The organism is Bremerella cremea (genome assembly GCF_003335505.1).
GTDB classification, from domain to species: domain Bacteria; phylum Planctomycetota; class Planctomycetia; order Pirellulales; family Pirellulaceae; genus Bremerella; species Bremerella cremea_A.
Window position 1 is genome coordinate 230,686 of record NZ_QPEX01000028.1, and the last position, 57,671, is coordinate 288,356.

The following is a 57,671-nucleotide window of genomic DNA, read 5'->3' on the forward strand; positions in this document are numbered from 1 at the left end:
ACCGTCGAACTCACCATAGAAGATTTGCTCCCAAGGGCCGAAGTCGAGCCTACCATTGGTGATCGCTACGACGACTTCCCGGCCCATGATCTGTCTTTTCATGTGGGCGTCGGCATTATCTTCGCCGGTTCGATTGTGAGCATATCGCTGGGGAGAGGCGTCGAAAGGGGCGAGACCCTCCAGCCACTTCTTGTAATCCTCGTGGAGACCTGATTCGTCATCATTAATGAAAACAGACGCCGTAATATGCATCGCGTTGCATAAGAGCAGGCCCTCTTTGATTCCGCTCTTCTGAACGATCTCTTCGATCTTCGGCGTGATGTTCTCGAAAGCCATCCGAGCCGGAAGGTTGAAGGTCAGGTATTCCGTGTGTGATTTCATTTTCAGGCTTTACTCCTCAGCACCTTGATCCAAGGACGCCTTGAGATCGTCAAGCATTTCCTCGAAATCGTCTGGTCTTACAGTGTTCAATTCACTGGGCCGCAGCCACATGCAAGTGGCGTCCAAATGGGCAATTATCGCCTCTGACTCTCCTTGATGAAGCTTTCCCTTCGACCATGGCAGGTAACTGGGGATGTCGAGCAAGCGAACATCTTTTGGGGCATCGGATGAGTCATCTGGCATGGTGATTCACTGCTTCTGTTGGTCTGGATCAAAGTATCGAGGTTGGACAAGCTCGCTGGGCAGCCCACTCTTACGGAGCTTGTAAACCTGAGTCTTCGATAACTGGTTGTCCTCGATTGGATGATACTGCAAGTTCCGACTTGAGTAGAACCCACTGGTCAATCGTTCCGAAACCGTGTCATGAAGTCGTTTGACTTCGGCGGTAGCACCGGCCTCAAACCAAGGGCCATCCAACCGCCAATAGATCATCAACGCTGTTGCAAACTCGGTTTCTTCGTCGTCCACGATGGGCCAGATCGGATCAAGTCCATCATCCCAGTTGTATTGAGCTACCCACTCGTGTTTCTGAACAGGCGTCTGCATTTGGCTTCCTTTGTTTCTGGGATCGGCCAACGGCTACCAAGGATTATAAGGAACCCTCTCGGCCCGGGCAGATTGTAATGGGAATGCTGACACTGCTCATAGAGAAATGGCCGAGAAGTCAAGCGATCAGGTGTCTTGCGTTGGGTACCGTTTAGCAGAGATCGGTTCGCTTTTAGATCGCGTTGGAATGGCAGTGGCAAGCTCTTCCAAGCCAAGGTGATCGAAGGCCAAAAGCAGATTGGTGATAGGCCATCTTGGGGCTGTCGAAGTCTAGCGCACTTTGGCCAACGAAAAAGCAGGTCCCGTTGTTACCACTTGCCCATTAAGTGGGGGGGTGATCTTGGGTGGTGCTACTCGGTGATACCTCGATATATGTAATTTTGTAAAAGCAAAGAAAAAAAGGGTTTTTTGTAGTTGAGGTTATGATGGGCACGCGATATCTTGAGGCGCTCTGGACCACCCCTCATCGCAGTTTCCTTTTGCTTCGGCACTTCCTTATTATTGAGGTCCATTATGATTCTTCCTCGTTGGCGTCGAGGGTTTACCCTCGTTGAGCTTCTCGTTGTTATTGCGATCATCGGAGTGTTAATCGCACTTCTTCTGCCGGCCGTACAGCAGGCACGCGAGGCTGCTCGTCGGATGCAATGTTCGAACAATCTCAAGCAGATTGGCATTGCGATGCACAATTATCACGACACCTTTCGCAAGTTGCCGTACGGCTCTTTCAATCTCCGCGAGACTTGGCCTTCGAGCGGTACCAACTGGCGAACTCTGATTCTGCCGATGATGGAGCAAGGCAACATCGTCGATAATCTCTCGTTTACGAGCACCTCGTCGTTCATGGCTGGCGGTGCCGCTGGGTCTGGGTATCTGGCCGGTAACAAGGTTTTAGAGGATCTTGTTCTAGAAGCCTATCGCTGTCCGTCCAGCGCGCTGGACGAGTTGAAGGGGCACAACAACGACCATGCGATGAATGCTAACTATGTTGGTAATCAAGGGGCGGCAGTACCAGTTCCTGGTCCTAATAACACGATCGGAACTCGAGACTGTGGGCATGGCTATTCATGTAACAACGGCATCTTGGTTGCCAATCAAAATTATGGTTTGAAAGACATTACCGATGGTACTTCTAACACAGCGCTTGTTTGGGAGCAGTCTGGTTTTGTGAACAAGCTCAACAAAACCTCTAACTACTATGGTGCGTGGTATGGAACACGCCATCCGCGTTCCGTAGATGATTCTGGTAGCTGCGGTGACTTGTGGCAGACGGGCACGACTTGTTTGCGATATGCACCCAATACAAACGCTGTCCTAACAGGCGCTAGCCAGATGTACCAAAATAATACGATCATCAATTCTGAGCATCCAGGCGGTGTCATGGCAGCAATGTCGGATGGTAGCGTACGATTCTTCCCTGAAGTACTCGACTTCGAAACGCTCAAGCGAGTCGCATGTCGTTACGATGGCCAGGTTATCGGCTCGTTCTAGAATCGGGCGGAGTAATTAATAACGCTACTCAAGATATTATCGTGGATGAAAGATTCTCTATGACGCTTGGAAAACTCACGCGGTGCCTGCAAGGCACCGCGATGACTGCTGTGTTGCTGCTTGCCGTAGCAGGTTGTTCTCAAGAAGACCCGATGGGGAAGGTGAAGGGTAAGGTCACCTTCAACGACAAACCGTTTACGGATGAAGCGTCTGTCATCTTTTTTAACTCGCAAACAGGACAGGCAACTTCCGCTAATGTGGATTCCGCCGGAGCTTTCCAGCTCGAGCCTATTCCATTAGGAAGCTATAAGGTGTTTCTGGCACCAGTAATCGAAGAAGGGTATGTCGATCCTAAGCCTATGAAGAGGAACAATTCGATTCCTCAGAAATATTGGAGCGAAGGAACGACCGACATCACCTACGAGGTGGTGGATGGTGAGCAAGACATGACCGTCGAACTAAAGAAATAGCTTTTCTCTCAACCAGAAAGTGGCCATTAAATACCAAAGGCGGAGCATGAAAACGTGCTCCGCCTTTTTATTTTCTTGCTTGCTTTATCCCATGGCGAGGGCCTAAGCCAGAACCCTACGGTTCCTGGCGGTGTCCTTGGTAGCGCAAGGTGTGATTTAAGGCCGTTTCTACGAAGCGTAAGAGCGATGGTGATTGACGTTGGTAATGGAATAGTACTTTCCGCTTTCCGAGCGGACGACACGGAAGTTTGCACTGGCTTGCTTCAGGAGGCTGAGATCCACCGAGGTTTATCACTCATGCCAAACCCCTATCGACAAGAAGACTTTGAGCGGTGGTTGGCGTTTGTTACCGCAGAAGCGGAGCGTTTCGGTCGCCCACTGCAGTTTGCCATTCGCGATCAGTCAGGCACGTTTCTTGGTGGCTGTGGAGCAAGCCAGATGGTGGTTGGCCACAAGTGCGAGATTGGTTATTGGCTCGGCAAGCCTACTTGGGGACGGGGTATCATGACCGCCGTCGTCGAGTCGCTCTGCAATTACTTGCAGCGCGACTTCCAACTTGTGCGAATCGCGGCAACCGTATTCGAAGGAAATCTCGCTTCGATGCGTGTGTTAGAAAAGAATGGATTCGCCCGCGAAGCATGTTTGCGAAAATATTATCTCAAGAAAGAGCGTTATATCGATGGCCAACTGTTCGCCAAGGTTTGGTAAGCGGCAGGGCTAATCCGCGTTGCCGGTCCATTCCAGCACGGCCAGAATCCCACGATGGTCTGAGGCAACCGGTTCTTCCAAGACTTGAAACTCGATCACTTTCCAACCCTTGGCTGGGCGATACAAAATGTAATCGATCTGGCGATTGGGAGCATCACTCGGAATCGTGTCGAGGTTCTTCAAGTTGGCGGACGTCCAGTCCTGGAAAATAAGTTTGATCGACTCGCTTTTGGGTGTCGCGTTTAGGTCGCCAGCGAAGAGGGCAGGGCGATCTTTCCAGCTCTCAGTGAGCTTTTGAATCATTTTTGCCGACTCGACCCGCTCAGCATCGTTCGGGCGGTGGTCAAAGTGAGTGGCCAAGAATTTAAGGGGTTGGTCGAGGCCAGGGATGGTGATGTTGGCTTCGATCACTCCCCGCTTTTCCCCTGGGCCAAGCTGCGGCAAAGCGTGGTTGGTCATCGAGATCGAAGGATAGCGTGTCAGAATGGCATTGCCATACCAACCTCCTTGCAACGGGATGTTTCCCCCGAAAACGGTATTCATTTTCGTTAGTTTGGCCAGTTCCGCAGCCTGATCGACTTGACCGGTCCGTTGCACGTTTTGATCGACTTCTTGCAAAGCAACGATGTCGGGAGTCGCCTCGTTAATGATCTGGGCAATGCGGGGCAGGTTAAGCTTGGCATCGGTTCCTTCAGCGTGGTGAATGTTGTAACTGACCACCCGAATCCGCACCGGTTCAGCCGCATGGAGTACAAGGGGAACGCACGCCAGCAGGACGGACAGAACCGGAAGAAGTTTCTTCAGCATCTTGAATGACATTCGTGAGAAAAAGATGTGTTTACTGGACGGGAACTAAGGCTACGGCATCGGCCACCACGTAACCGTTGACTCCTTGGTTAGAAAGAGTCACCGTCGTATCACCGCTAAGCTCAAATTGCCCGATCGAAACAAACAGGCTGTCGATCGTCGGAGCTTTCTTCTGATTGATTGATCCTTGGAAAATTTCCTTCCCGCCAGAAGTCACGGTGACGGGGACATTGGTGGCGCGGTTGCCATTGTGGGCATAGGCGATACGAACATCGTACTTGCCTGCTTTCAGATCCTTGGCCGTAAAAGCGATCGATTTTTCGCCGTCGTTCTGGTCATGGACATAGCCAACCCCTACGAAACCAGTGACAACGCTGCTGACTGGCCAGTCGCCCGTTTTTTGGGCTTCGGTATCGTCGATTACGGTGCCGTCCATCTTCTTCGGGTCTAGCACCATACGCGGGGCCTTGGGCTTGCGTTCCATGTGGAGCACTTGGCCATCGGCAAGCAAGCGTTCTTCCAGTTCGGTGTAGTCGACGTCTTGTACGGGAATGTTCTTGTCGATGGCCATCGAGGCAGCTGTGGCCGCCGACTGGCCCAAGACCATGAAGACAGGTTCCATGCGGATCGAACCGTAGGCAATGTGGGAAGAGGAAACGCAAACCGGAACCAACAGGTTCGTGCATTCTTCTTTCTTCGGCGTTACGCTGTCGTAGCTAATGGGATAAGCACCACCAGGACTGACTTGAATGTCTCCTTCGTTGCGAACGTACCCCTTTTCATCCACATAACGCTGCACGTTGTGCGAGTCCATATTGTACGAGCCGAGTCCGATGCTTTTCGGAGTCGGTTTCAACGCACGTAGCATCGGTTCGCACATTACCACTGGGCCAATCATGCGGCGGGCTTCACGCACGTAGATCTGATGCGGCCAGTTGCCGTTGTCGACGAACTCGTCTTTCGCCAGTCCCCACATGTTCATTCGATCTTGAATATCCTTGGGGACCGAAGGATCATTGGCGATGAAATAGAGCCAGCCTTTTTGGTACAGCTCGTGCTCTTTGATGATCTCTTGACGGCGTTCGTAGCTGGCTTCCGGATAGTCGTAGTTCATACCGATGTTGTCGGTAGAGAAGCCGCCGTGGTTGTTGGTGTCGGTCTTGGCGTTGGGGGCAGGATCAAACTTGTTGAACACCCCTTTCCAGCCACCTTGCAAGTAACGAGCTAAGAGTGCGTACTCGTTGGGGTCGTACCCTTCAGGCTTCGGGAACGCGACTTGGTTGTCCTTGGCCGTCGTCAGGCACATACGGAAGCAGTAGGCTTGAATCTTGTCGTCGCCAGTGCCATCTTCGCCCGGAGGGTCATTCGAGATGCGAGCAAGTAGGCCGCTGCTGGGATCCCCTTCCACGACATAGGCCGATACCGGGAAATCAAACTGATGACTACGAGCCCGTGCGGTTTGAACCCCGTTAAGCGTTTCCTCGTAGACATCGTTTGCTTCACGGCCAACGTGATACGAGATACCTGCGGCAGCCAGCAAATCGCCTTCATAGGTGGTGTCCATGAAGATCTTGCCAGAGTAAGACTTGCCTGAGAGGGTTGTGATACTGACGATCTTGCCATCCGCTTTTTTGACCCCGTTCTTGCGATCGAGCAGTTCTTCACGCACGACGGGAATCTCAAATTCGTCGACCAACTCTTCAAACACTTGCTCCGCGACGTGGGGCTCGAAGACCCACATCGCATCGTCATCCTTGCGATAACGGCTGTATTGTTCTGGCTTCTGCTGACGCCAGGCCGAGGGTTGATCGTAGTGCTTTTTGACGCGCTGATAGAAGTCGAGCGATATTCCTCCAATCGCACCCTTATTGCCGCTGTCGGTCCAGCCAAGGCCTCCACTTGTCAGCCCGCCCAGGTGTTTGTCAGGCGAAACGACGATGACGGACTTGCCCATTTTCTTGGCTTGGATGGCCGCCGTGACTGCTGCCGAGGTGCCACCGTAAATTACCAGGTCATATTCTTCTGACGCCGATTGCGGGGCCGCTCGCAGAGAGGATACGAAAAGAGAGAGAACGAATGCTGAGGTGAGGAAGAGTCGATTCACGAGGAAGATTCCAATGGGGTAAGATAATGTTGAGGTTCTCCTATCGTAGCTCAAACCCAGCGCGGTTCAAACTAGCTAAACGTCTTGCTATTGGGGGATTTTTTGTTGCTAGTTTTTTGGGTAACGAGCACAATTAACAGATCCTCATTTTCATCATAATTTTGGATGTCTTCATGGCTTTTCCGCGACTCCGTTTAATTGGGTGTGTTGGCTTGGCGGTATTGCTGTACGCAGCCAATTTTCAGAAAGCCTGTCTGGCGGAAGAAAAGCGTTTGAATGTCTTGTTCATCGCCGTCGACGACATGAACAACGATCTCGGCTGCTATGGCAACACCCAGGTTCATAGCCCCAATATCGATCGTCTGGCCAAAGCGGGAACTTGCTTCGATAGGGCGTACTGCCAGTTTCCCTTGTGTTCACCAAGTCGCACTTCGATCATGACCGGTTTGCGGCCTGATACGACCAAGGTCTTCGATTTGAAGAAGCACTTTCGGGAAGTGATTCCCGAGGTCATGACGTTGCCCCAGGCTTTTGAGAAACAAGGTTATTTCACGGCACGCGTGGGCAAAATCTACCACTATGGCAACCCAGGGCAAATCGGGACCAACGGGCTTGATGACGATGCTTCCTGGCAAACACGTATCAATCCAAGCGGACGTGACAAGCAAGAAGAGAATCTGATCGTCAATCACACGCCTAAGCGTGGTTTGGGAAGTTCGCTTAGTTTTTTGGCGGCCGAGGGAACCGATGAAGAGCAGACCGACGGCATGGTCGCTACCGAAACGATTCGCTTGCTGGAAGAAAACAAAGATAAACCGTTTTTCATCGCTGCTGGTTTCTATCGGCCGCATTGTCCTTATGTGGCGCCCAAAAAGTATTTTGACCTGTATCCCATGCAGGAAGTACCTCGATGGAAGAACGACTTTCCAGAAGTCGATACGGCACCAGAACTGGCGTTCGCCTCGAATAAGCCTTGGCCTTGGTTGGGGGCTAATTCACAGCAGTTGCAAGAAGCCCAGCAAGCTTATTGGGCAACGATCTCTTTCGTCGACGCCCAGGTTGGCCGCTTGTTGGATGCGCTCGATCGGCTCGACTTGCAAGAGAATACGGTGGTCGTCTTTTGGAGCGATCACGGTTATCACTTTGGTGATCATGGCCTTGTGATGAAACAAAGCCTGTTTGAACGCAGCGCCCGTGTGCCGCTTATCGTGGTAGCTCCTGGCCAAAAGGAAAAGGGTACGCACTCTGGCCGAACGGTGGAGCTCGTCGATCTGTATCCGACGCTTACGCAATTATGTGCCGTTGAGGCTCCCTCAGGCTTACCTGGCGAGAGCCTTGTTCCGCTGCTTGATAACCCCGCGGCCACATGGAACAAGCCTGCGATTACCCAAACGCGGCGCAATAAGAATCGTATGGGCTATAGTCTGCGAAACGAACGTTATCGCCTGGTGACTTGGGGAGAAGGTCAGCACCAGCTTTACGATTACAACACCGATCCCAACGAAAAGAACAATCTTGCCAATAGTCCTCAGCATGCCCAACTGTTAGAGCAGTTGATGGCCGAACTTAACCAACGATTGAAGTAGTTTTACTTTGCCCGCCTAATTCTTGGCCTTGTGTTCGCAACATTTGGCATGCTATCTGCTGTATAGGGATTTCCAATTTGAGAAACCCTATTCCTCCAAGGAGCAACAACCATGGGTATTCTATCGTGGATTATTTTCGGCCTAATCGCGGGTGCGTTAGCTAAGTTTCTGTTTCCAGGAAGAGATCCTGGTGGCTGCATTGTGACCATTCTGATCGGAATTGGTGGCGCCATGGTGGGTGGTTTTATTGCCACCGGCATGGGGTACGGCGATGTTTCCGGTTTTAATTTATGGAGCTTCTTTATCGCCATCTTGGGATCGATGATTCTGCTGGCGATCTATCGAGCGTTTGCTGGTGGCTCGCGCGAAGAACTTTAACGCAAGCGTCTAGTCAGCAAGCTGAAGGGATTACTTCAGCTTGCTGGACTCGACCTTAGGAAGTTCGCAATCTTCTCTTGAATTTCATCGCGCACGCGGAGAAACTTGGGGAGCTTTTCGTCGTCGGTCCCGGTGGCATCTGCAGGATCGTCGAACGGCCAGTGAAGCGTTTCTTTTGCCCCGGGATAAACGGGGCACGTCTCTTTCGCGTTGTCGCAAACGGTAACCACCAAATCAAACGGTTGCTGCTGAAACTCCTGGGCCGATTTGCTCTGGTAAGCAGAAATATCGATACCAATTTCCTGCATCGCGCGAATCGCCAGGGGATGGACATATCCGGAAGGTTTTGAGCCTGCCGAGTGGGCTTCCCAGTTGCCTTGGCCTAGCTTCGCCCACAAGGCTTCTGCCATTTGCGAGCGACAAGAGTTGCCGGTGCAGAGAATCAAGACGCACTTCATGAATTATCCTCGCTGGGATTCGGGGAGGTGCCGTCCGAGGTAGCGGTGCCGTAGAGAGCGAAATGAATCGGCACAGCAAACAGGGCTCCGGCTGTCGTAGCCGTTAGGTATAGCCATAAGAACTCGAGATGTCCACTGACCAACGCCGGTCCCAAAGAGCGAGCTGGGTTCATCGAGGCGCCACAAATCGGGCCAGCAAACATGGCTTCTAAAGCGACCAGGCCGCCAATAGCTGCACCGGCCATGATTCCTTTTTCTTTGGCGCCGGTCGAGATGTTTAAAACAATAAACATTAGTAAGAATGTAAGAATGAACTCGAGTACAAAAGATTTCCACCAAGGGCCGTTCGGCAAGGTGGCACCGAGAGTGTCGTGCTCGAAGAACAGGATCTTAAGCACCACGCAAGCGGCAATCGCGCCGAGGCATTGGGCAACGATGTAAGGCACAACTTCTTTGAGCGGGAAACGCTTGCTCGCCCAAAATCCCAAGGTAACAGCTGGGTTTATGTGGGCCCCAGAGATTTCGCCTAGGGCGTAGATCATCACCATGACGATCAAGCCAAACGTCAAAGCGATTCCCACATGAGTGATTGAGCCCCCTTGCAGCTGGTTAATGACAATGGCACCGCAGCCTGAAAAGACCAACGCAAAAGTGCCGATCACTTCCGCTAGATAGCGTCGCATAAACTAATTCTCCGTAGCGAAAAGCGGGGTAGTTTTTCTTGTACACCCTGGGGCCCGAATGGTTGCCGTCGAAACGTAGCGCCCGCGACTAATCTTTGTAGAAAGCGAAGTCGCGGCTTAGTCACCGGCGATGGTATTGGCGGCGAGGAGGGAGTTATTTCAGGCAAAGGTGAACGGTTGGTAGCAGCGCAATATATCCCTGCCTGCTGGGCATCGCAACTAGACCACAGAGACGGATCCTGGTTGCAACCTTTTACCTTGAAAACACTTACTGTTTGGTGCAGACAATTTATCGATGCCCTTTGTGGTGCGTGGCAAAAGGGGTGGATGTTTGGCTGCCATGTTTAGGCCCAATCGCCAGCCTGGCTCCGTTTTTCTGGTGGACGGAAAATGCAAGGAATATGTCAAGTTTAACGGCTGTAGCGACGATGAAAGATCAAGTGCCGATATGGTTTGTCTTGGTTTGCGCGCGGAAAGTTTTCTCTCACTATGACAGCATTCAACAGTGAAGCGGTTGCTCTTGTTAAAGCGGCAAGCGAAGCGACCGCCGTCGAAGCGGCAGATGCGTTTTCTCGCGCGTTCGATAAGAAAATTCAGCTCCACGTCGGTGAGGGATCGCCGCTAGATCCGAGCACCGATTTGGGAAACTGGTCGAAAGCTGGCTTGGCGATCCTGTTGAATGTCGAGTCGGAAGCCGCCCTGCTGATGATTACCGAAGAAAGCGGACTTCTGCCTAGTTGGTATAGCAGCCCTGACCCGACCGGCGAAAGCAAGCTGGCCACGCTTGCTCAGGAACTCGGAATGACTCTTCTGCCGGAAGAGTTCATGGCGATGGAGTTTGAAGTCAAAGCGGCCGCCGATCTTGGATCGGTTTGTCTGCATGGAATCTTGGGCGAGTCCCCCGCGAAAATGCCTATCCAACTGGAAGGCGAACATGGCCAGCAGGAGGCCTTGTTGGTGTGGCCCCTAACGCAGCCAAAATCGGCCTTGGTAGGTGCGGCGGCACCGGTGGCGGAGGAAAACGAAAGACAGCCTTCTGCTGAGGCTCCGGCGGCCTCGAAGGCTCAGTCCTCACAGCCACCTGCAGGGCGGGGGCGGATTTCCGATTTCAAAGAACTGCCTGGCTATTGTCGCAGTTTGCTGCACATCGAAGTGCCCATTCGGGTGATCCTGGCTGAGAAGAAGATGAAGGTTCACGACATCGTGAACATCGGTATTGGCTCGATTATTCAGTTCGATAAATCGTGCGAGGATACGCTCGATGTCGAAATTGGCCGACAGAAAATCGCCGAAGGGGAAGCGGTGAAAGTGGGGGATAAGTTCGGTGTTCGGGTAACGAATATCACGATGCCAGAAGAACGCTACATTGCCCTCAAGGCACGCAAGCGAGTTCGCTAGATCGTGCTGGCAATGCTGGCGTGTTTCTTAGCCACTGGGACTACTTAGCACAAAACCCACGCCGGATATACCACTTCCAGCGATAAAGCTAACGCTGTTTATTCTGCGCAACCGATGGACAGAAAAGTGTGTAGCCCCACTAATTGCGCGGAAACGTGCCCCTGATAGTTGTTTCTTCCGCAGGGTAATTGAGATGCTAGTAGTTCTTAGCGATTTACATCTTACCGACGGTACTAGTTGCGAAACTCTGGATCCTGGGGCATTTCAGATTTTCTGTGAACGCTTGCAAGACTTGGCCGTGCGTGCGTCGTGGCGTAGTGATGGGCGTTACGAGCCAATTCCCAGTATCGACATTGTATTGCTGGGTGATGTCTTTGATGTCATGCGTTCTTCGCGGTGGCTGATCGATGGTCCGAAGCCTTGGCTGACGCAACCGAATCAGGAATTCGCGGATCGCGTTCAGGCGATCGTGTCCGGTATTGTGCAGCGTAACTCCGCGACGACGTCGATTTTGAAAGGGCTTAGCCAACGGCAAACGATTCGCGTGCCGGGCGGCACTAGTAGCGGCAAGCCAGCCTACGAAGACCGTCTGCAAGCGGTGCCGGTGCGTTTGCATTACATGGTGGGGGATGTCGATTGGCCGCTCCATTTGCCTACCCCTGAGATGAATCGTGTCCGCAGAAAGATCATCGACGCGCTGGGCTTAGCCAATACCGACGGAGTTCCCTTCCCGCACGAACCGCGCGAAGATGCTCACCTGAATCTGACACTCCGCCAGCATCGCGTTTTCGCCCGGCATGGGGATGCCTTCGACAATCTTAGTTTCAGCGGACATCGCGATCGGGCCAGTTTGAACGACTTGCTCTTGGTCGAAGGGCTGATGCCGTTTCGCTTTGAATTGCAACATGGTTTGGCTGAACAGTTGCCTGCCTCGGCCCAGCTAGGTATTCAGGAACTCGATCATGTGCGTCCCTTAGTGATGGCGCCGCTTTGCCTCCGCCAGATGATGCAGGTCTCGTGTCCGGTCACTTCGCTACAGTTTGAAATCAAGAACTGCTGGGATCGCACGGTCGACAAGTTGATGCCACTAATTCATCAGGTCGATCGCTTTCAGTCTTTGGGTATTCGTAATCTCGACGCGTTGGATTCGCTGCTGAAATTTCGTGAGCAAGACGACGAGCAGTGGGGCACACGGATGCTCGATTGGCTACGTCACCAGGCTTTGGGAAAATCGAATTCGTTATCTAAGTTTGCGATGGACGAGGCTGAATTCCGAAATCGTCGTGCGAAGCATATCGTATTTGGGCATACGCACATGGACGAAACCGTGCCATTGGATGCCAGCTTCGCCGATGGCTATGTGCTGAGTCAGTTGTATTTCAACAGCGGAACGTGGCGACGTGTTTACATGCCGACTCGCGGAACCGATGGCTGGCGTGAATTTCTGCCGGCGGAAAAAATGACCTATCTGACGTTCTATCGCGATGACGAGCGACAAGGTGCACCGTACGAAGTTTGGAACGGGGTCCTGGGTACGGCACCTTCCCCGATCCGGCGAATTCGTATCGATGCGCCCCACGGGATAGCGGCTCCGATGGCGCGGCCATTCTTCGACGAGGAATCGCGGCCAGAGAAGAAGTCGACAACCCGAGGAGGGCATTCTATTCCTGCTCCCCCTCCGTTAGTTCCGGAACATCGAGCAAAAACAGTTCGGATTTCTTCTGATTCCGTGCGTCCTTAATGTTGGCTGGCTCCCTTTGCGGCAACCCACAAGTAAACGGGAGCCTACATCGGGAAGTAATCTAGTAGACTATTTCCAGGGGCAGACTTGTCGGGTTAATCGTCTCGCTTTTTGGACTGATTCTGACATGTCACAAGCCATCGTAGTACAGACGACCACAGGTTCTCGGGCCGACGCGGAACAGCTCGCTGAAATCCTTGTGCTGCATTCTCTGGCCGGTTGTGTTCAAATCACCGGTCCGATTACATCTGTCTATCGATGGAAAGACGCGGTTCAGAAAGACGAGGAATTCCTGCTTTCGATCAAAACAACAGAGCAGGCATTCACGCCATTGGCCGAACTGATTCGCAAGCACCATCGCTATGAGGTTCCCGAGATTATCGCGCTGCCCATCGCCTACGGGTCGAGCGAATATCTGGCGTGGTTAGCGGAACAGATCACTACGGAATAATTAGTCCAGTCATGCTTCGCTTTAATGTCGCCGTACATGCGCGCCCCCGCTCGTTGCATTTGGGCCCCATCGTTGCCGTACAGGGTCTGCGTTTGCAGACACTTTCGGTTTCGCCGATGGTTTTGGGAGAGCCCATGGGAGCCTCGTTTGAAGCGGCCCAGTCCTATCTCAACAAACTACCACGCATGTACTTCGAACCCGATGGATCATTCGTATGGGTAGGTGAGACTGGCGACGTTGCGCCCTGGCAAGTCGATGGTGTCGCATACGATCGCAACGGCAGGTTGCATTCGGTAGAAATGCGTGGTCAGTGTCCCGAACGAAATTTTGACACGTTGTTGAGCGGCTTTGGCTGGCCAGGGACCGATCTTATCTTTCAACTTGCCGACGAAGCTCTCTTCGTCGACGAAGGAGAATTCCGACGCTTTGTAACGATTGTTTAGCGAGGTCGGAATAGTTCCTGCAAACCGCGGTTGATCCCTTCTTGAAGGGCTCCTTGGGCTGCGTTATTCAGCATGCCTCGCGCGATGTTCTCTAACGCCTGGCTATCGATCTTGGGGTTTTGCATCGATCCGCTAACCGGGATCGAAACCGCAGTGCCACGCATGGTCGCCAGCCATGGTGCCTTTTGCACCCAGGCATCTTTGATCGGAATAGAGATCATCAATTGCATCTGCTGATTCGCATCGACCCAACCCGAGGTCACCATCTGCACATCCCCTGACTGGACGATTAAGTTCTGGTGATAAACACGCCCCTGGACTAGGCGAAAGGGAACTTGCTGGGCGGGCAGTGTCAGTAAGGAAGCAGCCCCTTGATCGATCGCGGATGCTGGTTTTCCTTTTACCAACGCTTCGACATTGCGTCCCAGTGCCACATACCCTTGGGCCAACGGCCCAGATCGCACCTCGGCGCCATGAATGTTGAGCACTCCACTAGCTTCCCCTTGCATCGGATCGAGCACCGGGAATTGACCCGCTTCGATATCGAGAGAGAACCTTCCTTCTACGCGTGTCGCATCTGCCAAAATAGGAGCGACATACCGTAGCCAGCCTTGGCACATTTGCGGCGTGATAGCCACATTATCAATCATCCGACCCCGTGGCAGTTGCCACATCATCGGTGTCGAATTAACAAGCAATTGGCTGCGAAACGCTAGTTGGCCTCCGCTGATTTCAGGGCTATCGGCCACGAGTTGCACGACACCTTGTTGCAAGCGAGCATTCACGTTGGTTTCGCCAGTCGGAATTCCGTATAAGTTGGCTTGCTTCCACGAGAGTTCGCTATTGGCTTGCCAGGTAGGCGATAAGACATAGTTTCCATCGGCGGATGGATCGGCGGGCCAAATCGGACCAGACCATTGGAAACGAGAAGCTTGTTGGCCTTGGATCGACACTTGAGGACCAAGCAAGGCGGCTAGCAGCGGAGACAGTTTACTCCAGTCGTAGTTGGCTTGCCCGTCGAGGGAAATGTTTCCGGTGGTTGAAAGCTGGCTGATGCCTCCTTGCAGGGCAAGGCTTAGCGCCGAAGATTGAATCTGGCAGGTATGAATCGCCAACGAGTCTTCTTGCTGGTTCAAGCTAATCGATTGCGAGTAAGACAGGTTCGGTTCATGCCAACGCACAAACGGCTGACTTGCTGCGGCGGGTTGGATAGGGACGACTGCTGCCGGTGGGGTCGTGGTCGGCACACGCACTTCCCAGTTGGCAATCTGGCCATCGTTTTGCACCGTCAATCCTTGCTCACGTTTGGCCAAGGTCATCGTGCCGGCCATTTCTCCGGCAACTTGGGTTGTGCCGAGCCACTGCGGGGGCAGTACCCAGTGGACGCCCCGACTTAGATCAACTCGGTAAGCCAATTGACCGGAAGCGGTGCCTGTGTTGCCCAGAGGAACCGCAAGATCCGTGGCTCTGGCCGAAACCGTGGTACCCATCACAACGAACTGGGGAGCTGAAAACTGATTCGACTTCCAGTCGATCTTGGCGTTGCCTTCGACCTTCAATTGGTTCTCATAGATCTGTGTCAGGGGGCCGACCAATGCGAAGTCGTTGACGTTGATGTTGACCCCTTCCAGGTCCCACTGATTCTCCGCGAGGTTTAGTTTCGCAAGTACATATCCGTTGCCACCAAGCTGGAACTCTCCGAGCCCGTAGGCAAGTTGCACCTGAGCCCAAATTGGTTCGATCGGTCCTTCCAGTTGAACCTTAATCGGCCACACCGAATGGGGCCCAAGCGAGATTGCCCCTGATGTTTGAGCGGTAACCGTAGTTTGTCCTGTCTTCAGCATCGCGATAGCGGATTCGATTTGCTGAACTTGGCCAGCGTTACAAAGCAGCGAGGTTTGTAGCTGCGCTTGCAAGCTCGATTCGGTGAGCAGCCGACGGGAGCCTTGCGACCACAGAACGTCGGTTCCGTTGGTTTGAGCATTCAAGGCAATGCGACCACTTCCTTGGTTTTGGATTTGGAGCGATCCCCGCAGGATGCCAGCGAACTGGTTCCCCTTCAGATCGATGAACTGCGATAGATCAGAGACGAGGCGGTTGCCGTCAAGCTGAAAGTTGACGTTGGTGTCGTTGCCATTGGTCCGCCCTTCGGCTGTGAGGAAGGAGGAGCGACAGGCGATTGTATTGAGGTTGAGTTCCCCGCCTGGCATGGTGACGACAAAAGAGGTTTCCAGGGGCTGCTGCCACTGGGCTTGTCGTCCGTTAACCGTAGCCACGATGTTCGAGACGACCGCATCCCCTTTCACCGTCGGGACACCGGTGTCGACTTCGTTTGCTAGTGTGACCGTAACACGCCCTTCGTTCAGGTTAACACCATCGCGAATCTGAAGTAGTTCCGGAAAGGCATTGGCTAAGCGAGCCAGGTCGGCCGTGCCGCGTAGTTCCCATGGTTCTGCTCCCAGCATGTTGGGCGAGGAAGCACTTGGTGAGTTCGCCGTGGTCAGCAAAACGGCCGGAATGTTGCCATTGGCCAGCACTTGGCCCCAGTCGGTTGTTACGGTGAACTGACGTGCCACAATTTGGTTGCCGGAAAGTGCGATCTCGCCGGTGGCACGCAAGGTACCGTTGTTCCAGCCGGTGCCTCGCGCCGAGTTCTGCATGCGCACGTCGACGCCGGTGGCTTCCAGGTTGCACCGCATTGCGGGCCCTGTCGATGTCGACACCAAGTCGATTTGCCCGTTCAATTCACCCTGCATCGTGCAAGGCTCGCCGAAGCGTCGGCTCAATAATTCCATGACACCAAGCGGCATGTTTTTGGTAGCCAAGGTAAATTGCGTATCGCCAACTTCGCTGGGAAGGGTCCCCTTCCCTTGCAAGACGCCAACTTGCTGCCGATCGAGGAGGCTGGCCGAAAAGCTACACTCTGCTGGAATGCTGGGATTACGCCAATCGATATCGGTTGAGACATCTTCCAGCGTCCAAGTACGAGCCGTATCGCCGTCAGTCAGTTGGACGGTCGCTTCCCTGACCACTATCCGGAATTTGCGAGTCGAGGAAGCCGCTGCAGTGGCAGACTCATCATCCACCTCCGGCTCGCTGGCTGGCGGTAAGAGTTGTTCGAGATTGCTTGTTCCCTCGCGTACCACCACGTTGGCAGTCGCTCGCGTGATCTCGATCGTGCCTAGATCGCTGGAGTTGGTGATCAAACTCAGCAAGGACTTGCTCATGCGAATCGAAGGGATCTCGGCGATCGGTTTTCCGGCAGAATCCACGACACGCACGTCGTTGAGTACAACCGGCGAGAACCAGCCCAGCGAGGCCGAGCCGACAACTACCTGAGCGTTGATTCCCGTAGTCGCTTGAGAAACACCCCAGCCTAGCAGAGGAGTGCGCGCGACGATCGTGGGGAACATAAGAGCCAGCAAGATCAGCCCAGCGAGAATCGCCAGGGGACGCCATTTCGACCAGCCGCTTGTCGGGCCGCTGGACGTCGATTCGTTTGTGGAATCCCGCTCCGTGGGATGTTTCTTCATCGCTCTCACCTTGATTCGCAGATCCGTGCGCGCATCTTTCCGAGAGATTTGTATCGCATCGCGAATTCTCAAGCCAGAGCGACTTGCGTGCTAGCATGGGTGCTCCTTATTGGAGGCACACATGCTCTTGGTTCGCAAAGATAGCCTAAAAAAGCTCGTGGGCTTTCATGCTGGTACTCAATGCAGCCGTAGCAATTAGTTAGGCTGCGCCTCGTTTAGGACTTTTTTTTTCCGCCACATCCTCACGGGCCTTCTCTTCTGGAACGCCCAAAGCTGCTGCTACGCCAGGCGCAGTGCGGATGTGTAGATCGCGTTGCGGGAAGGCGATTTCAATTTTCGCATCTCGGAACGCGAGATCGATTTGAGTATGCAGATCGGTGATTACGGCCAAACGGTTTTCGAGGTTAGGCAGAAAACCCCTCAGCACGAGATCGAGCGTGCTGTCGCCAAAACCTTCAAAAGTGGCCGATGGGGCTGGATCTTTCAGCAGGTATTGGTTCTTTTCTGCAATCTCTAACAAGATACGACGAGCTTCTTCGGTGTTGGTTCCGTAGGCGACGCCCACGTTAATTACCACGCGGTTAATCGTATCGGTCAGCGTCCAGTTGAGCAGACGCCCGGTGATGAATTCTTTGTTCGGAACCACATATTCTTTGCGGTCCCAGTTGGTAATCGAAGTGGCGCGGATGCGGATTCGTGAAACAACGCCGGTTACGTCATGAATCGTTACGATATCTCCCACACGAATCGGGCGTTCGAACAGGATGATAATTCCGGCCACGAAGTTGGCGAACATCTCCTGCAAGCCAAACGCCAAACCAAACGTTAGCGCGGTGGCCAGCCATTGAATTTGTGACCACTGCAAGCCGAGCGTTGAAAAGGCCCACACAACACCCAACATGACGATCCCGTAGCTGGTTAGCGACGTGATTGCATACCGCACCGAAGGCTCTAGCGGCAGCCGCTGCAGGACGGCCATCTCCATCACGCCAGGAACGTCGCGGGCAAACACTAAAGTTAGTACTAGAATCAGCCCAGCAAAAGCGATCGTTAGAATCGTAATCTTTCGTACGTTCTTGGGGGTGGTCATCAGCGAGATAGTATCGGCGGTAGGTGATTGGGCATTTTGGCTTTCACCTTCCTTGGCTTCCTCGTTGGTTTCCTGTTTGGGGATGCCTGTCATCGCGTTGGAGGCATCATCGGAGCCATTGGAAGCGTCGGCAACTTGGCTGTTGGTTTCGATGGTGTAGGAGTAATCGTCTAGCATGCTGAGGGCCGGCATAACCTGGCTCCAAATCAGCCACATGCCCACCAACGCGGCGGTGAACATGCCGGTGGTAAGTAAACGTTGGGTTTGCGCGCTATGAGCTGAAAGCTCGGTCTTGGCTTGTTCGGCGATGATCGCGGTTGACAGTGAGGCGGCTGCTGAGTCGTTGGTTTGAGCGGCGGCTGCGGCAGCCCGTTCGCGGGCCTGGGCAATGCTGAGCCGGCGACGTGCCAGCATAATCCACCGCATGACCGAGGCTCGTATTAACATCAGGCCAAGTACACAGCACAACGTTGCGAATAACCGCCACGAAAGAACTTGAGCGGTATAGTAATAGCCCCAGAAAGCGAGGCCAGCTAAGGCTAACGGCGAGACTACCGCACACCAATACCAGACATACTTTAAGCGATCGAACCAGCCACCTTGGTTGTAAGCGATGTATTCTTGGAAGACACCGGTCGGATGGAGGATACGGCCGAGGAACAACGCCATCATGACCATCTGCAAGATAAAGCAAATTCGCTCGAAGGCGTCGTGTCCATGTGTGGGATCGCTGGCGTAAAAAGCAGACGTGATAAAGGTCAACGGCAATACCGCAGGGGTAAGCCAAGCCATGCTGCGACCGAGCAATCGCAAGGACGATTCTGGCCACTTGAAGTGCGATTCGCCCAAGCCTTTGCCACGACAAATATTACGAATCAATTCCAGCGGAAACCACATGACTGCCGTCCAGAACAAACCATTGCCGACTGCGTTGGCGAAGCCTTGATCGGGGGTAGAGGACATCAGCCGCCAGGCAATAAAAGCCATAAAAGCAGGGTTAATCGCAGACAGCAGTAACGAGTACAAAAGGGCATGAATGGTTGGCATGAAACCGAAGAAGCCAGGCTTCTGAGCCAACTCGCCCAGTTCCCGTAGGTCGTTCTTTAAACGTCCTCGTTTGATGACCAAGGCCAGGAAGAGGGAAACAACCACGACGTATAGCAGCATGTTCCGCTTTACGTCGGACCACAGCGAATTGCCGACTTGGATCCATGCTGCCGGCGAGAGGGCTTCTCTATCGGAGTCGTCCAACTGGATCTCGGTTGCCAGGACGTTGCCACTGCGAATCCACAGCACACGTTCATCGATGAACGCTTGGTATTTTGCGATCAGTTTAGCGATCGTATCCTCGGTGACCTTAAGATCGACCATCTTGTCGATGTAGTTCTGATTGGTCTTAATCAGTTTATCGAGATTAGATTGCTGTTTGTCGAACAGCTCTCGTGCGGCTTCTTCTAATTGATTTCGTTCGACCAAATCCTCGATATCCGACTCGGCCATGACTTGCTGAACGAAGGCTTCCTTATTCATCAGTTCTTTACGGTCGTCTTCGTATTCAAACTGTTTGAATTGAGCTTCGTCGATGCGCGCCTGACTAGCGTCAGCATCCGCACGTAAGGGTACCTTTTCGATGAGCTCGGTACGTTGTTTGCGAAGCAGTACGCCGATCGCGTTGGTTAGGCCCAACTGATCGACTTTCTCTTTGGTCTTGTTGAATTCGGTGCGTAAACTGGTCCATTCTTCGTAGGCGTCGTTATAGCTTTTTTCTGCGTCGGTAAGTTGTTGGGTTACATCTTGAATGGACTCGGCTAGTTCTTGATTGTGTTCGGCATAAGTACGCAGCACCGGCTGAACCATGATCAACTGTTGCCGCGCCTGGCGGACCGCTTCTTCGGCGGCTTGGGCTCGTTTGACCTTGATTTGTTCGGCCATAGCTTTGACTTTTTGCTCTGCCAAAGCCAGGTTTTGCGCGGCTAGATCACGGTCGACCCGAACCATGTCGACAGCATCTTCTGAGTCGTACTTGGCCAGTTCAGCTTCCATGGCGCGGTACTGCATAAAAAGAGCGATCTGCTTGGCGTGCAAATCGGCTTTTAGCGCTTTGGCAACTAAGGGAGCTTCGTCAGCGGGGATTGCTTCTAGCTGTTGGCGAAGTTCTCCGAATTTATTTGGCATGTCGACCATTTGCTGGCGAATTGTCTTGCGTTGATCGGAACGCCGCTTCGGCTCTGCATCGGCTTTCGCTTTGTCGCCGCGAAGATTCGTGATGTCAAGTTCCAGCTTTGCTAAGCTCTGTTCCAGTTCTTGCAAAGACAAATTCGCAAAGGATTCTGGCTTTGTTTTTTGCAGTTCGGCAAGCTGCTTCTTCTTGGCATCAAGCGTTTGCTGAATCACCTCTGGGTTTGTTTCATTGCTAAACGTGGTAACTTTCGTTGCAAGTTCTTGGACTTCTTTTAGCTTGGCGGCAGCATCCTGATAGAGGGCCGCAATTTTTTTCTTCTTCTCCTCGTCGAGATCGGTTGCTTCCTCGGCTTCTTTACGCTGGGATTCAATTTTTTCAAGTGTTAGGTCGTTCGGAGGAGTCGAAGCCAGACCAGGCGTTTGCGCAGCAACAGGCGGGGTTTGGCCCTGCGTGGCAAAGCCACTGTTTTGCGGAACCGAATTGGGGCCGAAGCTAGGTTGATAGGTATCAGGCTGCGGAGCAGTGTTTTGTGGCGGCTGGTTTTGCGGCGGAGCGTTTTGATGGGCGGTAAACTGCGAAGGGGCATACTGCCGTTGCGGAGGTGCAGTTTGTTGTCCTATGGGCTGCGCATATTGCTGCGGCTGCTGAGCCATACGCTGTTGCCCGGGGCCAGCGTTATATGGGGACGGCATGGGGCCGCGATACGGCTGCGCAGGGGTGTCACCACCTTCCACGGTGATCGGGATAGGGCCAGAATATTGCTGAGCGAACACCGGAAATGCGGTCGCAAGCAAGCCAACCAAACCGATTGATACACCCAGAGACAAGCGCGTGATTCGCGTCATTTTTTCTTTCCATTTGCCCGCTGACAATCAAGCCAAAGTGATTGCCCAAACGTCGCTCTAAACCATAGATGCCGTCGTGTCCGCTTCGCGCGAAGCCAAGCCGAACGCCAACGGGCTCGATACGATAGAGGTTGGCTCTAGACCGGTCAATCGAGATAAGACCGGTTTCGTGGCAGCGTTCGGGGGGCTGGTGCTAGCGAGAGCTTGCAGCCGCGAGATCACCAGAGGACGGCCTAACGCCCTCCCTTGAGGCGGAAGGCAGCGCGGCGGATTGCTTCATGCGTAAGGGCATCGCCAGCAACCGCGGGAACGAGTTTAGGATTGTCAACTGACACCAGGAAGAAGCAGTAGAGCATCTCATCGGTGGTTTGCTCGCCAAAGGTGACCCGCTCCGGCGGCGAGCTCGGGTTGGCCGGGTTGTCTGAAGAGTTGTCGTAGCGAGCCTCGACGGTAACCACAGTGCCTGCTGGCAGCGTGAACGGATCGGAATACATGTATTCGTCTTGCCAGTTGAAATCCCACTGCGGTACATGGATTAACTGCTTGCTGCTACCATCTGGCAGCTTAGCAGTCACGGTCATCTCTTGCCCTAACAGGTGCATGTGGGGAATGCAGCTAAGCATGGTCAGATCGGTTGGCAACTTGTAAGTCGCTTTGACGATATAGTTCGCTTCGCCTGGAGGAATGTCTAAATCAAACGACGAAGTCCAGACCGCGAAGGCTTCGTTCTTCGGCTTGTCGACAAAGTAGATGCCAACCTTCGAGCGGTCCTTGGTGGCCTTACCGCTGGGGTGGTAGTGGATCTGCATGACCAGGTCATCGTTCTTACCCATCTTCCGCCCCAAACCATCGGGGAGAGGGCGAGGTGTTTTGCCAGGAGACCAACCGCCGATTGATCCAGACGGGGTGAAGCCTGGTCCGCCAAAGGTTGAGTAGCCAGGCTCCGGCGTCTTGGCGTCCCGCTGCCGTGCCTTGCCGCTGTTGTCGAGGTATAAGATCGAATGGTGGACGACGCTAGCATCACCTGGTTTAAACTCGACGGTCGCAACGAGCTTGTCTTCGGGAATGTCGAAAGGAATCACGAAGTTCTGGAAGATATCAGGACCACCAGCGGGCACCTCGAAATCGGCTTCCATTTCCAAAACCATATCGGGTGTGCCTAAGTGCCAGTCAGAGGCAAAAGTCGGCTGAGGTGGCAAGTCTTGGGGGGCGCCCTCGACGCGATCGGTCTTCGCCCAGGCCTTGAGCGTTTCGATCTCATGTTCGGTTAAGGTGCGTTGCCCTTCGAATTCGCCGTGCGTTTGGGCCGCTTTCCAAGGGGGCATTAGCTTGAGATCGACTACCCGGGCAATCTGACGGGCCCGCTTGGCAGCGTCCATGTAGCTGGTCAGGGGAAAGGGGCCCACTTCCCCATCGCGATGGCAAACCACGCAGTTCGCATTCAAGATCGGAGCGATATCTTTGTTGAAGGTCAACTTCGCTGCACCGGGACTCGGGGCTGGGGGAAGTTCGTAAAAGCAACCAATCGGTTCTTGATAAGGCACTGCGAGTTCAAGGCCAGAGGTCACAGACTCGACTGCTCGCTCGAGTGTTTTTTCCGTCGCTTCTGGTTTGCTGCGACCTAGCTGCAAGAAGCGATCATCGATTCGCCCCCGATAAACAACCTTACCAGCGTGATTCAGGACGAATGCTTCAGGGATGTTCGTCGGCTGCAGGGCCTGGCCGAGGCTAGCATCTCGATCGAGCAGGATGGGAAACGCGATATCGTATTCTTTCGCATAGTTGGCGACCTGCTGCGGCGATTGCGTGGCATCGGCCCAAATCCCCAACAATTGAATCGATTCCTGATTCTTGCCCCACTTCGCATAAAGCTCGTTCAGTACCGGAAAATAGCTCTTCGCGACCGGGCATTCCCCTGTCATGAAGATGAAAACGCGGGCCGCTTTACGCGAATTGGGAGCGAGCTCGTGTACCGTGCCGGTGTGGTCTTGCCGCGTTAGATTAGTCGTGAATGCGCTGATCTGCTTGTCGGAGACCTCTTCTGCCAGGGCAAAAGTTTGGCCAGTAAGGACTAGGAAACCGGAAACAAGCAAGGCAACGTAGGATTTCACAGGGGAGACTCCATGTCAGGGAAGCGGCGATTACGATGAGTTTGGCACGCGATCCTTCCAGAAGTCAACGGCCAAATATTGGTAACCTGATCAGCTGCGACGGTTGCGAGCGGATCTAGAATACCTACTTTCCTATGAGGGAGTTGGTTTCAAGGGGATTTGAATTTCTCGCTTCTTACTGAATCAGGGCAGAATCTATGACCAACTTATCGCCTACCTTTTTCTGCCATTTTTGAAAGGTCGCGAATAGTTCTTTCTTCTTTGGGGCATACTGTGGATCGTTCGCCAGGTTTTTCATTTCGTGCGGGTCGCTGGCCAAATCAAATAGTTTGATTGTGTTTGCTTTCGGGTAGATCATCAGCTTGAACCCATCTTGAGTAATGCTGCGCTGGAGATTGAGGTAAGCGTTGTAGATAGCATCGTAGGACGTTTCCTTCTCGCCTTGAACGAGCGGCCATAAGCTCTCGAAATCGACATGTGCTGGCTTGGCAACGCCGGCTAGTTCGAGCGTGGTAGGCATGATGTCTTGCAAATAGACCGCTGCCTCGTGCTGGCCTGGTTCGATTTGTGGACCGGCAACCAGTAGCGGGACACGAATACTGTGATCGTACGAGTTTTGTTTTCCCATTAAGCCATGATGGCCGCAGGCCAAGCCGTGGTCGGCAGTGAAGAAAACATAGGTGTTGTCCGCTTTGCCGGTTTGCTCGAGGGCCGCCAAGATGCGACCAATTTGCTGGTCCATGTGCGTGATGATGGCGTAATACTCTTGGCGATTCACTTGCACTGCGTACTTCGTGCGAGGAAATGGAGCGAGGTGTTCGTCTCGCAGCGTTGGGGGGCAGCCGATCTCTTTGTTTTCAGGATAAACCGGTAAGAAGTCGACCGGCACTTCGATTTCCTCAGCAGGATAGCGATCAACAAATTCCTTGGGCGATTGCCGAGGATCGTGTGGGGCATTGAAGGCGATGTACATGAAAAAAGGTTTGTCGTCTTGCGCGGCCGTTTCTAGGAAGCCGACTGCTTCGTCCCCTACGACTTCGCTCCAATGCTTGCCTCCTTCCCAGAAGCCACCAAACTTCTTATCCCACGGCTGCCAAGTGGTGTCGTTTTCGCTCTTAGGGCGGTCGTAACCTGCCGGCGTTTGTTGAGGCATGCCACCACGCACATGCCCGGTGACATGAAAGGCCTTTTGAGCGTTTGCTTTGATATGCCATTTGCCGGTCATGTAGGTTTGATATCCGGCCTTTTTCAGGTACTCGGACCAAAGTCGTCCTGCGGCCCGTTCCTGTTCGGCCGTGTTGTAGACATCGTTGGCATGCCAGACGAAACGCCCTGTGTTGAGCATCGTTCGACTGGCCACACAGACAGCGCCACTCCACGATCCTTGGTTATAGGCACGGTTAAACGAGAGAGACCGTTTGGCTAGTTGATCGATGTGGGGCGTTTCAACCGAAGTCATACCCCGGTAGCCGGTCGTTTCGTAGCTTTGATCGTCGGTAAAAAGAAACAGGATATTGGGCTGCTTCGATTCGGCAGCCTGAACACAGGAAACCAACAATGTCGCGACGAGCGGGAGCAGGGAGAGGACACGGAACACAGGCAAATCTCTCAGGCGAGGAGCAAGAGGGCGAGTAACGAGGGATTCCTTTCAGCATAGCTAACCCCGGTTGCTCGATCTACGCGCATACAAAAGCACGTCCCAAATGATCAGGACGTGCCTTTGCTGGAGGGAGCGGCAACCAATTCGAATTGGGGGAGGAACCTAGGTTGCCTCTCCTCCGCGGGACAGACGGTCGTCTAAGCTCCATTTGCCTGAGCCGTTAGCGATGATGAACAGCATGGTGCCCATCATCGAAAGGTTCTTCATGAACTGAATCGTTTGATTTTCCGCCTCGGCACCTTCATAGGCCCAGAAATTGTGAAAAAAGTAGGTTGCGAGAATTAAGAATACGAGCAGTAACCCTGCCCCGATCCTAGCCCGAAATCCAAGAGCGATCGACAAGCTGCCAGCAATCAGAAACAAGATTGCTCCGGTCAGCATGAACTGTGGGGCGGGAATGCCTACTTCGCCCATCACTTGGGCCACACCTTGGAATTGCGGGATTTTGTTCGCCACTGCACTAAGCAGAAAGATAGTGACAATGAAGACACGGCCGACAACCGTCAAAACGCCTTGGGCAACAGGATTCATGGTAAATTACTTTCTCGCTACACGAATAAATGGGGGAGAGGTTAAGCCAAATCGAACAGCATGATTTCAGCGGCCTCGTTTGCTTCGATCTTAAGTTGCTGCTCATCGCTCACGGCAGCGCCATCGCTGGTGTTGAGCTGAATATCGTTGAGCGTGATGCTGCCACGTAACACTTGCAACCAGGCATGACGCTCTGGTGCGATTGGCAGTTCAACGCTCGCTCCGGCGTCGAGCTTGCTGAGGAAGATCTTGGCGTCTTGATGAATCGCCAACGATCCCTCCTCGGCATCCGGTGAAGCGACTACCCGCAAGCGGTTGTGTAACTGCTCGTCAGGGAATCGCTTCTGTTCGTAACTGGGCGTGTACCCTTTTTTGTCAGGGAATAGCCAGATTTGGTATAGGTGAACCGGTTCGGTTTCGGACGGGTTGAACTCGCTATGGGTGATGCCGGTTCCGGCAGTCATACGCTGGAACTCGCCAGGTCGCAGAACTTCGCCGTTGCCCATCGAGTCTTGGTGCGCGAGGGCGCCTTCGAGCACGTAGGTCACGATTTCCATGTCGTTATGGGGATGGGTACCGAAGCCTTGCCCAGGGGCAACACGGTCTTCATTCATAACCCGCAGCGCCCGATAGTGAACGTGTTGTCGGTCTTGGTAACCGGCAAACGAAAACGTGTGGTATGTATCAAGCCAACCATGATTCGCATGGCCACGGTCGGCGGCTTTTCGGACTTCAATCACGGCAGCGATTCCTTATTTGGCGAGGAAGCCGCCATCGACTGGCAGCGAGATACCGGTGGTGAACGAAGCAGCGTCCGAGGCGAGGTAGGCGACGGCGGCGGCAATTTCTTCTGCGGTGGCAAGCCGATTCATCGGGTGCATGGCCGCCAATTGGCTCCGAGTTTCGGCACCAGGCTTACCGGCAAAACGATCGATCATGTCGGTGGCCGTCGCGGCTGGGGCAACGGCGTTGATACGTATGTTTTGCTGAGCAAACTCCAACGCAGCCGTTTTCGTAGCACCCTCCACAGCATGCTTGGATGCGTTGTAGATACTTGCCCCAGGCATCGCGACATGCCCCAAGATGCTGGACGTATTGATGATCACGCCTCCTCCTTGCTGAAGCATTTGCTCAATTTCGTACTTCATGCTGAGGAAGACCCCTAAGACATTAATATCAAACACGTGTCGGTAGGCGTCGACGGTGAAATCGGTGACTGGACCAGCTTGATCCACGCCGGCGTTGTTAAACGCGATGTCAATTCGACCATATTGCTGGACGGCTGCAGCAATCAGATTTTTCACGTCGGCCTCTTGGGCGACATCCGTTTTAACGAAGATTGCTTCGCCTCCATTTTCGCGAATCTCTTCGACTACCGCAGTCCCCTGCTCTTCCCGGCGCCCTGCGATAACGACTTTCGCACCTTGACGAGCAAAAAGCAGCGAAGTTGCCTTGCCGATGCCAGAGGTTCCGCCAGTGATCAACACGACTCTGTCTTGAAAGCCCATCGCAGATTCCCTTAGATAGATTGAAATCGCACTATTGATATGTAAACTAAATGGCTAAAAAAAGAGATGTCAGGAATCTTCGTTGGTTACCGCTTGGCGTGATTTTTCTAACAAATCGATTAACTGCTGTAATTCTTCTGGGCTCAGATGGCCAATTAAGCGGCGGTGCATCTCCATTAAGGGTTGATCAATCTGGGCAAGTACGTCGAGAGCTTTCGGGGTGATCATGACGTACACGACACGCCGATCTTTCTCGCATCGTACGCGACTCACTAGTTCTTGCTTTTCAAGTCGATCAATCAAGCCAGTGATAGCAGGCACAACTTGAATTAAGCGGCTGGCGATCTCCAGGGAAGGTAGCGGTTTACCCTCTCCGCGCAAGATACGTAGCACGTTGTATTGCGAGCCTGTCAAGTTGTACTCTCGCAGCAGGCGTCCAAGTCGATTGTGGAACAAATCGCTGGTCCGCAAAATATTGAGGATCGCTTCTTGCTCTTTGGACTCGAACGGTTCCCGCTTCTTGAGTTCGTCTAGCAAGCCAGGTGGCGGCATATCAATTTCTCCTAGATGTAATTAGTTTATATGTAATTTATTCGCCAGGCAATATCGTTGCTAAGAGAATGTAGAAATTACCACAAAATTTCACCTCTGAGGGGGTGTCTTAATTTTTCGATTTTTATGGCAATTGTATTCCTAGGGGGGAACTGTGTTAAACTATGAGGGTCGATAGAGAATCTTTTCGGCCAATGTCGTCCTTCCTCACTTCTTATCCCCCCAGACAGCATTCCTATGAATTGGTCAACCCACGCCGTAGTAGCGGCTCTTATTTCCTTTATGGCTTCCCCGGTTTGGGCCGCCGACTTGTTGGTCGAGGCAGAAAGCTTCACCGATCATGGTGGCTGGAAGCTTGATACCCAGTTCATCTCCGAGATGGGCTCTCCTTATTTACTGGCCCATGGCCTTGGCCAGGCGTGCCAAGATGCCAAAACAGAGGTCACCTTCCCTGCCCCAGGTAAGTATCGAGTCTTTGTACGAACGAAAGATTGGGTTGCTCAGTGGGATGCCCAGGGAGCCCCAGGCAAGTTTCAACTGGCGATCGACGGAGAGCCTCTTGAAGAAACATTCGGGACGCAAAGTGCCGACTGGTTTTGGCATGACGGCGGTATCGTCGATATCGACAAAACCAAAGTCACGCTCAGCCTGAAAGATCTGACCGGCTTCGATGGTCGTTGCGACGCGATCTATTTCACCAACGACTTAAATGCGAAGCCACCCACAAGCGGCTCGCAATTGGCCAAGTGGCGTAAGAATAAGCTGGGCATTACCGAAGACATCAAGGTGGAAGGTCCCTACGACTTGGTGGTTATCGGTGGTGGCTACTCTGGTATGGGGGCGGCAATCAGTGCGGCTCGCATGGGCTGCAAAGTCGCTCTGATTCAAGATCGCCCAGTTCTCGGAGGAAACGGCAGTAGCGAAGTCCGTGTGTGGGCGATGGGTTTGATTCGCCGTGGCAAGTATCCACGCATTGGCGAGATCATCGACGAATTTGCCGATAGCGCCAAAAAGTCGCCGGGAACTTACGAAGAATTTGGCGACGATCAAAAAGAAGCAATCGTCCAAGCCGAACCCAATATCGATCTGTTCCTCAATCATCATGCGAATCAGCTAGAGATGAAAGACGGCCAGATTTCGTCGGTGACCGCTTTCGATACCCGGACCAGCCAAGTGCGTGAATTCAAAGGCACGCTCTTCTGCGATGCAACCGGGCATGGCTCGATCGGTGCTTTGGCAGGAGCCCTTTACGATCAAACTGACAAGGGACGTATGGGGATGAGCAATATGTGGCGGTGGGATGAAGCCGATCACGAAACAACCTTCCCCGAAACGCCGTGGGCGCTCGACTTGTCGATGAAAGACTTCCCGTATCCCCGCGATCATCACGGGCAATGGTTCTGGGAAAGTGGGTTTGATAAAGACCCCATTCAGGGAGCCGAGGCAATTCGCGATTGGAACTTGCGAGCCGTCTACGGAGCATTCAATGCGATGAAGAATCGCGAAGGGGCTTCCAAGCATAAGAACGCCGAGCTGACTTGGTTGGCCTACATCGGTGGACCGCGAGAGTCGCGACGCTTGATTGGCGATGTGATCCTGACACAGGACGATATTGTCGACAAACGAGAATTCCCCGATGGCTGCGTACCAAGTACCTGGTCGATCGACTTGCACTATCCGAAAAAGGAATTCGCTGACAAGTTTCCCGACAACCCTTTCATTTCGATTGCCGTGCATGATCGCCGCGTCGACCGAGGCTATGGTTATCCGGTTCCTTATCGCTGTTTCTACTCAAAGAACATTCCCAACTTATTCATGGCCGGTCGCTGCATTAGCGTGTCGCATGAAGCGCTGGGAACCGTGCGGGTGATGAAGACGTGCGGCATGATGGGGGAAGTTGTCGGCAAGGCGGCCTCGATCTGCAAGATTCACGATTGCTCGCCACGTGATGTTTACGAAGATCATTGGAGCGAAATGGACGAACTGTTGAAGTTGCCTGGGCAAGCTCGTCGCGAAACGGTGACTTCCCAAATCGAGATGCCGAAAGTCCTTCCCCCTGCTTCCAGCTATGGCCCTCCGAGCGGTTTAAATCCGACAGAAATGGCAGGAATTGTCGTCGACGACATCCAGGCCGAAAAAAGCGGTACGTGGACTGAAGGGACTGGGCTGAAAGGTTATGTCGGCTACGGCTATCTATACGCAGGCGAAAAGGGAGCCAAGGTTCGCTTTCCTGTCAAAGTCGAGAAGGGCGGGAAGTACGAAGTACGCTTGGCCTATCAGCCGCACGAAAACCGCAGCGAAGATGTTCATGTGACGGTTGCCGGCAAGCAAGCGAAAGACGCCCAAACGATCGATATGCGAAAAAAGCCTCCGATCGAAGAAGGGTTTATCTCGCTTGGTGTATTTCCGTTTGAAGCGGGAGAGACCGCATATGTGGAAGTTGAAGGAAGCGGCAAGGGGAACGCCCATGCAGATGCCGTTCAACTGCTGCCGGTCGATGCGAAATAGTCCGCCAGTATGACGGATGAACTTCAACCGACGGCCTCCTCGCCACGCAAACGCAAGCTAACCGTGCGGCATTTTTTGCTGCACGGTTATCGCTTTGCCGTGATTGCCGCGATTGCTGTACTGGTGCGGTGGCATGTTGCCGAAGAGAGTAACGCAAAACAAGAGCCTGTCGAGATTGCTCTCGTCCAGGTTCAACCATTTCTGCCAGAGGCCGCCATGCTCAGGGTGGCTACTGATCGCGAAGGGGCTTATATCGAAAACGCCCAGCAATCGCGTCTGGGCTGGGGGGTAACGACTTTACCCACGGCCCGTCAGTTAATTGGATTCTCTGGGCCGACCAATACGTTAGTTGTGTTAGATGCCCAGAATACCATTCGTGGCATCGAAATCCTTTCTAGCAAAGACACCCCCGAACACGTGGCAGCGGTCCGTCAGTCGCAATCGTTTAGCGAACAATTTGTCGGCAAGACACCTGAAGACCTGGCCGGTAAAAGCAGGCTCGATGCCGTCTCAGGAGCAACATTAACGAGCTTGGCGATTATTGAGTCAGTTGCCAAGGTGTTGGGAAGCGAGCCGCCTAACTACCGATTTCCACAAGAGATTCAACTCGAAGAAGTCGTGGAGATTTTGCCAGAGGCCGATAGCCTCGTGGCGAAAGCATCGCCTCAGGGGTGGTTCGAGATACGCGATTCCGCCGGACATTCGATCGGCACGGCTTGGCGAACAAGTCCTGCTGCCGATCATCATGTTGGCTATCAAGGTCCAAGCGATGTCCTGGTGGTGATGGACGCCGACGAGAAGCTGAAAGCGGTGACATTACGAGCAAGCTACGACAACGAGCCTTACGTACGCTATGTGCGGGAAGATTGGTCGTTTCCGGAGTATCTTGCTGGTTACGATCTATCGCAATTGGCGGAGCTAGACATCGAGAAGGCAGAGATCGAAGGTGTCTCTGGAGCAACGATGACCAGTCAGGCCGCGACCCAGGCCATCGGCATTGCGGCCGCCAAGGCATTGCAGCCGAAGCAAGAAATCGATGTCGCCCAGTCTTCAGCAACATGGATTGTTTTCAGTTGGCGCGATGCGGCAACGTTGGGGGTGATTGCAGCGGCGCTGGCAATCGCGTTTACCAACTTGCGCGGGAAGAAGTGGGTTCAATATGGTTTCGGTGCGTTGGTGATCGGCTACCTTGGTTTTTTTGCCGGAGACATCTTGTCGATGGCCCTGTTGGTCGGCTGGGCCGGTCACCCTATCGCGTGGGGTAAGTGTATCGGCTTGGTCGCGATCGGCTTGGCCGCATTTGTGGTTCCGCTGTTTAGTAAGAAGCAGCTTTACTGTAATCATCTTTGTCCGCACGGGGCCGCGCAGATGATGATTTTACGCGTGACCAAGAAATGGCACTGGACGCTGCCGAAGCGACTTCGCCCGATCCTCTCCGCAATTCCTGCCGTTTTGCTGGCCGTGGTGATTTTGATCGCTTTTTCAATAATCGACGGTAACCTGGCCGCGCTGGAGCCATTTGATGCGTATGTCCCCTCAATTGCTGGGTGGGCGTCTCTTTCGATTGCCATGGGGGGGCTGATTTTCTCGGCATTCGTGCCGATGGGGTTTTGTCGCTACGGCTGCCCCACTGGCGCGGTGATTTCGCATGTTCGGTGGAATGCCTCTAGCGATCAATGGACGCTGCGCGATAGTGTGGCCACTCTTCTGCTGGGATTGGCCGTGATTTGCTTCTGGTGGTAGTCCGACGTCGAAGTTCAGGCGATTCGTCTCTATAATAAAACGGACGAAGTATCTTTTCTTATCCTGCACCTTCGTGAGACGAAAACGGCTGCCTTATGACCGAAAAGAAGATGGGCCCCTATCGGCTGGAAGCAACCATTGGCAGTGGCGGCATGGGAACGGTCTATCGCGGCATCGACGAACGAACCGGCGATAAGGCCGCCATTAAAGTCCTGCCCAGCGGAATGTCGCAAAACGAAGGGCTGCGCGAACGCTTTCAGCGCGAAATCGAAACGCTGCTACAGTTACGTCATCCGAACATTGTGCGGCTATATGGTTTTGGTGAGGAAGAGGGCGAACTGTTCTATGCGATGGAACTGGTCGACGGCAAAAGTCTGGCCGAAGTGATCGTGAAGAATCCGATTAAGAATTGGCGCACTGCGGTACGCTACAGCTTGGAAATCGCCTTCGGCTTGCGACAAGCGCACGACATGGGGATCGTTCACCGTGATATCAAACCGGCCAATATCCTGGTCACCAAGAACGATAAAATCAAGATCCTCGATTTCGGCATTGCCAGGTTATTCGGGGCCACTGGGGTTACCATGGCCGGTGGGATCGTCGGTACCGCCGACTACATGGCACCAGAACAAGCGTTTGGCGAAGGGGTAACGCCCAAGGCCGACCTTTATAGCTTGGGGGCCGTGCTTTATGCGATGCTGGCTCGACAGCCTCCTTTTCGTGGTAGCACGGTCGCCGAGATTCTCGATAAGCTCCGCTATTCCGAGCCGATTCCGATCGATCGCTTGGTCGAAACAATTCCGAACGACTTAGCGCAGCTTGTCATGCAACTGCTCGAGAAGAATCCTGATAAGCGTGTTCCAACAGCCCGGGTCCTCTGCCGCCGATTGGAGGCATTGCTCGAAATGCCTGAGGACACCGATTTCGAGATGAACCTGGCCGATCATTCAACGCGGGTTCCTTCTTCTCCTGCGGACGAATATCAGTTGAAGTCTAGCGACGACGCTCCCACCCTGGAACCGAATGCCCGGCAATTGGCCGAAGCACCGACCATGAACTTGGCTGGTGACGAACCTTCAGCCGCGAGTGCCCCCTTGGGCAAAGGAGGCCAAACCGAGGCCCCGGCGACGATCGTGACGAACCGCTCGGATGATAAAGATTCTCCCAAGACACGCTTCACAACCGTCGCCGAGCAGCGGAAGAAGAAATCGGAAGAGGAAAACCGACGAGAGAAAAGTAGTGCTTGGGTGAACTACTTGCAGATTGGTGGCTTGCTGGTCGCCCTCGGTGTGGTTGTTGCCGTCATGTTGATTGCTCCCCGCAAGCCTGACGCCGACATGCTGTATCATACGATCGAAACCAGCGTCAAAGATGGCAACTTGGGTGCGGTCGATAGTCAGATGGACGACTTCTTGGATCGCTTTCCGGAGGATTCTCGCTCGGAGTATGTGGCGGAATTGAAAGAAGAGTTGAATCTGCGGCGGCGGGAAAAACAATATCAAATGACCGCCATGCTGGGCAGCTCGCGCAAACAATTGCACCCCGTCGAACAGCTTTATCTGGAAGCGTTGAAAACGTACGACACCGACCCTTACGCAACCCGGCGAAAGCTGCAGGGGATTTTGATGACCTACGGGCCAATCGATTCGCAGCAAGGGGATATTGCCCGTTGTTTGACTTTAGCCGAACGACGTTTGAAGCAACTTAATGGGGTACTTGCTGCCCAGACGAATCAGCAAGCCGCGTCCATTCGCGAGCGTTTAGATTATGCCAAGCGAATTGCCCCAGACGACCCGGCCCGCGCCCGTCAGATTTATCAAGGAGTCTTGCAGTTATTAAGCGATCGCACATGGGGTAGCAACCTGTCTGCCGAAGCGGAAGCCGGGCTTGAATCGCTCCGTAGATAGCCTGCTTATTATAGAGATCGTTTGGTTCATGCCGCTGGCTGCTCTAAGATAGAATTTATTGAGACCGGCGCGAAGCATTCCAGCACGGGATGCTTGCGCAGGCTTCAACATGATCGTCGTTTGTAGACCTAAAACGGCTGTCTCCTTCCTCATTCTGCCTGCCTATTACCCCACTCCCTTAAAATGAATATCACACTGCTTTCGCGGGCCATGCTGTTGGTCACGCTGATGACCTCTTTTTCGTCCGCCGCTGACTGGTACGTTTCGCCCATAGGAAGCGACGATGCGGTTGGTGCAAAGGACTCTCCCTTTGCCTCTCTAACCAAAGCTCGCGATAGGATCCGCGCGGCGAGCAAGGATCAGTCGCATACCGTCTGGGTGGCCGATGGAAACTACGTTCTCAGCGAACCGTTTCTCCTTACGGGGCAGGATAGCGGAACGCAAGAGCATCGAATCGTCTATCGCGCGATGGAAGGAGCGACGCCGACCTTTTCCGGAGGAACAACTCTCGCGGCATGGCAACAAGAAGGGGAGCGTTGGACGACGACCTTGCCAGAAGAGCTACGCGACCCGATGCCAGAACAACTGATTGTGGGGACACAAGCAGCCACGCTGGCGAGGGAACCAGACGAAGGGCTGTTTACCATGGCTGGCGTGCAGGAAGAGCCCACTTCGGACCACTTAGCAAAGCAAACCATTCAGCTCGATCCGCAAGACTTCGCAGCGACTTTGGGCCTGTTAGGAGCTAACGAACTCTCCCGGGTACAACTTCTCGCCTTCCACAAATGGGACAACACACGTCGACATCTCGATCAAATTGAGTTCGATGATCACGCCGTGGTGACGCATGGTCGCAAGATGAAGTCGTGGAATCCCTTGGATGGTAATTCCCAGTATCGAATCGAGAACTTTGCTGCGGCGCTCGACTCTCCGGGCGAATGGTACGCCGATGTTTCAGGCAAGCTTACCTACCTGCCCCGTCCCGGCGAAAAGATCGAGAATGGCCAGGCCATAGTACCTCGGCTCAAGCAGTTGGTGGTGCTGCGAGGTGAACCAGAGCAGCCGGTGCAGTATGTCGAGCTACGAGGGTTGCGTTTTCTGCATGGTCGTTGGACAACGCCGACAGAGGGAGTGGAACCGAGTCAGGCCGCTTCTCCGATCGAAGCCGCCATGCAGATCGACTTCGCCAAGAATGTCACAATTCGAGATTGCGAAGTTGGACATGTGGGGATCTATGGCGTTTGGTTTCGGCAAGGATGTCAGCACTGTCGACTCGAAAGAACCTGGGTGCATGATACGGGGGCGGGAGGCGTACGAATCGGCGAGACACAAATTCGCCGCGATCAGAAGCAACGAACGCATCATATTACCGTCGATAATAACATTCTGAACCGAGGCGGACGCATTTTCCCTTGTGCGGTCGGAGCTTGGATTGGGCACAGCAGCGACAACGTGCTGAGCCACAATGAAATCGCAGATTACTTTTACACCGGCATCTCCGTGGGATGGCGGTGGGGCTATGCCGAAAGTCTCGCCAAGAGAAACACGATTACCAAGAATCACGTGCATCATCTTGGCTACGGTGTGCTCAGCGATATGGGCGGAATCTACACGCTCGGTCCTTCGGAAGGGACGGTCGTGCGTGGCAATATCTTCCACGACATTCACGCCTACAGTTACGGTGGTTGGGGCTTGTACACCGATGAAGGAAGTAGCGATATCTTGTTCGAGAATAACTTGGTCTATCGCACCAAGACGGGCGGTTTCCATCAGCACTATGGCAAAGACAACATCGTACGGAATAACATTCTGGCGTTTGGAATGCTCTACCAGTTACAAGCGACTCGCGTCGAGGAGCATCGCTCGTTTGTGTTGGAAAAGAATATTATCTTCTACGACGAAGGAGAACTGCTGCAGGGAAATTGGGATCGTGTGAAGTTCGCTAGTTCCAACAATTGCTACTTTGACGCTTCGGAACGACCGGTAACGTTCAAAGGAAAGACGCTCAAACAGTGGCAAGCGGAAGGGCACGAACAAGATTCGATTGTCGCCGATCCGAAGTTTGCCGATGCCGAGCATTTCGACTTTACCTTGGCAGAAGATTCACCAGCCCGGAAGCTCGGTTTTCAGCCGTTTGTCACTGAGGATGTCGGCGTGTACGGCGACGCGAGCTGGGTGAATAAGGCTAGAAGTACCAAGTATCTACCGGTTCGTCCGGAATAGATGTCGAAAGTAACTTGCTAGCGCAGTTCAAAGTGGCTTGCTACAGCAAGCCACTTTGAGAGTTATGCCTGACTTCTTTATACCGAGGCCAGCAAGTCAACTTTGGGGAAATCAACTTCCGTACCGGCCACGTTGTTGAAGTAGTTGGTAAAGATGTTGAGCGCGACAAGGCCGACTACTTCCGTAATTTCTTCATCACTAAGTCCAGCGTTTTTCGCCTCGGCAAAGTCATCGTCGCTGATGGCTCCTTTGGTTTCTGCGATCGCTAGTGCTAAATTGATGACGGATTGAATTTTAGGGTCGGAGACGACGCCCTGACGAATTTGGACGGTTTCGTCTTTCGTGAAGCCAACCATCTTGCCGACGGTGGTATGAGCCGAGACGCAATACTGGCAATGATTCTTCTCACCAATTGCCAGTGAGACCGCTTCACGCGTTTGCGCGGAAAGCTGTGATTTCTCCATCGCTCCAGAGAAGCCAAGGTAAGCTTCCAAAACCGCCGGGGAATTGGTCATCGTGGCGATAATGTTGAGATGCTTGCCGAGTTTCTTTTTCGCGGCATCGGCCAGTTCGCGTGTGTGGCCCGTAGTTTCCGTGATCGCGATGGGGTGTAAACGAGGCATGAGGTTCTCCTTGAGTCAGTGAGTCGATTTGCGGGACAACTGACATCTGAGATTCCCCAGCGGCAAAATGGTTACATGTCAAATATTGCTATACAATAGTTTGTTGTTGAGCGTAGTCTACTTTACATAGACGCCAGCGGTGACGGCATAACGCAACCCGGCACAATAGGGAATCCCGGGATCGATGTCGATAACTTTACGCGGTGGGCCTAGAATGGCCTCCTCATATCGACACTTCCAAACCTGGCTGGCGTTGATACCAGGAAAGGCCTGACCGTCTTGCAGCTTCGGTCCTTTCTCAAAAACCTCGAGCACTTTTTCGTAAACGATTTGTTGGATCTCTTTCCAATCGAGCCCACGAAAATGACATTGGAAATCTGGCCAGCCAAGAATGCCCAAGCCAAGACTGTCGACTAGCATATCACGTGATTCGTCGTCGCGACGTTCGCCGTAACCAATCACCCGCGAAACTCGTACGTTGAACGCACCAGGAGCTTTCCACGGCTTGGCGGCAAATTCCTTCAGCCCTTCCACAAATTTCTTCGGATGTAGAAATTGCTCGGTGGCTTGCCAGTAGATGGCCTCGCAAGGGTGTGTCTCGACGACACTGGCGACCAGCAGCTGCATCAACGCTAAGCGTTCCATGGGACGCATGTTCGAAGCGGTTTGATCGGTAATGACTAATTGATGCTCAGAATCCCCCACTGGTCCCTCGGCATCGTCCCATAACCACGACTGCTCTAGTGCAGGCAGAAAAGGGGTTAAGTCGCCTGGGTATTCAAGCTCTTCTGTTTGGATGCTCCAAGTCGCTCCGACCGACTTGCCACCAATGTTGGTTACAAAACTAGGGTGGCGGAAATCGAGCCGATCGGAATCTCGCTTGCCATCGCGCGGCGCGAAGCCAGGGCTGCGGACGTCCATTTTGTCGAGAATGGCCGCTTTCGAGACTTCCGGCTTCTGCTTATAGAACAGGCGAACTTGATAATCGCGTGAGTTCTCTTTTTCTTCAGGCACAGATATTCCTTGCCGAGTTCTGATTCTAAGTTGTTTGTCTGCCTGGATATAGCAACCAGCTAAATGGCCGTTGTGGGCCCGCTCGCGGGAAGAAAGGACCATTTCAGTATAGTTAATCGTTCCCGCTGCTGGGCACTCTAACAGGGTACCAGTTTACTTACTTAGGGGATTGGTTTTACCCCCAATTCTCTCCCTCCGAAGCAGTCCTCTTCAGTTTTTAGGGAATTATTCGCTGGCAGCAGCTATTCCGCTTTATTGAGTTCGTTTCAGCCCAGCGTTTCTTGTGCATTGATTTGCCACAACATACCTGTTTTAACTGTCCAGGCTATTGGCAAGCAGCCTGCTGAATTTCTCGGATCGGCTCCGTTACTAAGATGGGACCGAATGCCGGGTGAATTTCTCGAAGTTATCTTGTGGATATGCCTGTGGGCTTATGCGTTGTCTTCGCCCCAATCTCCATAAACTCGCTACCGAAGCAGTAGCAGCCAGTTGGTTTTTTTGCGGGCGTAAAGTCAGTCTATTCTCCCTGTCTTGTCGGCACTCAATACGAAAGAAGGAATCTCACTGGAAACGATTCTTCCGCGATAGTGCGCCGGAAATAATTCACAGTTGTAACGGTAGGCGATTCATCTCGGTCTTTTTGGCCCGAACACAAAAAGTTTGAATTGACGATGTCCTTTTTCCGGCATACAAAAACTATTGAATGGACGCAAACGGCTTGCAGGAATTGCAAAATATAGTAGCGAAGGGGCTATCGCTTTTCTGTTCCTCTCATGGTGAAGGAGGATGCTATGCCCAGCCTGCAGCGACTTACGGATACGGCAGTCAGCAAATTACTGACCGAGCACGCGTTGCTTCACGAACTGCTTGTAGAAGCAGACCGCGTTACTATCGAAGCGGATTCTGCCGAGGCCCTGATCTTGGGTCTGCAAGAGCTTCGCGAAATGATGCACGATCAGTTCGCTCGTGAAGAGTATGGCGGTTACCTACAAGAAACCGTCGCTATCGCACCGCGTTATTCCTCCGAATGCGAACAATTGCGTCACGAACATCGTTTGCTGCTGAGTGACATCGATGCGATGCTTGATGAGTTAACGCAAGATCCTGATGGGACGCTTGGCACGTTCCATGTTCGCTTTCGTGAATTCACAACCTGCTTTCTCAGTCACGAGCATCACGAAAACGCTGTCGTACAGAAAGCACTGGACGACGATATTGGCGTGGGGGATTAACGCCGTCTAGGCTTGCTTGAGTGCTTATCGCTACCGAGAGCCAAGATTTAAGTCGATTCTCGGACGATAAGTTTCGGGCGAATCACACGGAGACGCTGAGATGCGGTTAGGGTGCCGGCCAAAGATTCCTCGACAAGATTCAGGGCTTCTTTCGCGTAGTCGGCATGGCATTGGTCGATCGTTGTCAGACCAGGCTCGATAACATCGGCGATATCCAGGTTGTCGTAGCCGGTCACGGCCAAGTCTTCAGGCACCGAGTAGCCGTGGCGGTGCAGGCCCTGCATGATACGCACGGCCCATTCATCGTTTGAAGCGATAATCGCGTCGGCTTTGTTCTTGATGACCAATTTCTGAATGCAATCGTCAATCGCTTCGCGCGACGGTTTCTGGGTTGCTTCAGGGTTGGTCCAAACCAGCGAGTTTGTCGACGGCAGCTTATTGCGTTTGACGTTCTCTTGCCAAGCGTTGCAGCGAATCGACATCAAATGATCCGAAGGAGACCAAAGCTGAATCGCGATCCGCTTGCGCCCACGCTCGACTAAGTGATCGACCAATTGCTCGATGGCCGACGAGGTCTCGACACGCACGCACGGCTGCGTTTTTAGGATGGGGGACGAGTGCAAGATAATATTCTCGCGTCCGCGAAATACCTTCTTTAGCTTGGGGCGAATGTCGTGCATCACGTCGAACATGCACAGAATCGCATCCATGCCGTGGTCGGTGAAGTCGTCCAGATAGGTTTTGATTTCGGTAGGGTCGTGATGAACTTGACCGACCATCAAGCGATAACCACGTTTCCGAGACTCTTCTTCGATCGCAGCCAAACGAGCCGAAAAGACGGCCATGTTCACGGTGTCGAGAATGACCCCGATGATCTGGGTGGGCATACCGCGCAGACGCTGGGCAGCGCGATTGGGGCGATAGTCTAACTCTGCCGCGATCTTTAAGACCTTCTCGCGGGTTGCTTCGGAAACGCGAACGCAGTCCGCGCCAGAGTTGTTCAAAATATGCCCAACGGCAGCGCGCGAGACACCTGCCTGGTTGGCGATATCCAGCAGGCGAACTTTACGAGTTTCCTCAGCCATGCGATTATGGGGACCTTGCAGTTAGCCAAAGAACGCCATGGTGGGGCAATGACGCCGTTCGACCTGAATGATTCATTGGATCCATTCCAGAATACGGAATCGAACCTCAATGAATCAAGTCCGCCAACTCTACATGCTGCCTATTTTAGACATTATCTGGCACGATATATGGGGCCCGATACTCTCGACGAAGTCGCTGATTGGCGGCCTCGCTACTGACGAACTTCTCGGTTTTTGGGTTGATTTCTAGCGTTTCGCCAAGCTGGACGGTTGCTGAAGGAAGATCGACACCGTTGGCCGAAAGGTGCTCAATCATTCGACTGGTGGCGTCAGAAAGAAGTGGTTGCTGCGCGACACGTTCCGGTAGCGAGTTCAAATGAACCGGCTGACCGACCTGATGCGAAATATTCCCTAAGTGACACAGTGCGGTCGAAAGATGACCCGTTTTCACACTACAATTGAGATCGCTTGTCTTGCGTGAGCGAACCGCTTTCACAAAGTTCTCGCGGTGCAGTTGGCGTCCGCCATCGCTGCCGGTGTTGCCTGATATCTCGCGTATCGTCTTGCCATTCTTGTCGATGACCTTGCCGGTATCGAACCCGACGTATGTTGCGTCTTCCCCTTCCACGATAATTCCGTAACTGAGATCCATATATTTGCAGGTATCTTTCTTGCCGGTCGCCGTGGGCAAGTCGCGAATTTCAAAGGTAATCGGAGCGGTAGCATATTGATATCGCAGGATATGGGTATTGGGCGTTTGCCCGTTATCATCCCAGGCATAACGCCCACCGATGCTAGTGACGCTGGTCGGAAATTCTTCCGCCCCAATCGCCCAGCGGCACAGGTCGAGAATGTGCGGGCCATTGTTTCCCAGTTCTGCATTGCCATAGTCCCAGAACCAGTGCCAATCGTAGTGGTACTTGGCTCGCTCTAACTTGGTCGGCGCCGGGCCACACCACAAATCGTGATTGACCGTGGCCAGCGGTTTCGGTGGCATGGTTGGACGGCCGATCGAGTCGCGACGAGTCAGATAGACCCCTTTCACCTGTTTCACCTTGCCAAGGACGCCTGCCTGGACTTCTTGGAAGAAATCTTGCAGGTGCGTGAAACTGCGGCGTTGAATACCAACTTGTACAATTCGGTCGTACTTCTTGGCTGCCTTTTCCATTTGCCCCGCTTCCCAAATATTGTGCGAGCAGGGCTTCTCGGTGTAGACATCCTTACCAGCTTGGCAGCCCCAAACGGTTCCCAGGCCATGCCAATGATTGGGGATCGCCAGCACAACCGCATCGACATCCGGATCGTCGTAAACGCGACGAATGTCGTCGTACTTCTTCAATGAGTAGCCAAACTTTTTGTTGAACTCTTCGGTTCGTGTGCCCAGCACGGCGCTATCGGCGTCACATGCCCCGACAACTTTTACGCCAGGGATTTGGGGAAAACCATTTAAGTGAGTCTTGCCAATGCCATTCACGCCAATCACCACGACTCGTAACTCGTCGTTGGCACCTGCCGCCACAAGAGGAGCTGTCAGCGAAGTAACCGCAGTAGCGGAAGCAGCGGCAAGGAATTGGCGACGACTAAGCGAAATCATAGTAGTTTCCTAACGGCGAATTGGCTGGGAAGTTTGGGAGCAGAGCAGACCGGAATGAAAGGAAGCAGTAGTTAATTTTTCATGACACTTTCGAGCGTCACTGACTTGCCGTTGGAGTCGCGGCTAACGTCGGCGGCAGTCATGAACGCGACAATCTCCAATGTTTGTGCCGGAGAGACCGGTGGCTTGCCGGTACGGAAGAATTTGACGATCTCGTTCACTAGGATATCGTAGCTGGCCCTGATTTTAACGAGTTCAATATCCTTCTTCCCGAAGACCATGACTCCATAACCGGCGGCGCCGTCGCGAATGCCGCGGAACGTGCCGACTCGGCCATCTTGCCAGACGCCGGTTACAATATCCGCTCCCTCGGTCTTGGTACGTTGGACGCTAACACAGCCTGGCCCCATCACCGTGAACAACGTTTCTACGCCATGAATGCCATACCAAAAAAGATCGGGATGGGTTTCATCGAGTTTGCAAGGACTATACGCGACACAGCCGACGATGTTGCCTGCCTGGCTTTGCTTTTCCAACTCGATGACTTCGTTGCAGAAACGAAGCGTTGAAGAGGAGAAGCAAGGCGTGCCGGTCGATTCCGACAAAGCGTACAAAGCTTGGGCGTCTTTCATCGAGGCAGTGATCGGTTTGTCGACAAAAACGGGGATGCCTGCTTCGAGAACAGGTTTGACTTGTTCCAGATGCACGCGTCCGTCGACGCTGTTCATGATGACGGCATCGACCTTCTTGAGCAGTGCGTCAATCGAAGGAACGATCTCGACCCCCATGTCCGAAACTTGTTTGGTGAATCCTTCGATGCGATCACGACTTGTGGGGAGGTCGGGACTGCCACCTGGATAAGCAGCAACCACTTTCGCGTCGGCGACTTCTGGTCGAGGGTTCTCGGCATTAATTACCTTGGTGAACGCGACGGCGTGCGAGCTATCAAGCCCGATCAACCCAATTCGCAGCGTTTCGGCAGCAGAGGCTGGCGAAACCAAACTTAAGCTCAAAGCAATAAGGCAGGCATAGGAAAGTAGCGAAATCGTGGTTTTCACGGAGAGACTTTCGTTGAGGATTGGGAGGCAAGGGAATGAGCGCAATTTGAATTTGGCGAGGCGAGATGAACGGGCTATATGATACCACGTGACATCACGCGAGTAAAGCTTTTCTTGTTCTTAGTGACATCCTAAGCAAGTCGCGGGGGGCTTGGCAAATATTTGCAAGCATTTAGTTGCCAAACAGTTAGTGCCGTTTGAATACCGCATTTTAAAACCTGGTTGGATAGAAGGTTGGGAAAGCTCGCAACTGCGATTTGGCTAGGGTCAGAGAGGCGGAGAAAACGAGCATCGCATTTCAAAAGGCTGACTTTTCGCGTGAACTGGCAGGGCACCAGGAGCTACGGCATGGGCTCCCCTGAAGGAACGTTAGTGCCAGCGATGCCAGCGGCCTTCAGGTGTTGTTAGGTCGGCTGGACCGGAAAAGTCTGGCGTTATCGACTTGGTTTCTAAGCGGAAACAACGAGTTTTGTTGGGTTTGCTCCAAGCATCCCGTCGATGGCACAAAGAATATGCAAGAGTACCGCTCTTCCGTGTGATTTACTCATTCGAGTGTTGGCCTAATGACAGCTTGTTTCCGACTTCTCATTCTTACTGTGGTTTTTCTGGTGATTGTGGTGGCCGAGCAAGTTCCGGCCTGCGGGCAAGGAATGTCTGTCACCGGTGTTGGCCCAGTGAACCGAGGGATGGCCGGCGCGGGAACTGCAGCACCGCTGGATGCGATTGGGGCCCTGCATTGGAACCCGGCGTCGATTAGTTATTTGGAGAGGTCGGAAGTCTCATTCGGGATGGAAGGCTTGTTGGCCGACGTCAGTCTTACTTCCGATGTCGCAGGGGTAGGCACTCACACCACGAGTGGGGAAGCAGGCGTGGCGGTTGTGCCGTCGGTGGGGTGGGTTGATCATCTCGAAGGAACCAACCTGACAATCGGGCTCGGTGTTTACGGCGTCGCTGGTTTTCGCAACAACATGCCTGCCGATCCTAAGAATCCTTTGCTGGCTAATGGGCCTCTGTTCGCGGATACCGAAATGCTGCAGATCGTGCCGACGATCTCGTATCAGATCAATGAAAATTGGTCGATCGGGGTAGCACCGACTTTGTCGGCCGCGCGAATGATGTTCGATCCGCTGGGCCCCTCGGCGATCACCCCGGCGATGACGCCTGGCTCGGGAAACCGTGTTCACTGGGGTGGTGGCGTGCAAGGGGGAATCTACTACGCCAGTCCGAGCTGCTGGCGAGCAGGGTTCACCATCAAGAGCCCGCAATGGTTCGAGGAGTTTCGTTTCTTCACGCCCTCAGGGGTCGTTGGTTTTAACCTGGACTATCCTCTTATCTTGTCTAGCGGTTTGGCCTATTACGGTTTTGAACGCTGGGTTTTTGCAGCGGATGTTCGCTACTTTGATTTTGCCAACACGCAAGGATTCGACACGCTGCAATGGAAGAGTGTCTTTTCTATGGCGGTGGGGGCCCAGTATCGCTTGAGTGATTGGTGGACACTGCGGGGTGGGTACAACTTTAATGAGAACCCTATTTCTTCCAATGCTGCTTTCGCCAATGTCTCGACTCCTTTGATTCAGCAACATAATATCGCCGCTGGCTTGGGGTGCATGCTGACGGATGGGGTCGAGTTGAATTTGGCGTATGTCTATCTGGTCAATAACAGCTTGACCGGTCCCCTTCCCTCCCCTCCCTTCTCGCCTGGCGATACGTTGACCCACGAGATCAGCGCACACTCGCTTGTGCTTGGTTTGCGCGTTAACTACTAAGAAGGCACGTGTGAATGCCAGAAAACAGGCCGGAATTGCGTATAAAATACGCCTGATTTGCGCGGTTGGCGCTTCTTTGCGGTGAGAAACGGTTCTCCGGTCATGCATTTTGACCATAGGAGAAATGCAACCTATCTTTCGTAAGATATCCCGTTTTTGCGAGTCTCGATTGATATCTCGCGCTGACAGTTTTACACCGGGAGGATACGGATGAGTTTTCAGTCGACGCATGCGCCGCCAAGTGAGCAGTCTCTCAATTGGGAAACGCTCAAAGCCCGTTGTATTGGCAGGCTAGATCTTGTCGCAAAAGCTCTATCCCGTTTTCAGGGATCGTTGGAAGAAGATATCCAACAATTGGAGCAGGCCACCAGAAGGCACGACTCCAACGATGTGGCTCGAATCGCCCATCGGATTAAAGGAACTTCCTTAACGGTATCCGCCGAGCGTCTGGCTGGCATTGCCTTAAACCTAGAACGAAAAGCGGAAGAGAATTTGGACGATGTCGAAGCGTCGCTTGTCGAAATTCGCGACGAGTGTTGTCGCTTGAGTGAGATCATCTTGCAGCATCGCGAGGAGCCTAACGCCTAATGATTGTTCACGAAGGAGAGACAACTCAGGCCCCTATTCTGCTGGTAGATGACGATCCAGCATGCTTGGGGATGTTAAGCGATGTCTTGGGTGCCTTGGGAATTCCGGTAGAAACCGCGCGAGATGGTAACGAAGCGCTAGAGATGATCTACCAAGGGGACTTTCGCATTGTTTTGTCAGACTGGCAAATGCCGGGCATGTCTGGTGTAGAGCTTTGTCGCCGCGTACGTCAACGGGCATTGAGCGGGTATGTCTATTTCATCTTGCTAACGTCTTTGGATCGAAAGCACAATCTGTTAAGTGGCTTGCGGGCTGGTGCCGACGACTTTATCACCAAGCCGTTTGATCCTGAAGAACTTCACATTCGTCTGCGTGCTGCCAATCGTATCGTATCGCTGGAGAGCCGCAATGTAATCATCTTTGCGTTGGCGAAACTGGCTGAATCACGCGACCCTGAAACAGGTGCGCACTTAGAGCGAATGCGAGAATACTCTCGCTTATTGGCGCACGATCTTTCGCGCCAAGCTAAGTTTGCCGACATTGTCGATGCGGATTACGTTCGCACAATCTATCTCACAAGCCCCTTGCACGACATCGGTAAGGTAGGCGTTCCCGATCATGTATTGCTCAAGCCTGGGAGACTAACCCCTGAAGAGTTTGAGATCATGAAGCAGCATACGTTGATCGGCTATTACACCTTGGATGCCGCTTTGCGAGAACAGCCGGAAGCGGCCTATTTGCGATTTGCCCGCGATATTGCTGGTTCACACCATGAGAAGTGGGACGGGAGTGGCTATCCCTATGGCTTGGCCGGGGAAGAGATTCCGCTTTGCGGTCGCATTGTGGCGGTAGCGGATGTTTACGATGCCCTGACAACTGCTCGTGTTTACAAAGATGCTTTCAGCCACGACGAAGCACGATCGATTATTCGAGAAGGATCTGGCAAGCATTTCGATCCCGACATCGTTGCCGCGTTCTTCCGACATGAAGACGAAATCATCGAAATCAATCAGCGACTCAATGACCAAATGGGCTATCCCGAACTTGCGGACATGGCCACCGGTTTAGCCATGTCCGCAGGAAGTTTAGCAGAGCACTAATGTGCTGTTGGCACGCAGTTAGTCTTCCTGGGATGATTCGACGGAAGAGGTCGAAGTCCGACGCGACCTGGCCGAACGTGTCCGTTCTGCTGGATCGAGGCGACGAATGCAGCCAGGCGAGCGGTGGCTAACGTAGTTCACGATGATCCCGCTTTGATCGCGCGTGAGCTCCATTTTTTCGGTATTGAACCCGGCCTCTTCAAAGATGTTCAATACATCTTTCACCGTCCGTTGATAGAAGAACCAATCCAGATGCCATTGATAAGGCGTCTCGTCGTAGCGTTCGGTATCTTTGAAGGCGATCACAAGGGCTCCGCCTTCGTTGAGCGTTTCTCCCAAGCCACTAAAGATACCAATAAGCTGTTCGTCGGTTAGATAGTCAGCCAAGCCAACGCTGTAGATGATATCGAACGTGCCGAACTTCTTAATTGTTGCTTCCGACTTTTTGGCCCGCATCGCGTTGTAGCGAGTAGGGATGAGGGTCGTCCCTTTAGGCAACTGAGTAGCGACGGTCGCTCCGATGTATTCCAAGGCAACGGGATCGTTGTCCATGGCGATTACTTCAATCGAGCGTCCTTCGAATTCTGGCCAGTCGAGAAATTCACGACATGGCCCACAGGCAATATCAAGAATGCGTATGTTGCCGGTACGGTTGGCGATGTCTTGTTCAAGGAACTCGCGGACCATAATTTTCCGGCCACGGACGGCGTTCGCTAACGGAATGTCCATAAAGCAAAGATCGAGGTAAGCACCCAACCCACGCGCTGGCGTGGCCTCCTCGTAGATCTTCACTAACATTTCGTAATCGCCAGCGAATCCGCTGGGTTTCGTGTGGGCACGGTTGGCAAACCAGCTTTGGGCCAGCCAAGGTGCCGTCTCTTCACGAAATCGGGCTTGAACTTCTTTGATGAGTTCTGGCTGGCCTTCGTGAGCGTCTTCAAATTTCCGGCAAGCAATGACCGATTGCTGCAAGGCCGCAATGGTCCTCTTATGCAAGTCACTGCCGGGCACGGCGGTCGCATCCTTGTCAATTTCGCTTTCAAGCTGAGCAAGCTGTTGCTTGAATTCGGCCACATCCTGTGAGAAGAACTCGAGCACAGCCGGTAATTTCGAAGTGGTCGAATCGTTCGACTGAATCATGGCAATACCTGAAGTTAGATGTTTACGGAAGAGATTTCGCCTAATCGGAAATCCGACGGCGCAACTGGGATATTCATCAGAATTGGCATAATCAGAGAAATCAACAGTAAAAGCCTTCTAATAGACACAAGGGGGGTAAGGCTTGCGTAACTTAGGACGATTTGATGCCACTTATGACCTATGGGTGTTGCGCTTTTTATGCGTTACTCTTCGGGCGTTCCGCAATTTCATGTCAGAGAGAGCTATGGTTTGGTGGCGAGATGTGTTCGTGAAAAGTCACTTGGCATCACCTGCGGGGCAGTCAACATTTATCTCTAAGTCGCTACGCAACCCGAGCGATTTGGAGGGAAGTGAGTTGAGGATTACCTCGATTCGCTTTCCCGAGAAGGAAATTAGCAACTGGCATGGTCAAAAAAATAGTCGACAGCCTAAGAGTTTCCGCAGCGGTCGGAAACGATTTAGCTGCCGAACTTCAGCAATACTACGAAATCACCTCGTCCAACGAGGATTCCCCCTTTGCGCGGACGTTGTGGGGAATCGACCATGCCACCGGTGACGAGGTGGTAATTAAAGCGATTCGGATCGATGCCGTAACGCGCGGGGCTTACGCGCGCATGGAGTTTGAAGCTGGAGTTCGTCAGGAACATTGGAACGATCACCTGACGCCAGTGCTGCGGTTTGCGCGAACGGATGAAGAGTTCTTTTTGGTGATGCCATGGACCAAGCAGAAAACGCTTAGTGCGGTTCTCACCTCAAGCCCGCTTACGATTCAGGAAACGATCAAACTCGGGAAAGACCTCTTCACGGCACTCGACTGGATCCACCGCCGCGGCGCGTTGCATCGTGATGTGATTCCCTCGAACATTTATGTCGAAACGAGTGCCAGTTCTTCTCAACAGTTGACCGGAGCAATTCTCGGCGGCTTTGGAACAATCAAACGCTTTCACCCCGATCAGCTTTTTGGCGAACGAGAATGCGAAACGGTTTCGTACATGTCTCCCGAAGAGGCTGGCTCGATCGATACCGATGTAGGGCCGCCTTCCGATCTTTATGCCGCAGGGATTGTTCTATTTCGCTGCCTAGCGGGACGTTTGCCGTTTCAAGGGCAAGGGGCTGGGGCGATCCTCTTCGAGCACCTCACTGCGCCTGTTCCCGAGTTGCCGAGCATTAATCCAGAAGTTTCATTAGAGCTCGACGAAGTTGTGCAGCGCTTGTTACGCAAGGATCCGCACGACCGTTACCAATTGGCCAGCGCCGTCGTAGAGGACTTGCTCGCGATCGAAGAGATGCTCGAGAGCGGAGCGACCGGCAAGCACGTGACCATTGGGGCAACGGATCGGCGTTGTACGCTTACCGAGCCGGCGTTTGTCGCGCGAGATGAAGAACTCTCGAAACTCAACCAGTTCATCTTAGATGCACGCCTTGGCAAAGGCAGCGTGATGCTGGTGGAGGGCGAGTCTGGCAGTGGCAAGAGTCGCCTGCTGGTCGAATCGGTGCGTCAGGCTCGCCGCAGTGGGATTTGGGTATTACGTGGTCAAGCAACAACCAACGTCGGGCAACGCCCTTTTCGCATGCTGGAAGGCATTGTCGACGGGTTTCTATCGGTAGCCCAAAAAGACCCTGCTTTGGCTCACCGCGTACGACGTTGTGTTGGAGAAATGTCGGATGCGCTGATCGCGGCCTTGCCGACTCTCAGTGGGGTGATTGGCACCACGCAAGGTTTTATGGAGCAATCACCAGCCGCGTTTGGTGAGAACCGCACGATTGAATCGCTGATTCGCTTCTTGAGTGCCTTGGGAAGTCCTGAGCGTCCGGCATTGGTCATTCTGGATGACTGCCAATGGGCCGATACGTTGACATATACTCTCATTCGCCGCTGGCATACTCAGCCACGCGAATCGAAACGGTACACGACGGTTACTTGTTCGTTCCGCTCCGAGGAAGTCGGCGAACACCATGCCCTGCGAACGATTCCGAATTGCTCCACTATTCGCTTGAAGCCGTTGCGGGCGGATGAGATCCGTCAGCTTGCCGAATCGATGGCCGGTACGCTACCGCTGCCTGCGATTGAAGTGGTGACCCGCTTGGCAGGTGGAAGCCCTTTCATGGCCTCAGCCGTCTTGCGTGGCCTGGTCGAGTCTGGCGCTCTGGAAGCCGTGAATGGTACGTGGGAGGTTGAACTGGAATCGATGGGCGATTGGCAATCGTCCCAAGAGGCAGCCTCTTTCCTCACTCGCCGAATTGAAATGTTGCCTCAGGAAACGATCAACCTGCTTTCGGTCGGCGCGTTGATTGGCAAAGAGTTTAGCCTCGATATTGCCGCTTCGTTGACGAGCATGAGCATTTCCGAAGCGGTAGGAGCACTGCTTCATGCCCGCGATCGTTGTTTGATTTGGGAGCGTGCCGACGGCGGTCAGTTTGTTTTTGTTCATGATAAGATTCGTAGTTCGCTGCTGGAACGCCTCGATCCGGAAGAGCAAAAGGAGTTGCACCTGCGTGCCGCGTTGCATTTGCAGGAACATAGCCCCACGCGTGTGTCTGAAATTGCCTACCATCTGGATGAAGCAGGCGCAGCGGAAACAGCCATGGGGTACGCCCTGCAAGCTGCCGAACAGGCTCGGCGGCAGTTCTCGCTGGAAGTTGCCGAGCGACAGTATCGTATCGCCCAACGCGGTGCCGTCCGGCAGTCGAAGGCAATCCGTTTTCGTATCGCGGAAGGCTTAGGAGACTCGTTAATGCTCCGCGGACAATACGCGGAGGCAGCACCTCAGTTCGAAGAAGCGGCAGAGCTTGCTGAAGGTGACTGGGATCGTGCGAAGATTCAAGGCAAGTTGGCAGAGCTTTCGTTCAAACGTGGCGATATGGAGAACGCCACCAGAGGATACGAAACCGCATTGCGCACGCTCGGCTGTAGGGTTCCTCGCAATCGCGTCTTCATCTTCATAATGCTGATCTGGGAGGCCTGGAAGCAAGTACTGCACACCTGGTTCCCGGGCGTGTTCATGCACCGTCAAGGACGACCACCCAGCGAATCGGAACGTTTGGCAATTAGCTTGTACAGTTTGTTGACGCATGGTTGCTGGTATTGTCGCAGCAAAATCGAGTGTTTGCTCGCTCATCTATGCGCACTCAATTTTGCGGAACGATTTAACCCTAGTCCGGAACTGGCCCAGGCTTATTCCGAGCACGCACCGGTGGCATGTTTGATTCCCATGTTCGATCGGGCGATCAAATATTCTCAACGCTCCTTAGAACTGCGGCGAGAGTTCAACGATGTGTGGGGACAGGGCCAATCGTTGAGTTACTATTGCTGTGCCCTCTATGCGGCGGGGAAGTACCGCGAGTGCATCGAAAAAGGACGCGAAGCAATTCGGTTGCTGGAACGCACCGGCGACTATTGGATGGTTCACATTGCGCGCTATCAGGTTGCCGCCTCGTTGTACCATCTTGGTGATTTCAAAGGGGCGGTGATCGAATCGCGAATCAATTACCGCTCGGGAATAGAGCTAGGTGACGAACAGGCTTCAGGGATCAATTTAGATATTTGGGTTCGCGCAACACAAGGGTTCCTCCCAGACCAATTGCTAGAAAAAGAGATCGACCGTGATCGCCAAGATGATCAAGGAAGGACGCAAGTCTTGTTCGCAGCTGGGGTCCGTGATTTGTATCAAGGCAAGATCGAGTCAGCGGTTGAAAAACTACGTCAATCGGTTGCTACCTCCGAGCATGCCGGAATTCAAAACTCCTACACGGTGCCTGCGCTGGCATGGCTGGTGACGGCGTATCGCAAACAGGCGGAAGCAACCCCCTTGTACGCCCCCTGGCAACGGGAAAAACTATTGCAAAAGGCCGAGAAAACCGCCAGGAAAGCGATGCGAGCTGCCAAAGTCAGCCCCCAAGATCTGGCCCGCACCTATCGCGAATATGCCTTGGTTATGGCAATGCAAGGTAGTTATCCGGTGGCTCGTAAGTGGTTCGACAAAAGCCTGGCCTTGGCAGAGCAACTCGGTGATATCTTCGAGCAGGCAATGACCCTGCAGTATCGTGCTCAAGTTGGCATCTGCGTCAACTGGCCCGATGTCGAGACCGACCAGCAGTTGGCGCGTCGTTTGTTCGATGAAATCACCATCGACAACGAGATGCACGATAATACCCAAAAGGGACAACTCGGGACGCTCTCGTTAGTGGACCGTTTCGATACCATCTTGCACGTCGGACGCAAGATCGCCGCAGCGCTTTCAACCGACAAAATCTACGAAGAATCCTGCTTGGGCGCCAGCCGTTTATTAGGGGGCGAAAACAGTTGGCTGCTGGAGTTCAACCAACACAACGATAAATTACCTCCCTCGGTGGTTTTCGGACCGAGTAATATTACCTTCGACGAAACAAACTTACGTCGTGCTATTCAAGCAGGACGTGCCATGTCGTTTTTGGAAGTGGGCAGCAAAAATGACATGACCAGCGAAGTGGCCAGCCATCGTTCGGCAATTTATATTCCGATCGCGGTGCGTAATCGGCTGTCGGCGTGTATCTATGTGACGCATTCGCAGCTTGTTGGGCTGTTCGGCAAAGATGAAGAACGCTTGGCCGATTTTGTAGGGACAATTGCTGGAGCCGCCTTAGAGAACGCTCAAGGGTTCCGTGAATTGACTCAGTTGAACACCACGTTGGAGCAGCGTATTGCCGAACGCACCGCGGCAGCCGAAGCACGTGCGACCGATTTGGCCCGCTCGAATTTGCAATTGGAACGGACCGCGAAAGAGCTGCGTTTGACCGAAGAGCAACTGCGCGTGGCCAAAGTGACAGCAGAGACCGCAAACGAGGCCAAGAGCCGATTCCTGGCGACCATGAGTCACGAAATTCGTACTCCGCTTAATGGAATTCTAGGCATGACCGAGCTTGCCTTGAGAACCGACTTGAACGCACAGCAGCGCAATTGCCTGACCGTGATCAATCAGTCGGGTGAAGCGCTATTGGGACTATTGAACGACATTCTCGATATTTCGAAGATCGAAGCCGGAAAGATGGAACTGGAGTCGATCCCCTTGGCTCCTCAGGCCGTCCTTAGTTCGGCTGTGCGACTTCTGGCAGTGAATGCTGCCAACAAGGGAATAGAACTGCTATATCGGGTGGCTCACAATGTGCCGACTCAAATCGAGGGGGACCCTTGCCGCTTGCGACAGGTTGTCATGAACTTGGTGGGCAATGCGATCAAGTTTACCGAGCAAGGGGAAGTGTTGGTCGATCTGTTTGTCGAACGAACCATCGATGGGCCTCAACTACACTTCGCGATTCATGATACCGGTCCGGGAATTCCTGACGGAAAACAGACCACGATTTTTGAATCGTTCGAGCAAAGCGATAGCTCGACGACACGCCGCTACGGTGGGACGGGCCTAGGGTTGGCAATCTCTTTTCAAATTGTCTCGTTGATGAACGGGCGATTGTGGGTCGAAAGTAAGATCGATCATGGAAGCACCTTTCATTTCACGGTCCCGCTGGATCCCGACCAAGTGAAGTTTCCAGAACCGCAGCTAAAGCCACTCGCTGGGCGTCGCATTCAATTGGTGGCTCAGCACAAGACTTCACGAGACCTCTACCAGGAAATCCTGATCGACGCTGGGGCTCTCTGCGATTGCTTATCGCTAGACGATGCTCTGAAGCTGCTGAAAAACCCTTCGCAGGGCAATCAAGGTGAACGCCCTGTTTGGGTGTTCGACTGGGAAGTGGACTCTGATACTCTGCCCCAGTGGTTTGCCGAAAACAAAGCGGTTGATCTATTAAGTCGCCCCTATCTGGTGTTGCTGCCAGCGACGGGAACGCCACCTGGGATTGAACTGGACGCCTCTGCCACATTGACCAAACCAGCCTCCGCCGATGATTTGGTGGAAGCCGTTTGCCAGGTGTGTCATTGTATTTCTGGCGAGCCAACCCAAGAGGAGCAATCCGAAGAAGGATCGACAAGGACTTTGCATGTTCTGTTGGCAGACGATGCTCCGGTGAATCAGGAAGTGGCCAGAGGGATTTTGGAGATCTTCGGACACACGTGCGAAGTCGCAGGTACCGGTAAGGAAGCGTTGTCGCTTTATCAGCAAGGCAACTTTGACGTTGTCTTGATGGACTTAGAGATGCCGGAAATGGATGGCAAGCAGGCGACCAGCGAGATTCGCAAATGGGAAGAAGAACACCACCGGCGAACGCCGATCGTGGCGATGACTGCCCACGCATTGACGGGCGTGCGCGAACAATGCCTAGATGCGGGAATGGACCACTACTTGTGCAAACCGATCCAGCCAGAACTGCTCAAGCAATTGCTGGACGAAGTTTCCGCAGCCAGTTCGGTTACGACTGCTTCGTGATTGCCCGCTTGCCGATCCGGCTGCAAATGGGCAGTCTGATTGAGAGAACTTAACGGACTGCTAAGCAATAATGTCCTTCACGACCCGTGCCGGTTCGACACCAGTCAGTCGCATATCAAGCCCCTGGAACTTGACACTCAGGTGGTGATGGTCAATTCCCAGTAGGTGTAGCATCGTGGCGTGCAAGTCGCGGACGTGCACGACGTTTTCTACCGAGTTATAGCCTAGGTCGTCAGTGGCACCGTAAGTGGTTCCTCCTTTAACCGGTCCGCCTGCCAGCCACATGCTGAAACCTTTGATGTGGTGATCGCGCCCCACGTTGCCTTTGTTCGACTGAGACATTGGCGTTCTGCCAAACTCGCCTCCCCAGATAATCAACGTATCGTCCAGCATGCCACGTTGCTTGAGATCGGTTAGCAAGGCGTACGTCGGCTTGTCGGTCAGGTTACAGCAAACGTCCATGTACTGGGCCAGGCCGTTGTGATGATCCCAGCCGCGATGGTATAGATGAATAAAACGAACGCCTCGTTCTGCCAGACGTCGTGCGAGAAGACAGTTCGATGCGTAGGAACCATCGCCAGGCTTCGCGCCGTACATGTCGAGAATATGTTGCGGCTCGTCCGACATATCCGTCAGATCAGGGACCGACATCTGCATGCGAAAAGCCATTTCGTAGGCCGCAATCCGGTTGGCAATTTCTGGGTCGCCAATCGCTTCCTGGTGATGTCGATTTAGATTGCCAATCGCATCGACCAAATTTCTTTGTTGTCCAATGCCAACACCGTTTGGGCTGCGGACGTAGTTTACCGGATCGCCGGTAGAGCTAAATTGAACCCCTTGATACCGACTAGGCAGAAAGCCGCTGCCCCATTGGCGGGCGGCAATCGGTTGGGGATTACGACCACCGACACTCGACAAGACGACGAAGCCTGGCAGTTCGTCTGTCTCGCTGCCGATACCATAATTCACCCAGGCCCCCATGGAAGGACGCCCGCTGATCACGGTGCCGGTGTTCATGAATGTGTGGGCCGGGTCGTGATTGATTTGCTCGGTAACAAGCGAACGGACAATACAAATGTCGTCAGCCATCTTGGCATGCCATGGCAGATAGTCGCTAATCTCCTGCCCGTTGTGGCCATACTTTTTGAACTTGGTAATCGCACCCAGGCACTTCAGTTCCTTCCCCTGCAGCTGCGCGATCGGCTGGCCATCGGTATACGATGCCGGAACCGGCTTACCATCCATCTTCGATAGAATGGGCTTGTTGTCGAAGGTTTCCAAGTGAGAGGGCCCACCGGCCATGCACAGGAAAATGACTCGTTTCACTTTTTGAGGCAAGTCGGGAAAGCCTGGCTGCCCGGGAACGCCACGGACTTGTTCGCTGGCCTTGGCCGCATGTCCTTCCTTAGCCAACAGAGCCGACAAGGCGGCAGTGCCAAGCCCGACTCCTGAGCGTGTAAGAAACGTGCGGCGGTTGAGTTGCATGGGATGAAATTCAGACATTTCCGGCTCGCTTCTTAGTTACGAGTAATGAATTCGTCGAGATTGAAGATAACCCGTGCTACCTGAGTCCAGGCCGCGAGTTCGGCTAGTTCTACACGGTTGTCGGTCGGCTTCAAACCAATTGCCAAGAGCTTGGCAGCTGCCGCAGTATCTTCGCGATAGACTTGGCGGTTATCGTTTAGGATTTGGATAAGGATTTGCGTCTCGGCGGCGTCAGGGCGGCGCGAAAGGGCAAGTTCAAACGCGGTTTCTAGGCGAGTCTGATCGCTGTTCGCATCTTGCGTCAAAATGCGAGTGGCGAACTCTCTGGCCGCTTCGATGTAGGTCGGATCGTTCAACAAAGCCAACGCGGCCAACGGTGTGTTTGAAGTGGGACGTTGCACGGTACATTCTTCCCGGCTCGGAGCATCAAATGCCATCAAGCTTGGATGAACGAATTGGCGTTGCCAATGAACATAAACTCCGCGTCGCCATTGCTGGTCGTTTTCATCGGCATGGTAAGTTCGTTGGGGAAAGTTCAAGTTGCGGTAGTAGCCAGCCGGTTGATACGGTTTAACGCTAGGGCCGCCATATTCCAAATTCAACAAGCCACTTACTGCCAACGCATTGTCGCGAATCATTTCCGCCGAGAGGCGATGACGGAGCTGATGGGTGTAAAGTCGGTTATAGGGATCTTGCTCGCGGGCTTCAGCAGAAGCTTGCGATGATTGTTGATAAGCAGCAGTCATCACCATTTGTTTGACCATTCGCTTAACGTCCCAGTCATGCTCGTAGAAATCAATTGCCAAGTGATCGAGCAACTCGGGATGGACTGGTGGTTCCCCCTGCCCGCCAAAGTCGCCTAGGCTCGAAGAAAGCCCGACACCGTAGAATAGGTACCACAATCGATTAACAAACACCCGCGATGTCAGCGCCCCAGACCCGTGCTTGGTATCGACCAACCAATTGGCCAGATCGAGGCGAGAGGCACGCTTGTTTTCGGTTTCAATGGAACCGAGAAACACCGGAACGGCTGGCGTGACGATTTCGCCACTATCGTCGAGCCAGTTGCCACGTGGCAAGACACGCATCGTACGCGGCTCGATAGATTCGGTCACCATCGTGAGGCGAGCCGAGGCATTGAGGGCATCGATTTGCTGCTGCAAACGCTTGACCTCATCGGTCGGTTCGCTAGGCAACTGTTTGAGTTCGGCTTGTAACTGGTCTCGCTCTGCCCGTTCGCGTTTGGAGAGAACTTTGATTTCCGGGGGACGCCGGGTTGGTAGGGCATTCGAGCCGAGCTTGAAGTGTTTGGCTTCGTCGACGTCAGCGAAGAATGCGGCTAAAGAATAAAAGTCGGTGATTGTATAAGGATCGTATTTATGGGAATGGCATTGAGCGCACCCAACGGTGGCACCCATCCAGACTTGCGAAACGTTCCGGACGCGATCAGCCGCGTAGATCGCTAGATATTCTTTCTCTTGCAGGCCACCCTCGTGCGTTGTTTGCAGTAGGCGGTTGTAGCCGGTGGCAATCTTTTGATCGATCGTGCTATTGGGGAGCAGATCGCCTGCGAGTTGTTCCCGAGTGAATTGATCGAACGGCATGTTGTCGTTGAACGCATCGAGAACGTAATCGCGGTACGGTGAAATGCTGTGGTCTTGGTCGCCGTGATAACCGACCGTATCGGCGAAACGGACAAGGTCTAACCAATAGGCCGCCATGCGTTCGCCATAACGATCGGAAGCAAGCAGCCGATCGACGACTTTTTCGAACGCATCTGGCGACTCGTCTGCGACAAACGCTTGGACTTCTTCCCAGGTTGGTGGAAGACCGGTCAGATCGAAGGTGACACGGCGGAGCAATGTCACTTTGTCCGCAGGTGCTGCCGGAGAGAAACCGGCGGCTTCCATTTTGTTGAGCAGATAATAATCAATCTCGCTTTGCGGCCAATCTTGTTGCTGGACGTCCGGCGTTGGCGATGGTTTCGGAGGTACATACGCCCAATGCTGCTCGAAAGCGGCACCTTCCTCGATCCAGCGTTTAAGCGTAGAAATTTGTTCTTTCGTTAGCTTCTTGCCCGATTCCACCGGAGGCATCCGCATGTCTTCGTCCGCCACAATGCGAGCAAAGAACTCACTGGCTTGTGCATCTCCTGGGACAATCGCAGTCTCTTTCGCACTATTGGGATCATCCAGCCGCAAATCGGCTTCTCGGTGTTCGGCGTCAGGGCCGTGGCAATAGAAACAGTTTTCAGAGAGGATCGGGCGGACGTCGCGGTTGTAGTCGAGTGGCTTGTCGCTCCACGCAGGAGACGAAGCCAGTAGGAGGATACCGGTTGTCCACGAAAAAATTCGGATCGTATTCCAAGGCATGGCGGGATGTGCTTTGTCGAAGAGGAGCTTAGGTGGAGGGAGAACCGGTCATCGCTTCGTAGTGGCGTTTTATTTGTTCTGGTGTGAGGGCCTTATTATAAATCGCGATCTCGTCGATCTGGCCTTCAAATTGGCGAAGGGGCCGAGCCGAGTCTAACTG

General features: G+C 53.4%; 42 protein-coding genes (2 of these 42 only partly in view). 18 read left to right on the plus strand and 24 right to left on the minus strand.

Going from position 1 to position 57,671, the window contains the following annotated elements:
• The 3 genes in view from DTL42_RS14695 to DTL42_RS14705 are tightly spaced (at most 9 nt apart) and all read right to left on the minus strand, a layout consistent with a single transcriptional unit that may run on beyond the window.
• Window positions 1-381: the 5' portion of a secondary thiamine-phosphate synthase enzyme YjbQ gene (locus DTL42_RS14695; protein WP_114369484.1), read on the minus strand. It extends 42 nt beyond the left edge of the window; only the first 381 of its 423 coding nucleotides appear in the window; its start codon is at window positions 379-381; the stop codon falls past the left edge of the window.
• Window positions 382-390: 9 nt separating this feature from the next.
• Window positions 391-624 carry a hypothetical protein gene (locus DTL42_RS14700; protein ID WP_114369485.1) on the minus strand — a complete coding sequence of 78 codons (234 nt, stop codon included), beginning with the start codon at window positions 622-624 and terminating at the stop codon, window positions 391-393.
• Window positions 625-630: 6 nt separating this feature from the next.
• On the minus strand, window positions 631-987 hold the full coding sequence (locus DTL42_RS14705; protein ID WP_114369486.1) for a DUF4274 domain-containing protein: 357 nt from the start codon (window positions 985-987) through the stop codon (window positions 631-633).
• A 513-nt stretch (window positions 988-1,500) separates the two neighbouring features.
• On the opposite strand from DTL42_RS14705, the gene DTL42_RS14710 reads away from it, so the two are divergent.
• The 3 genes from DTL42_RS14710 (at window position 1,501) to DTL42_RS14720 (ending at window position 3,653) form a co-directional block, all read left to right on the plus strand.
• A complete protein-coding gene (locus DTL42_RS14710; RefSeq protein WP_114369487.1) occupies window positions 1,501-2,475 on the plus strand; it encodes a DUF1559 domain-containing protein in 975 nt (324 codons plus the stop codon).
• Window positions 2,476-2,534: 59 nt separating this feature from the next.
• Window positions 2,535-2,945, plus strand: a complete 411-nt coding sequence (locus DTL42_RS14715) for a carboxypeptidase-like regulatory domain-containing protein (protein ID WP_114369488.1) — start codon at window positions 2,535-2,537, stop codon at window positions 2,943-2,945.
• Between the two features lie 186 nt (window positions 2,946-3,131).
• Window positions 3,132-3,653 carry a GNAT family N-acetyltransferase gene (locus DTL42_RS14720; RefSeq protein ID WP_114369489.1) on the plus strand — a complete coding sequence of 174 codons (522 nt, stop codon included), beginning with the start codon at window positions 3,132-3,134 and terminating at the stop codon, window positions 3,651-3,653.
• A 9-nt stretch (window positions 3,654-3,662) separates the two neighbouring features.
• On the opposite strand, the gene DTL42_RS14725 is transcribed toward DTL42_RS14720, so the two are convergent.
• Together DTL42_RS14725 and DTL42_RS14730 are read right to left on the minus strand one after the other, a co-directional pair.
• Window positions 3,663-4,460 (minus strand): endonuclease/exonuclease/phosphatase family protein, encoded by a 798-nt coding sequence (locus DTL42_RS14725; protein WP_114369490.1) that lies wholly within the window; start codon window positions 4,458-4,460, stop codon window positions 3,663-3,665.
• A 31-nt stretch (window positions 4,461-4,491) separates the two neighbouring features.
• Window positions 4,492-6,564 (minus strand): FAD-dependent oxidoreductase, encoded by a 2,073-nt coding sequence (locus DTL42_RS14730; protein WP_114369491.1) that lies wholly within the window; start codon window positions 6,562-6,564, stop codon window positions 4,492-4,494.
• Window positions 6,565-6,737: 173 nt separating this feature from the next.
• On the opposite strand from DTL42_RS14730, the gene DTL42_RS14735 reads away from it, so the two are divergent.
• Together DTL42_RS14735 and DTL42_RS14740 are read left to right on the plus strand one after the other, a co-directional pair.
• Window positions 6,738-8,150, plus strand: a complete 1,413-nt coding sequence (locus tag DTL42_RS14735; protein WP_114369492.1) for a sulfatase — start codon at window positions 6,738-6,740, stop codon at window positions 8,148-8,150.
• 111 nt (window positions 8,151-8,261) lie between these two features.
• Window positions 8,262-8,528 (plus strand): GlsB/YeaQ/YmgE family stress response membrane protein, encoded by a 267-nt coding sequence (locus DTL42_RS14740; RefSeq protein WP_114369493.1) that lies wholly within the window; start codon window positions 8,262-8,264, stop codon window positions 8,526-8,528.
• Window positions 8,529-8,563: 35 nt separating this feature from the next.
• Here DTL42_RS14740 and DTL42_RS14745 read toward each other — a convergent pair whose 3' ends face one another.
• Both DTL42_RS14745 and DTL42_RS14750 read right to left on the minus strand, forming a co-directional pair.
• On the minus strand, window positions 8,564-8,986 hold the full coding sequence (locus DTL42_RS14745; protein WP_114369494.1) for an arsenate reductase ArsC: 423 nt from the start codon (window positions 8,984-8,986) through the stop codon (window positions 8,564-8,566).
• Window positions 8,983-9,669, minus strand: a complete 687-nt coding sequence (locus DTL42_RS14750; protein ID WP_114369495.1) for an MIP/aquaporin family protein — start codon at window positions 9,667-9,669, stop codon at window positions 8,983-8,985. The genes DTL42_RS14745 and DTL42_RS14750 overlap by 4 nt, the downstream gene beginning before the upstream one ends.
• A gap of 489 nt (window positions 9,670-10,158) precedes the next feature.
• Here DTL42_RS14750 and DTL42_RS14755 point away from each other — a divergent pair, with 489 nt between their 5' ends.
• From DTL42_RS14755 to DTL42_RS14770, 4 genes are all read left to right on the plus strand, one after another.
• Complete coding sequence (locus DTL42_RS14755; protein ID WP_114369496.1) at window positions 10,159-11,067, plus strand: FliM/FliN family flagellar motor switch protein; 909 nt, start codon at window positions 10,159-10,161, stop codon at window positions 11,065-11,067.
• Window positions 11,068-11,260: 193 nt separating this feature from the next.
• Window positions 11,261-12,808, plus strand: a complete 1,548-nt coding sequence (locus DTL42_RS14760; RefSeq protein WP_114369497.1) for a hypothetical protein — start codon at window positions 11,261-11,263, stop codon at window positions 12,806-12,808.
• 127 nt (window positions 12,809-12,935) lie between these two features.
• Window positions 12,936-13,259, plus strand: coding sequence for a divalent-cation tolerance protein CutA (cutA, locus tag DTL42_RS14765; RefSeq protein ID WP_114369498.1), 324 nt, complete (start codon window positions 12,936-12,938; stop codon window positions 13,257-13,259).
• Window positions 13,260-13,393: 134 nt separating this feature from the next.
• A complete protein-coding gene (locus DTL42_RS14770; protein ID WP_147274289.1) occupies window positions 13,394-13,702 on the plus strand; it encodes a hypothetical protein in 309 nt (102 codons plus the stop codon).
• Here DTL42_RS14770 and DTL42_RS14775 read toward each other — a convergent pair.
• The 8 genes from DTL42_RS14775 to DTL42_RS14810 all read right to left on the minus strand — a co-directional run bounded on the left by DTL42_RS14775 (window position 13,699) and on the right by DTL42_RS14810 (window position 27,714).
• The gene (locus DTL42_RS14775) at window positions 13,699-17,235 is read right to left on the minus strand and encodes a hypothetical protein (RefSeq protein ID WP_114369500.1); all 3,537 of its coding nucleotides are present in this window, start codon (window positions 17,233-17,235) and stop codon (window positions 13,699-13,701) included. The two genes, DTL42_RS14770 and DTL42_RS14775, sit on opposite strands and share 4 nt — an antisense overlap.
• A 199-nt stretch (window positions 17,236-17,434) precedes the next feature.
• The gene (locus DTL42_RS14780) at window positions 17,435-21,352 is read right to left on the minus strand and encodes a mechanosensitive ion channel domain-containing protein (protein WP_114369501.1); all 3,918 of its coding nucleotides are present in this window, start codon (window positions 21,350-21,352) and stop codon (window positions 17,435-17,437) included.
• A 233-nt stretch (window positions 21,353-21,585) separates the two neighbouring features.
• Window positions 21,586-23,463, minus strand: a complete 1,878-nt coding sequence (locus tag DTL42_RS14785) for a redoxin domain-containing protein (protein WP_234824216.1) — start codon at window positions 23,461-23,463, stop codon at window positions 21,586-21,588.
• 175 nt (window positions 23,464-23,638) lie between these two features.
• Window positions 23,639-25,060, minus strand: a complete 1,422-nt coding sequence (locus DTL42_RS14790; protein WP_234824217.1) for a sulfatase-like hydrolase/transferase — start codon at window positions 25,058-25,060, stop codon at window positions 23,639-23,641.
• Between the two features lie 165 nt (window positions 25,061-25,225).
• Window positions 25,226-25,654, minus strand: coding sequence for a DoxX family protein (locus tag DTL42_RS14795; protein ID WP_114369503.1), 429 nt, complete (start codon window positions 25,652-25,654; stop codon window positions 25,226-25,228).
• 41 nt (window positions 25,655-25,695) lie between these two features.
• The gene (locus tag DTL42_RS14800) at window positions 25,696-26,394 is read right to left on the minus strand and encodes a pirin family protein (protein WP_114369504.1); all 699 of its coding nucleotides are present in this window, start codon (window positions 26,392-26,394) and stop codon (window positions 25,696-25,698) included.
• Between the two features lie 12 nt (window positions 26,395-26,406).
• On the minus strand, window positions 26,407-27,162 hold the full coding sequence (locus DTL42_RS14805) for a glucose 1-dehydrogenase (protein ID WP_114369505.1): 756 nt from the start codon (window positions 27,160-27,162) through the stop codon (window positions 26,407-26,409).
• Between the two features lie 69 nt (window positions 27,163-27,231).
• Window positions 27,232-27,714, minus strand: coding sequence for a MarR family winged helix-turn-helix transcriptional regulator (locus DTL42_RS14810; protein WP_114369506.1), 483 nt, complete (start codon window positions 27,712-27,714; stop codon window positions 27,232-27,234).
• Between the two features lie 237 nt (window positions 27,715-27,951).
• On the opposite strand from DTL42_RS14810, the gene DTL42_RS14815 reads away from it, so the two are divergent.
• The 4 genes from DTL42_RS14815 (at window position 27,952) to DTL42_RS14830 (ending at window position 36,095) form a co-directional block, all read left to right on the plus strand.
• Complete coding sequence (locus tag DTL42_RS14815; protein WP_114369507.1) at window positions 27,952-30,222, plus strand: FAD-dependent oxidoreductase; 2,271 nt, start codon at window positions 27,952-27,954, stop codon at window positions 30,220-30,222.
• Between the two features lie 9 nt (window positions 30,223-30,231).
• Window positions 30,232-31,965, plus strand: a complete 1,734-nt coding sequence (locus DTL42_RS14820) for an FMN-binding protein (RefSeq protein ID WP_114369508.1) — start codon at window positions 30,232-30,234, stop codon at window positions 31,963-31,965.
• A 95-nt stretch (window positions 31,966-32,060) separates the two neighbouring features.
• Window positions 32,061-33,872: a serine/threonine-protein kinase gene (locus DTL42_RS14825; protein ID WP_114369509.1), complete on the plus strand. Its 1,812-nt coding sequence runs from the start codon at window positions 32,061-32,063 to the stop codon at window positions 33,870-33,872.
• A gap of 183 nt (window positions 33,873-34,055) precedes the next feature.
• Window positions 34,056-36,095 carry a right-handed parallel beta-helix repeat-containing protein gene (locus DTL42_RS14830; RefSeq protein ID WP_114369510.1) on the plus strand — a complete coding sequence of 680 codons (2,040 nt, stop codon included), beginning with the start codon at window positions 34,056-34,058 and terminating at the stop codon, window positions 36,093-36,095.
• Window positions 36,096-36,172: 77 nt separating this feature from the next.
• On the opposite strand, the gene DTL42_RS14835 is transcribed toward DTL42_RS14830, so the two are convergent.
• Together DTL42_RS14835 and DTL42_RS14840 are read right to left on the minus strand one after the other, a co-directional pair.
• On the minus strand, window positions 36,173-36,718 hold the full coding sequence (locus tag DTL42_RS14835; protein WP_114369511.1) for a carboxymuconolactone decarboxylase family protein: 546 nt from the start codon (window positions 36,716-36,718) through the stop codon (window positions 36,173-36,175).
• A gap of 117 nt (window positions 36,719-36,835) precedes the next feature.
• Complete coding sequence (locus DTL42_RS14840) at window positions 36,836-37,732, minus strand: DUF4261 domain-containing protein (protein ID WP_158545388.1); 897 nt, start codon at window positions 37,730-37,732, stop codon at window positions 36,836-36,838.
• 791 nt (window positions 37,733-38,523) lie between these two features.
• Here DTL42_RS14840 and DTL42_RS14845 point away from each other — a divergent pair.
• Window positions 38,524-38,964: a hypothetical protein gene (locus tag DTL42_RS14845; protein ID WP_114369513.1), complete on the plus strand. Its 441-nt coding sequence runs from the start codon at window positions 38,524-38,526 to the stop codon at window positions 38,962-38,964.
• Between the two features lie 47 nt (window positions 38,965-39,011).
• Here the strand turns inward: DTL42_RS14845 and DTL42_RS14850 are convergent, their stop codons facing one another.
• The 3 genes from DTL42_RS14850 to DTL42_RS14860 form a co-directional block, all read right to left on the minus strand.
• The gene (locus DTL42_RS14850) at window positions 39,012-40,049 is read right to left on the minus strand and encodes a LacI family DNA-binding transcriptional regulator (RefSeq protein WP_114369514.1); all 1,038 of its coding nucleotides are present in this window, start codon (window positions 40,047-40,049) and stop codon (window positions 39,012-39,014) included.
• 145 nt (window positions 40,050-40,194) lie between these two features.
• Window positions 40,195-41,643, minus strand: a complete 1,449-nt coding sequence (locus DTL42_RS14855) for a Gfo/Idh/MocA family protein (protein WP_114369515.1) — start codon at window positions 41,641-41,643, stop codon at window positions 40,195-40,197.
• A gap of 71 nt (window positions 41,644-41,714) precedes the next feature.
• Window positions 41,715-42,701: a Gfo/Idh/MocA family protein gene (locus DTL42_RS14860; protein WP_234824218.1), complete on the minus strand. Its 987-nt coding sequence runs from the start codon at window positions 42,699-42,701 to the stop codon at window positions 41,715-41,717.
• Between the two features lie 563 nt (window positions 42,702-43,264).
• Here DTL42_RS14860 and DTL42_RS14865 point away from each other — a divergent pair.
• The 3 genes from DTL42_RS14865 to DTL42_RS14875 all read left to right on the plus strand — a co-directional run bounded on the left by DTL42_RS14865 (window position 43,265) and on the right by DTL42_RS14875 (window position 46,155).
• Window positions 43,265-44,467 (plus strand): OmpP1/FadL family transporter, encoded by a 1,203-nt coding sequence (locus DTL42_RS14865; RefSeq protein ID WP_234824219.1) that lies wholly within the window; start codon window positions 43,265-43,267, stop codon window positions 44,465-44,467.
• Between the two features lie 210 nt (window positions 44,468-44,677).
• The gene (locus DTL42_RS14870; RefSeq protein ID WP_114369516.1) at window positions 44,678-45,055 is read left to right on the plus strand and encodes an Hpt domain-containing protein; all 378 of its coding nucleotides are present in this window, start codon (window positions 44,678-44,680) and stop codon (window positions 45,053-45,055) included.
• Window positions 45,055-46,155: an HD-GYP domain-containing protein gene (locus tag DTL42_RS14875; RefSeq protein WP_114369517.1), complete on the plus strand. Its 1,101-nt coding sequence runs from the start codon at window positions 45,055-45,057 to the stop codon at window positions 46,153-46,155. The genes DTL42_RS14870 and DTL42_RS14875 overlap by 1 nt, the downstream gene beginning before the upstream one ends.
• A gap of 18 nt (window positions 46,156-46,173) precedes the next feature.
• Here DTL42_RS14875 and DTL42_RS14880 read toward each other — a convergent pair whose 3' ends face one another.
• Window positions 46,174-47,295 carry a class I SAM-dependent methyltransferase gene (locus DTL42_RS14880; protein WP_114369518.1) on the minus strand — a complete coding sequence of 374 codons (1,122 nt, stop codon included), beginning with the start codon at window positions 47,293-47,295 and terminating at the stop codon, window positions 46,174-46,176.
• Between the two features lie 404 nt (window positions 47,296-47,699).
• Here DTL42_RS14880 and DTL42_RS14885 point away from each other — a divergent pair, with 404 nt between their 5' ends.
• The gene (locus DTL42_RS14885; protein ID WP_114369519.1) at window positions 47,700-53,654 is read left to right on the plus strand and encodes an ATP-binding protein; all 5,955 of its coding nucleotides are present in this window, start codon (window positions 47,700-47,702) and stop codon (window positions 53,652-53,654) included.
• A gap of 60 nt (window positions 53,655-53,714) precedes the next feature.
• Here the strand turns inward: DTL42_RS14885 and DTL42_RS14890 are convergent, their stop codons facing one another.
• The 3 genes in view from DTL42_RS14890 to DTL42_RS14900 are tightly spaced (at most 28 nt apart) and all read right to left on the minus strand, a layout consistent with a single transcriptional unit that may run on beyond the window.
• A complete protein-coding gene (locus DTL42_RS14890; protein ID WP_114369520.1) occupies window positions 53,715-55,157 on the minus strand; it encodes a DUF1501 domain-containing protein in 1,443 nt (480 codons plus the stop codon).
• Window positions 55,158-55,171: 14 nt separating this feature from the next.
• The gene (locus DTL42_RS14895; protein ID WP_114369521.1) at window positions 55,172-57,511 is read right to left on the minus strand and encodes a PSD1 and planctomycete cytochrome C domain-containing protein; all 2,340 of its coding nucleotides are present in this window, start codon (window positions 57,509-57,511) and stop codon (window positions 55,172-55,174) included.
• A gap of 28 nt (window positions 57,512-57,539) precedes the next feature.
• A protein-coding gene (locus DTL42_RS14900) for a LamG domain-containing protein (protein ID WP_158545389.1) crosses the window boundary here: on the minus strand, window positions 57,540-57,671 show its final stretch. The gene runs 1,488 nt beyond the window's last position; 132 of the gene's 1,620 nt are visible here — the last part of the coding sequence; its start codon lies beyond the right edge, outside the window; the stop codon is at window positions 57,540-57,542.

What these genes read in the sequence shown, in the direction of transcription:
- DTL42_RS14700 (WP_114369485.1), bottom strand. Translation starts at nt 624, where the DNA reads ATGCCAGATGACTCATCCGATGCCCCAAAAGATGTTCGCTTGCTCGAC.
- DTL42_RS14705 (WP_114369486.1), bottom strand. Translation starts at nt 987, where the DNA reads ATGCAGACGCCTGTTCAGAAACACGAGTGGGTAGCTCAATACAACTGG.
- DTL42_RS14710 (WP_114369487.1), top strand. Translation starts at nt 1,501, where the DNA reads ATGATTCTTCCTCGTTGGCGTCGAGGGTTTACCCTCGTTGAGCTTCTC.
- DTL42_RS14715 (WP_114369488.1), top strand. Translation starts at nt 2,535, where the DNA reads ATGACGCTTGGAAAACTCACGCGGTGCCTGCAAGGCACCGCGATGACT.
- DTL42_RS14720 (WP_114369489.1), top strand. Translation starts at nt 3,132, where the DNA reads ATGGTGATTGACGTTGGTAATGGAATAGTACTTTCCGCTTTCCGAGCG.
- DTL42_RS14725 (WP_114369490.1), bottom strand. Translation starts at nt 4,460, where the DNA reads ATGCTGAAGAAACTTCTTCCGGTTCTGTCCGTCCTGCTGGCGTGCGTT.
- DTL42_RS14735 (WP_114369492.1), top strand. Translation starts at nt 6,738, where the DNA reads ATGGCTTTTCCGCGACTCCGTTTAATTGGGTGTGTTGGCTTGGCGGTA.
- DTL42_RS14740 (WP_114369493.1), top strand. Translation starts at nt 8,262, where the DNA reads ATGGGTATTCTATCGTGGATTATTTTCGGCCTAATCGCGGGTGCGTTA.
- DTL42_RS14745 (WP_114369494.1), bottom strand. Translation starts at nt 8,986, where the DNA reads ATGAAGTGCGTCTTGATTCTCTGCACCGGCAACTCTTGTCGCTCGCAA.
- DTL42_RS14750 (WP_114369495.1), bottom strand. Translation starts at nt 9,669, where the DNA reads ATGCGACGCTATCTAGCGGAAGTGATCGGCACTTTTGCGTTGGTCTTT.
- DTL42_RS14755 (WP_114369496.1), top strand. Translation starts at nt 10,159, where the DNA reads ATGACAGCATTCAACAGTGAAGCGGTTGCTCTTGTTAAAGCGGCAAGC.
- DTL42_RS14760 (WP_114369497.1), top strand. Translation starts at nt 11,261, where the DNA reads ATGCTAGTAGTTCTTAGCGATTTACATCTTACCGACGGTACTAGTTGC.
- cutA (WP_114369498.1), top strand. Translation starts at nt 12,936, where the DNA reads ATGTCACAAGCCATCGTAGTACAGACGACCACAGGTTCTCGGGCCGAC.
- DTL42_RS14770 (WP_147274289.1), top strand. Translation starts at nt 13,394, where the DNA reads ATGGGAGCCTCGTTTGAAGCGGCCCAGTCCTATCTCAACAAACTACCA.
- DTL42_RS14775 (WP_114369500.1), bottom strand. Translation starts at nt 17,235, where the DNA reads ATGAAGAAACATCCCACGGAGCGGGATTCCACAAACGAATCGACGTCC.
- DTL42_RS14780 (WP_114369501.1), bottom strand. Translation starts at nt 21,352, where the DNA reads ATGACGCGAATCACGCGCTTGTCTCTGGGTGTATCAATCGGTTTGGTT.
- DTL42_RS14795 (WP_114369503.1), bottom strand. Translation starts at nt 25,654, where the DNA reads ATGAATCCTGTTGCCCAAGGCGTTTTGACGGTTGTCGGCCGTGTCTTC.
- DTL42_RS14805 (WP_114369505.1), bottom strand. Translation starts at nt 27,162, where the DNA reads ATGGGCTTTCAAGACAGAGTCGTGTTGATCACTGGCGGAACCTCTGGC.
- DTL42_RS14810 (WP_114369506.1), bottom strand. Translation starts at nt 27,714, where the DNA reads ATGCCGCCACCTGGCTTGCTAGACGAACTCAAGAAGCGGGAACCGTTC.
- DTL42_RS14815 (WP_114369507.1), top strand. Translation starts at nt 27,952, where the DNA reads ATGAATTGGTCAACCCACGCCGTAGTAGCGGCTCTTATTTCCTTTATG.
- DTL42_RS14820 (WP_114369508.1), top strand. Translation starts at nt 30,232, where the DNA reads ATGACGGATGAACTTCAACCGACGGCCTCCTCGCCACGCAAACGCAAG.
- DTL42_RS14825 (WP_114369509.1), top strand. Translation starts at nt 32,061, where the DNA reads ATGACCGAAAAGAAGATGGGCCCCTATCGGCTGGAAGCAACCATTGGC.
- DTL42_RS14830 (WP_114369510.1), top strand. Translation starts at nt 34,056, where the DNA reads ATGAATATCACACTGCTTTCGCGGGCCATGCTGTTGGTCACGCTGATG.
- DTL42_RS14835 (WP_114369511.1), bottom strand. Translation starts at nt 36,718, where the DNA reads ATGCCTCGTTTACACCCCATCGCGATCACGGAAACTACGGGCCACACA.
- DTL42_RS14845 (WP_114369513.1), top strand. Translation starts at nt 38,524, where the DNA reads ATGCCCAGCCTGCAGCGACTTACGGATACGGCAGTCAGCAAATTACTG.
- DTL42_RS14850 (WP_114369514.1), bottom strand. Translation starts at nt 40,049, where the DNA reads ATGGCTGAGGAAACTCGTAAAGTTCGCCTGCTGGATATCGCCAACCAG.
- DTL42_RS14855 (WP_114369515.1), bottom strand. Translation starts at nt 41,643, where the DNA reads ATGATTTCGCTTAGTCGTCGCCAATTCCTTGCCGCTGCTTCCGCTACT.
- DTL42_RS14865 (WP_234824219.1), top strand. Translation starts at nt 43,265, where the DNA reads ATGACAGCTTGTTTCCGACTTCTCATTCTTACTGTGGTTTTTCTGGTG.
- DTL42_RS14870 (WP_114369516.1), top strand. Translation starts at nt 44,678, where the DNA reads ATGAGTTTTCAGTCGACGCATGCGCCGCCAAGTGAGCAGTCTCTCAAT.
- DTL42_RS14875 (WP_114369517.1), top strand. Translation starts at nt 45,055, where the DNA reads ATGATTGTTCACGAAGGAGAGACAACTCAGGCCCCTATTCTGCTGGTA.
- DTL42_RS14880 (WP_114369518.1), bottom strand. Translation starts at nt 47,295, where the DNA reads ATGATTCAGTCGAACGATTCGACCACTTCGAAATTACCGGCTGTGCTC.
- DTL42_RS14885 (WP_114369519.1), top strand. Translation starts at nt 47,700, where the DNA reads ATGGTCAAAAAAATAGTCGACAGCCTAAGAGTTTCCGCAGCGGTCGGA.
- DTL42_RS14890 (WP_114369520.1), bottom strand. Translation starts at nt 55,157, where the DNA reads ATGTCTGAATTTCATCCCATGCAACTCAACCGCCGCACGTTTCTTACA.
- DTL42_RS14895 (WP_114369521.1), bottom strand. Translation starts at nt 57,511, where the DNA reads ATGCCTTGGAATACGATCCGAATTTTTTCGTGGACAACCGGTATCCTC.